Origin of the sequence: Aeromonas sp. Y289-2 (assembly GCF_027705925.1) — a bacterium.
GTDB lineage: Bacteria > Pseudomonadota > Gammaproteobacteria > Enterobacterales > Aeromonadaceae > Aeromonas > Aeromonas veronii.
Genome location: NZ_JAPDCH010000003.1, coordinates 193,205 through 249,557, shown reverse-complemented (window position 1 = coordinate 249,557; position 56,353 = coordinate 193,205). Strand labels below are relative to the sequence as shown.

Genomic DNA, 56,353 nt, shown 5'->3' with positions numbered 1-56,353 from the left:
TGGCCGTACTCTCGACTTCACCGTCACCCCCAAGCACTACCGCGAACAGCACATCAAGCTCAAGAACAGCCGTCAGGTCAATCCGCTCGCCGAGGATATGACACGTATCAACCGCGAGCTGGCGGAGCAGACCCGGGCTTACCAGACCTTCAGCCCCAACCAGCCGAGCAACCTGATGTTCGACAAGCCGGTCAACGGCCCCCTCTCCAGCCCGTTTGGCCTGCGTCGTTTCTTCAATGGCGAGGAGCGCAATCCCCACTCCGGCCTCGACTTCGCCGTGGGCGCCGGCACCCCGATCAAGTCCCCCGCCGCAGGCAAAGTGATCCTGATCGGCAACTACTTCTTCAATGGCAATACCGTCTTTGTCGACCACGGTCAGGGGCTCATCAGCATGTTCTGCCACATGTCGAAGATCGATGTGAAGCTCGGTCAGAGCCTGCCGCGTGGCGGCATCGTCGGGCGAGTCGGCTCAACCGGCCGCGCTACCGGCCCCCATATGCACTGGAACGTCAGCCTCAACGACACCCGGGTCGATCCCGCCATCTTTATCGGTGCCTTCAAGTCCTGAATCGGCAGAGCCCGTTAACAAAACATCCTCTAACAAAACAGGCAGCCCATGGCTGCCTGTCTGCTGTCTGCACGTCGAACCTGATTACCTATCCGGCAAGCGTGTGGGCGCCGGACTCCCGACGCATCGCCCGCCACATCACCAACACCAGCAATGAGCTGCACGTTGGCAATGCCAGCCAGACGCCGGGCACGCCCCACAGGGTCGAGAAGCCCCACAAGAAACCGCCAATCAGCACCAGCTTGCCGCCGGTGAGCAAGGAGGCGATGCGGGCCCGATTGATGGCCTGGAAGTAGGTGGCCCCCACCAGCAGCAAGCCCTCCATCGGCAGCCCCCAGAAGTAGAGCCAGATCCCGAGACTCGCCACCGGCAGCAGGGTGGCGTTGTCGCCGGCAAACAGATAGACCGCCGCCTCCGGCCACAGATAAAGCGGGAACATCGCGGATAGGGCGATCCCCAACGTCACTCCGAGTGCCAGATTGCGGATCCGCAGCACACGCCGCCAGTGACCGGCGCCCGCGTTAAAGCTGGCGATGGGCTGGATACCCATGGCGATCCCCTCAAACACCAGATAGAAGAAGGCCTCGGTGTAACTGATCACCCCGTAGGCCGCCACATGCAGCGAAGTACCCACCGCAAGCAACGCCTTGTTGTGCAGCGCCAGCACTACCGAGAGATAGAGGTACATTAGAAAACTGGAGACCCCGAGGCGCACCGTCTCGCCCATCAGCCGTAGATCGGGGCGCAAGGTGTCCCAGCTTATCCGCAGCTGGCTGCGCGGCGTGAAGAAGTGCCACAGGCAGGCGAGGCCCGTCACCGCCTGGGAAAGCATAGTGGCGGTCGCCACCCCGGCCAGTCCGAACGGAAACACCACCATCAACAGATAGTCGAGCAGCACGTTGAGCAGCCCCCCGACTACCATGATGAGGGTGACAAATCCGGGGCGGCCATCGTTGCGCAGCAGCGAGCTGAACGCCATCGACAGCACCGCAAAGACGCCGAGCCAGGCGTAGGCTTGCAGGTAGGAGAGCCCGGCGGTGAAGATCTCCCCCTCCGCCCCCATCCAGGCCAGCATGGGCTCGCCATAACGGATCCCGATAAAACTGAGCAGTGCCGAGGCAAGCAACACCATCACCAGCGCATTGCCGACGATATGGCGGGCTTTGGCCGGGTTGCCCTGCCCCAGATAGAAGGAGACCAACGACGAGGCCCCCATACCGATCAGCGCCCCCACCGCATAGAGCACGGCACAGATGGGATAAGCCAACATCAGACCGGCCATGCCATCCTGACCCAGCACATGGCCAACGAAGATGCCATCGATGGTGACATAGATGCCGGTGATCAGCATGGCCGCCACGGTCGGGGTTACGTAACGCCAGAAAAGGCGAGACAGCGGGGCTGTGCCCAGATCAACAGCTGACATATTCGACTCGGTGGAGAGAAAGCGGCCGGGATCATAGCGAAACGGCAGCACGACTTCCTGTTATTTGTGTTATGAATCATTAATATAGACTGCTTTACCCGCCTCCCTGCCCTGTTTTAGGCTAGGGCCACCTCTTCTGAACGGAAACGAGCCTCATGTTGCAACGCCTGCTCACCCTCTTGCTGCTCTCCCTTATCTTGTTGCCGCCAGCCGTGCGCGCCGACGATGCCATTGCCCAGGCCGAATCCCTGTTGCAAAGCGTGCCCAAGAGCGATACCCCGGAAAACCAGAAGCTGCGGGAGAGCTACCAGCAGGCACTGCAATTTGCCAGAGAGGCCGAGCGCTACCGTGAACAGAGCAAAGCCTATCAGCAGATCCTTATCGATTACCCCAAGGAGTCGGCACGGCTCAAGGAGAGCCTGCACAACTATCAACCCGCAGCTCGCCCGCCGCTGGCGAGCCTCAAGGAGGAGGCGCTGCGCCAGGCCATAGGCTTGAGCAGCAACCGCCAGCTCAACCTGCGCAAGGAGCGGCAGGGGGTGATGGACAGCCTCAACCAGCTGGAGAGCACCGGTCAGGAGTATCACCTGCGGGTGGATGATCTGCGCAAGCAGCTGCAACTGACCCGCAGCCAGCTGGAGCGACTGAGCTTCAGCAGCGAATCGGATCGCCAGCAGGAGGCACAACTGCTGCTGACCAGAATGAAGGAGCAGAGCCTCTCCGACCGGATCCAGATGCTGGAGCTGGAGCAGCTCTCGGCCCAGCAGCGCAACGATCTCGGCAAGCTGAAGCTGCAGGAGCTCAATCTGGCCATCGCCGACGAGGATGAGTGGCAAGCCAGCCTGCTGACCCAACAGAACCAGCTGCGGCGGGAGAAGACCGAGCAGGCGCTGGAGGAGAGCGAGCGGCTGCGCAAACAGCTCACCACCGACATGCCGCTGCTGCTGGAGCAGCAACAGCAGAATCAGGCGCTCTCCATCCAGCTCGGCACGCTGGAGGATCAGATTGAGCGGGTGCAGGACGAGCAGCGCAACGTCGACAAGAATCTGTTTGAACTGAATGAGCTGGTCAACTCGGTACGCGAACAGCTGGAGTGGCTGCAGATCAGTAATGCCTACGGCGAGAACCTGCGCAGCAAACTCTCCGATCTGCCTCCCCAGTTCCCCCTCGACAAGCTGGAGTCCGCCATCGTCAGCGCCCGCATGGCCAAGTACCAGTACGAGAGCGAGCAGGATGGGCTCAAGGATACCCGCCAGCTGCGCGACAAGCTGATGGCCGAAGAGGAGGTAACGCTCGATCGGCCGCAGCAAGCGGTGCTCGACAACCTGCTCAAGGCCCGGCGCCAACTGCTGACCCGGCTCAACGACGCCTCAGACACCCTCATTCAGGAGCAGACCCGCCTCAAACTGCTCTACAGCCGCCAGAACAGCAAGATCGACGAGATCCGCGAAATAAGCGCCAGCCACCTGTTCTGGATGCCGGATGTGCGCCCCTTTACCCCACAGGTCATGCTCGGCATTCCTGCCGCGCTGACCCTGGCCTTCAACCCGGACAACTGGTTGCAACTGCCCTACGCCATCGCCGAAAACAGCCCGCTGAGCCTCACGCTGGCCGGTATTGGTCTGCTGGTGCTGGCCTGGAGCTGGTTCAAACTGGCCCGTCATCTGAGCCTCTATTGCGACCATATTGCGCCGCGGATCGGCAAGGTGACCCAGGACAAATTCAGCCTCACCAGCCGCTTGCTGCTGCGATCCCTGCTTGCCGCCCTCCCCTTGCCCGCCATGGTGTTGATGGTACGCGGCCTGCTCGAAGGGGCCTGGCAATACCCGTTTGCAGTGGCGGTGGCGCGCGGCCTTGGCGAGATCTGGTTTCTGCTGCTGGCACTGGTGATGGCCCGCCACCTGACGCTGGAGCGGGGGATTTTGATCCACCACTTCCGCTGGCCCCGGGAACAGGTGCAAAAGGTGTGGGGGCAGTTTCGCACCCTGCTGCTGGTGCTGATCCCGAGTTTCTTTGTGCAGGGGATGGCCAACAGCTATCAGGAGCACGCCTTCTACGACTCCCTCGGCCGGATGGCCTTCATGATCGGTGCACTCTGGCTGCTGCTCTTCTTTGCCCGTCTCAACCGGGAGCGATTGCCGCTCACCTGGGGCCAGACCGACATGACCAAGCCCCATCTGCTGCACCACTTCATCTGGAACAGCCTGATGCTGGCGCCGCTGCTGGCGGTGATTGGCGCCCTGTTTGGCTACTTCTATACCTCGCGCACCCTGCTGCGCCAGCTGGAGCTTAGCCTGCTGATGGGGCTGGGTTGCCTGCTGGTCTACTATCTGGCCAGACGCTGGATGCTGATCCAGCGCCGCCGCCTCGCCTTCGAGCGCGCCAAGAGCAAGCGGGCCGAGATCCTGGCCCAGCGCGGCCGGGAAGAGGGACAAGACGAGCTCAGCTCCGAGACCCCGGACGTGGTGGAAGAGACTGAACTGGATCTCGATACCATCAGCGCACAGTCGCTGGGGCTGGTGCGCACCCTGCTGATGCTGGGCTTCACCATGCTGGTGGTGGTGCAATGGTCGGATCTCAACTCAGCGTTCAGTTTCCTCAGCAATATCGAGGTGTGGCAGGTAAGCAGCAAGATTGGCGGCATCGAGCAGCTCTCGGCCATCACCTTGCAGGATCTGATGCTGACCGCCTTCGTTTTCATTCTGACCGTGGTGACTGCCCGCAACCTGCCGGGGCTGATGGAGCTGACCCTGCTGCAACACCTCAGCCTCTCCCCGGGTACCGGCTTTGCCCTCACGACCACCAGCAAGTATCTGGTGATCCTGATCGGTGCCCTCACCGGCTTCTCCATGCTCGGCATCGACTGGTCGAAGACCCAGTGGCTGGTCGCCGCCCTCTCGGTGGGGCTGGGTTTCGGCCTGCAGGAGATCTTCGCCAACTTTGTCTCCGGCCTCATCATCCTGTTTGAGAAGCCGATCCGGCTCGGTGACACCGTCACCATCCGCGATCTCACCGGCACCGTCACCAAGATCAAGACCCGGGCAACCACCATAGTGGATTGGGATCGCAAGGAGATCATCGTGCCCAACAAGGCCTTCATCACCGAGCAGTTCATCAACTGGTCGCTCTCCGATGCCATCACCCGGGTCAAACTGCGGATCCGGATCGGCCTGACCCGGGATCCGAAACTGGTGCAGCGCATTCTGGAAGAGTCCATCCAGGCATCGACCCTGGTATTGGAGACGCCGACGCCAGAGGTGTTCCTGATCGAATTCACCGACTCGGCACTGATCTACGAGATCCGCCTCTACGTCAACAACATGGATCACCGGATGCCCATCACCCACGAGGTTCACTCGCTGGTGCTGGAGAAGATGCAGCAGCAGGGACTTACCCTGCCCCATCAACAGATCGACGTTCACCTGAGCCGCGGCTGATCCGCGAGGTAAAAGGAGCAGAACATGCAGATTATTGCCCACCGTGGCGCCAGCGGCCTGGCCCCCGAAAACACTCTCAAGGCGATGGCCAAAGCGCTGGAGCTGGGAGCATCAGCCATCGAGATCGACGTGCAGGCGGCCGATGGCGAGTTGTGGGTCTTCCACGACCGGCGGCTGGAGCGCTGCACCAATGGCAAGGGGGTGCTGACCGAGCAATCCCGCTCCTATCTGGAGCAGCTCGATGCCGGTGAGGGAGAGGTGATCCCGACCCTGTGGCAGGTGATGGAGATCATCGCCGGACGCTGCGAGTTGCACATCGAACTCAAAGGCACCCATACCGCCGATGCGGTGGCAGCCCTGACCCGACGGGCAGAGGCCGAGCTGGGCTTTACTCCCGGCCTGTGGGTGGTCTCTTCCTTCCATCACCCGGAGCTGGCCCGATTTGCCGCCTTGCGGCCCGATATCCGGCTCGGTGCCCTGACCGCCAACCTGCCGCTCAACCTGGCGCAGTTTGCCGACAAGCTGGGGGCCTGGTCCATCAATTGCGATGTTGATTTTATCGACGCTGCGCTGGTCGATGATGCACATCGCCGGGGACTCAAAGTTCTGGTTTATACCGTTGATTATCCAGAAGATTATGAAACACTCTCTAGCATGGGGGTCGATGGAATCTTCACCAATCGACCAGATCGTTTTCTGACGCAGTGAGGGGGGGGATACGCACATGGATAACCACTGATTTAGGCACTAACTTTAAATAGCTGACCGGGATACAAAGAGTTCAACTTCAGCCGATAAACAGAGGCTCATAACAATAACTAGATTCCACACACACTTCAGACTGACGCTCACAAGGATGTAACTATGAACTTATCCATTAAAAACAAGCTTGTTCTGGCTATCGGGGTCATCATTCTGGTGATCACCTGCCTGCAGGTCTGGTACAACACCTCGCAACTGCGCAGCGAGACCCAGCGACTGGTCTGGAACATCATCGACGAAAGCTCCATGGCCAACGTCAAGGGGATCTCCCGCTGGGTCGACTCCCGGATCAGCATGGTCAGCACCACCAAGGAAGCATTCGCCAAAGAAGACGAACCCATCAGTCATCTGGCCCAGTCCATGAATGCCGGTGGCTTCGACCTGGTCTATGCCGGTACCGCAGATGGCAAAATGATTCAGAGCAAACCAACCGACTTGCCAGCCGGTTATGACCCACGCCAACGCCCCTGGTACAAGGACGCGGCCGCCGCAGGCAAGCTGGTCATCACAGCCCCCTATGCCGACATCTCCACTGGCCAGCTGATTGTCACCATTGCCGAGCCGTTCCAGCGTGGCAATACCCAGGGGGTCATCGCCGGTGACGTCTCCATCAGCTCACTGATTTCGGACATTCTTGCGGTCACCACCGAGGGCACCTACGCCATGCTGGTGGACAGCAATGGCACCATCATCGCGCACCCCGATGCCTCCCTGAGCCTCAAATCCGCCACCGCTCTGGCACCGGAACTGACTGCCGCCTACATCAATCAGGTCGCCCATGACGGCATGATCAACGAGCTGGTGATCAGCGGCAAGAAAGAGGTCTACGACTTTAATGCCATTCCCAATACCAACTGGTATTACGGCATGATGGTGGATGAAGAGATCGCCTACCAGTCGGTACGCCGCATGGTTACCTCCTCCCTCATTCAGGGGCTTATCACGATACTGATCGTGGCAGGCTTCTCCTATGTCGCCATCAACGGCTCGCTGGCCCCTCTGAAAACCCTGGGCGAAGCGATTGCCGATCTCTCCCGTGGCAACGGCGATCTGACCCGCCGCATCAAGATTGAACGTGAGGATGAAGTAGGCGCGGTTGCCAAACACGTCAACACCTTCATCGAGCGGATCCATGTGATGGTGCAGGATATCTCCAACTCCTCCGGCCAACTCAACCAGCAGGCCAAGTCCTCCCACAGCATGGCGGAGAAGGCCAATCAGGGGCTGGCACGCCAGCAAAACGAGATCTCCCAGATCGCCACTGCGGTACACGAGATGTCAGCCACCGCAGTCGAGGTCGCCAGCAACGCCGAGCAGACCGCCGAAGCGGCCCGCAGCTCCTCCAGCAGCTGCGAGCATGGCAAGCAGGTGATCGCCCGCAACCAGCGCTCCATCACCGATCTGGCCACCCAGGTGGAACAGGCCTCCAACATCATTCAGGAACTGGAGAAAAACGCTCAGGAGATCAACACCATCCTCTCCACCATTCAGGGCATCGCCGAGCAGACCAACCTGCTGGCACTCAACGCAGCCATCGAAGCGGCACGTGCCGGTGAACAGGGCCGCGGCTTTGCGGTGGTAGCCGACGAGGTGCGCGTCCTGTCACAGCGTACCCACAGCTCCACCGTCGAGATCCGCAATATGATCGAAACCCTGCAACGCAATACCCAGGGAGCGGTCAGCACCATGCACGAAGGCCAGCTGCTGGCCCAGAACAGCGTGGATGACGCCAACAACGCCACCCACGCGCTGGAGCAGATCACCACCTCGATCAACCAGATCTCCGACATGGCGACCCAGATCTCCAGCGCGGCTGAAGAGCAGCGGGCCGTCACCGACGAAGTAAGTCGCAACATTCAGGCAGTGAAAGATGTCTCGGACGAACTGGCAGTGGATGCAGACAGCTCACGCCATCTCTCTGAACAACTTAAAAATATTTCGGGTGAACTAAGCAATCAGGTCGGCATGTTCCGCATTTGAGCATGAGCAAAAGGGGCCGTACAGGCCCCTTTTATTTTTCTAAATAGCGCTTAATTTTCAGTGAGTAATCTCACATTACCCGCCAAATACCCCGCCTTGAAATCCTTGTAATTCGTCTGGAATTATCAGATCACCGCCGTGGTCACCGCAGCATTTCGGATTACCTATTTCTATCCGAATAAATGAATGCCAATAATTCTCATTAAAAAATTACAATAAAAAACTTAAAATTTTTTTCGCGAGTACCTAAAAAGAGAGGTGATTCGCATTTTATTGAAAGAAAACTACGTACAATCCAGAAGTTAAAGTGCTCGTAGCTAGGTGTTCAACTGCTCAATAACACCAAAAAATGACGATAATAACGACATTTTCATCCAGGGATTTGGGTGTTTTATAGAAAAATAACCAATAAAAAGGGAATAAAACCTAGCAGTTTGACTTGCATCAAGCCTGAATTTTTTTCATAGAGCAAAATCGTGCCCAGCAAATCTATCCCTAAGGAGGCAGATGTGGATATTATCAAGACCGATGTGGCCATCATCGGTGCTGGCGGTACCGGCTTACGCGCCGCTATCGCTATAGCCGAATCACAGCCAGACCTGGACATCGCCCTGATTTCCAAGGTTTACCCGATGCGCAGCCACACGGTTGCTGCCGAAGGCGGCGCCGCCGGTGTCGTCCGTGATGACGACTCCCTCGAAAACCACTTCAACGACACCGTCTCCGGTGGTGACTGGCTGTGCGAGCAGGACGTAGTGGAATACTTCGTCAACAACGCAACCAAAGAGATGATCCAGCTGGAGCACTGGGGTTGCCCCTGGAGCCGCAAGCCGGATGGTAAAGCCAACGTGCGTCCGTTTGGTGGCATGAAGGTTCCCCGTACCTGGTTCGCCGCAGACAAGTCCGGTTTCCATATTCTGCACACCCTGTTCCAGACCTCCGTCAAATACCCGAGCATCAAGCGCTTCGACGAGCATTTCTGTCTTGATCTGATCGTGGACGACGGCCGCGTTCAGGGCGTACTGACCTTCGACATCCAGAACGGTATCACCCGCTTCATCCAGGCCAAATCCGTGATCGTGGCAACCGGCGGCGCTGGCCGTGTCTATCGCTACAACACCAACGGTGGCATCGTCACCGGCGACGGCATGGCACTGGCCTACCGTCACGGCGTACCGCTGCGTGATATGGAATTCGTCCAGTATCACCCGACCGGTCTGCCGGGCACCGGCATCCTGATGACCGAAGGTTGTCGTGGTGAGGGTGGCGTCCTGCTGAACAAGGATGGCTACCGCTACCTGCAAGACTACGGCTTGGGCCCGGAAACCCCGATCGGCCAGCCGAAGAGCAAATACATGGAGCTGGGTCCGCGCGACCGCGTTTCCCAGGCATTCTGGCAAGAGCAGCAGAAAGGCCGCGTCATTCAGGGCCCGATGGGCGATGTGGTTCACCTCGACCTGCGTCACCTTGGCGAGAAGTACCTGAAAGAGCGTCTGCCGTTCATCTGCGAACTGGCCAAAGCCTACGTCAACGTGGATCCGGCCAAAGAGCCTATCCCGGTACGTCCGACTGCCCACTACACCATGGGTGGTATCGAGACTGACAACAAGTGTGCCACCCGTCTGCCCGGCCTCTACGCCGCGGGCGAATGTGCCTCCGTCGGTCTGCACGGTGCCAACCGTCTGGGTTCCAACTCCCTGTCCGAGATCGTGGTATTCGGCAAGCTGGCCGGTGAGCAGGCAGGTGAATTTGCCAAGACTCAGAAGCATGGCAATACCGAAGCGCTGGCCGCCAAGGCCGAGGCGCTCATCAAGCAGCACCTCTCCCTGATGGACATAGACGGTACCGAAAACCCGGCCGATATCCGCAACGAGCTGGGCATGTCCATGGAAGCCGGTGTCGGTATCTACCGTACCGAAGAGCTGATGCAGGGCACCATCGACAAGATCAACGAGCTGAAAGCCCGTTACAAAAAGGTCAAGATCAACGACAAGTCCTCTGTCTTCAACACCGATCTGCTGTACGCCATCGAACTGGGTTACATGCTGGACGTGGCTGAAGCCATGGCGCACTCCGCTATCAATCGTAAAGAGTCCCGCGGTTCCCACCAGCGTCTGGATGGTTACGAAGAGCGCGATGACGTGAACTTCCTCAAGCACACGCTCTCGTTCTACAAAAATGGCGAAACGCCCTCCATCGATTACTCCGATGTGAAGATCACTAAGTCCCAGCCGGCAAAACGCGTGTACGGCTCCGAGGGTGAGAAACAAGACGAGGCTAAGAAGAATGGCTGAGATGATTGAAATTGAGATCCTGCGCTACCGTCCGGAACAGGATAACGAGCCCTGGATGCAAACCTTCCAGGTGCCATACCAGAGAGAGATGTCTCTGCTGGACGCCCTGCAGTACATCAAGGATCACCTGGACTCTACCCTGAGCTTCCGCTGGTCCTGCCGAATGGCGATCTGCGGCTCCTGCGGCATGATGGTCAACGGTGTGCCCAAGCTGGGTTGCAAGGCGTTCCTGCGCGACTATCTGCCGGGCAAGATGACCGTCGAGCCACTCAACAACTTCCCGATCGAGCGCGATCTGGTGGTCGACATGTCCGACTTCATCGAGAAGCTGGAGAGCATCAAGCCGTACATCATCCCGAGCGAGCCGCGCAGCCTGTGTGATGGCGAGTACATCCAGACTCCGGCCCAGATGGCGCAGTACAAGCAGTTCTCCCAGTGCATCAACTGTGGTCTCTGCTACGCGGCCTGCCCGCAGTACGGCATCAACAAGAAGTTCACCGGTCCGGCGGCACTGGCTCTGGCCTATCGCTACAACGTCGACAACCGTGATGCCGGCGCCAAAGAGCGTATGCGTATCATCAGCCAGGACGAAGGCGTCTGGGGCTGTACCTTCGTGGGCTACTGCTCCGAAGTGTGCCCGAAAGGCGTCGATCCGGCAGCGGCCATCCAGCTTGGCAAGGTCGAAAGCGCCAAGGACTACATGATCGCCATGTTCAAGCCAGATTGAGAGCAGGATTGAGACCATGAACAACACTGATAGCAAACGTAAACCTTACGTCCGCGAAATGAAGAAAGACTGGTGGCTGAAGAACGCCTTCTACACCGGTTACATGATCCGTGAAGGCACCAGTATCTTCGTCTCCATCTACGCCGTTGTGCTGATGTGGGGCCTGATGCGCCTGGTTCAGGGTCAGGAAGCGTTCAACGGCTGGCTGGAATCCCTGCAAAGCCCGATCGCCATCCTGTTCCATGTCGTCGCTCTGGCGGCGTGCCTGTTCCATGCCAAAACCTGGTTCGCCCTGGCGCCGAAAGCCATGCGCATCTTCCGTGGTGAAGACCTGGTACCGGAGAAGCCGATCGTTCTCGCCCAGTATGTGGCGCTGGCGGTGGTGTCCCTGCTTGTCCTGATCATCGTGGCCTGAGGAGAAAACAATGAGACGTTCTGACGAACCAATTTACTGGGGTCTGTTTGGTGCGGGTGGCATGGTCGTTGCCATGCTGCTGCCGGTCATTGTCCTCATCACCGGTCTGTTGGTGCCCATGGGCATCATGGACGTGGAAACCATGAGCTATGACCGCGTGCACGCGTTCGCCAGCTCCTGGTGGGGTGCCTGCATCCTGCTGGTGATCATCGCCCTGCCAGTCTGGCACGGTATGCACCGTATCTACCACGGTCTGCACGATCTGGGGATCCACACCACCAAGCTGCACCACTATGTGTTCTATGGCTTTGCCTTCCTGGTATCTGCCATTACCGTCGGTCTGCTGATGGTGCTGGTACTCCAGTAATCACATCTGACTGATTGACCAAACCGGGCCTCGTGCCCGGTTTTTTTTGCCCCGCTATCCCGCCCCTGCTTTTTATTCACTCAAACAATTCGATAAAAACCAGATTATCGTCCAAGCATATGGCGATCACAGTCACATAACCCCAATACATTCTCCATTTGCAGCAAACCATTTTGACCACCATCAATTTAGTGACATCTATATCAATTATAATTATTCAGATTAAATAATTATTCATATGGAGCTAGCTAATGACAGACAAAACACGCTCGGTGAGCATAGGCAGTTACCTGGCACTGGCCTTCGCCGTGGTCTTCTTCTCCGGACTGTTGCAATCCGGCGAGTGGTACGGGGTATTCGATTTCACCACGCTGAACGGTTCGTTCGGTACCATGGTCCAGAGCGTCAGCGAGAATGGTGACGGCATCAAGACCGCCATGACCGACATGCGCGGCAAGGGGGGCAACGGCGCTCGCGATGGCTTTTTGTTTGCCCTGACCCTGATCCCCACCGTGATGTTTGCCCTCGGTATGATCAATGTGCTGGAGCACTACGGCGCACTGGATGCCGCCCGCAAGTTGCTGACCCCGCTGCTGCGTCCGCTGATGGGGATCCCGGGCAACACCGGCCTCGCCCTTATCGCCTCCCTGCAGAGTACCGATGCCGGTGCCGCCATGACCCGTCAGCTCAAGGATGAAGGGCTCATCACCAAGCGTGAAACCGACGTGTTCACCATGTTCCAGTTCTCCGCTGGTGCCACCATCGTCAACTTCTTCTCCTCCGGTGCCGTGCTGTTCACCCTGACGCTGGCGGATGGCAGCCCGGCGGTCAGCTCCTCCATCGGTCTGGCAGTCATCGTGATGTTCGCCTTCAAATTTGTCGGGGCCAACCTGTTCCGGGTCTACCTCAATATGAGCGAAGGCAAGCAGACCGATAACAACACCCAGCAGACCCTCAACACTCAGGAGCAAGCCAAATGAGCCAGGCCAACATCAAGAAACCCATCGTCACCGATATCTTCGTCGAAGGGGCCAAGAAGGGCTGGGTTATCGCCACCACCTCCACCGTACCCAACGTACTGATGGCCTTCGTCATCATCAAGGCGCTGCAGATCACCGGCGCGCTGGATGCCATGGGCGCCATCTTCTCCCCCATCATGGCCATCTTCGGGTTGCCCGGTGAGGCGGCAGCCGTGCTGATCGGCGCCTGGATGTCGATGGGCGGTGCAGTCGGTGTGGTCATCACCCTGTTCGATCAGGGGATCCTCAACGGCACTCACATCGCCATTCTGGCGCCAGCCATCTACCTGATGGGCTCCCAGGTGCAGTACATGGGCCGCATCCTCGGCTGCATCGGCACCGAAGGGCGTTATATCCCCATCATGGTCGCCATCTCGGTACTCAACGCCTTCGGCGCCATGTTGGTGATGAACATCCTTCTCTGACCCGAACCTGATAGTGGAGCAAGCAATGACTTTTTCTCTGGATCAATACCTGACCGAACTGGCCCCGCTGATCAATCTGGATTGCGGATCCCTGCACCAGCCGGGCATTGCGGCAGTGGCCGACCTGATGGCTGCCAAATATGAGGCGATGGGCGGCTGGCAGATCAAGCGGGTCGACTGCGGAGCAGCCGGTGTGGGACTGGAGATCCGCAACCAGCCTGATGCGGCACAGATCGATGTAATGCTGATCGGCCATATGGATACCGTCTTCCCCCTCGGCACCGCCGCCGCCCGCCCGATGAGCATCGATGGTGAGCGCGCTTACGGCCCCGGTGTCTCCGACATGAAATCCGGCCTGCTCAACATCGTCTATGCCCTGCGTGAACTGCCCCGCGAGGTGCGCGATCGCCTGAGCATCTGCGTCTGCATGAACCCGGATGAGGAGATCGGCTCCCTCCACTCCAGCGACTGGCTGGCAGCGGTGGCCAAACAGGCGAAACAGGTGCTGGTGGCCGAAGCGGCCCGCGCCGATGGCTCGCTGGTCAAGGCGCGCAAGGGGATGGCCCGTTATCGCATCGACTTCACCGGCAAGGCAGCCCACGCGGGCAACGAACCGCAGAAGGGGCGCAGCGCCATCACCGAGCTGGGCCACTGGATCCTGGCCATCAACGCCCTGACCAACTTCGATAGCGGCACCACCCTCAACATCGGCATTGTCGAGGGGGGCAATGGCGCCAACATAGTGCCGGCCCATGCCAGCGCCGTGGTAGACGTCCGTTTCTGGGACAATCAGGAGTACCACCAGATCGACGATCATCTGCTGACCCTGGCCGAGCGGCCGCATCTGGACGGCGTCACCATCCAGCTGACCCGCGAGGCCCACAAACCGGCCATGGTGCCGTCAGAGGGCACCCAGGCACTGATGCAACTGGTGGAGGAGTGTGGCGCCGAACTGGGGCTGCCGATCAGCTGGCAAGAGGTGGGGGGCGGCTCCGATGCCAACCTGACCGCCGCCCTCGGTATCCCCACTCTGGATGGTCTGGGCCCTATCGGTGCAGGTTTCCACAGTGACGAGGAGTATCTGGATCTGGTCAGCATTGCCCCGCGCATCGAGTTGCTGGTGAAGGTACTGACCCGTCTGGCGGCCTGACAGCCTCTCACGTAAAAAAGGGCCAGCCGGTTTGCACCGGCTGGCCCTCTGTTTATCTGCTCCCCCTGAATGACAGCAACCCTTCGCCATTACTCCATCGGCGGCAAGAAGCGGCGCATCACCTCATCCGTATGCCCCCCTTCCTGAAATGCCACCAGCGACTGATTGAGGATGTTCACCAGCTGGTGGCCGCGGGGGGAGCCCTTGCTCACCAGCAGATAAAATCCCTTGCGGCTGGGCAGGGCGAGATTGAGCAACCCGCTCTCGCTGCGGTAGATGCCAAGGCTGATGCCAGCCACCAGAGGTTCGATTTCACTTGGCAGAAAGTCGCAGCGATCCCGCTCCAGCATATCGAGCGCCTGCTGCAACTGTTTGACCCGGCGTGGTTCCTGCGCAAGCCCGTAGGGGGTGTAGTTGTAGCCAATCACCCCGCACACCCGGGAACGATTGACCGTCTGCAGATCCGGCGGTTCGGGGTAGCGGCGCTTGAGATAGAAGAAACCGAGGTGGGTGTAATAGAGGGGAACGCTGTAGAAGGCAAACTCGGCCCGCTCCGGCTTGTAGCTGGCATCCCAGGTCAGCTCGCACAGACCATTCTGGCGATAATCCGCCAGCTCCTGCTGCACCCGCGCCCAGGGCAGATAGCGGATCTGGTGCGAGAGCCCGCTCTGTTGCAGGGCATCGAGCACCAGCGTTGTCGCCGAACCGGTCAGGCGGCTGGTATCGGGCACCCCGTCCTTGCGCTCCCAGTAGGTAAAGGGGGCCCACTCGTTGCCCTCCCCCAGACAGATCTTCACTGGTGGCTCTTGCCCCCATAGCGCGGGGGACAAGATGGCCATCGCCAATCCCGCCCACCATGTTGCCACTCGTTTCATCTCCCGCTCCCGAACTGTTTATCCCTCTTGCAGCTTAGCCCAGAAGGGATAGTGCTCACTTTGCAGGGGCGCTTTCATGCCACAACGCCAGCAAATTGGCCGGAATGGCACCATAACGGAGCTGCGGTGTCTGGTGCCAGTCAGCCAGCTTTTGCAGGGCTTTCGCCAGATCCTGTGCAAGCGTGCGGCTCACTCTCACCCCGGCTTCCAGATAGAGGCTCTTGATCTCGAAGATCCCCTGCTGGCGATGGGCCTTGGCATCCATCCTGCCCACCAGCTTGCCGCGATGCAGCAGCGGCAACACGAAGTAACCGTACTGACGCTTCGGCGCCGGGGTATAGCACTCGATGCGATAGTCAAAGTTGAACAGTTCACTGGCCCGTTTGCGATCCCACACCAGCGGATCGAACGGCGACAAGGCTGTGGTATGGGTTGCCTTGAGACGGCCCTCCTTGGCTTGCACCAGCTCATCGGCCAGCGAGGCGTGCACAAAAGCGCCGTGCTGCCACCCCTCCACCCGTACCGGCAGCAGCTCACCCTCGTCCGCCAGCTGATGGAGCAGGGCGTCATATTTGCCGCGCCGCAGCCGGTAGTAGTCCGCCACCCAGCCAGTTTTGACCAGCCCCAGCGCCCGGCAGCTGGCGCGCACCATATCCCGCTGCGCCTGCTCGACGCTTGGCAGGTCCCGCTGGTCGCTCCACTCGGGGATGACCCGTTCGGCCAGGTCATAGACCCGCTGAAAGTTGCGCCGCTCCCGCACCATCAGCTGACCGCTGGTAAACAATACCTCCAGATGGCGCTTCTCCGGTTTCCAGTCCCACCAGCCATTCCCCTTGCCGGTTGTGCGTTCAAAGTCAGCCGCCCGCACCGGGCCGTGCTGGCGAATGCGCTCGATAAGCTGGCCAATCTCCTGCTGATGGGTAGCGAGCCAGTTGGCTGAAAACTTCCACCCCATGGCGGCAGGGTCGAGCATCCGGTGGCGCAGCAGCCGGTAATCCTCGCGGGGCACAAAGCAGGCCTCGTGGGCCCAATATTCGAAGATCTCGCCGTCGGCCAGCAGCTGCTCCAGCCAACGCGGTTCGTACTGGCCAAGGCGGCTAAAGAGCACCAGATAGGGGCTGCGCGCCACCACCGAGATGGTATCGATCTGCAGCAGCGCCATGCGGCGAATGGTGGCCAACAGATCGGCCGGAGTCGCCTTGCTGCGACGGGGGGCGAGCAGCCCTTGCGCCGCCAGTTGCAGATGACGGGCATCTTGCAGTGACAAATGGGTAATCGACATCAACAACCGCTCCCTGTTATCTGGCCATCGCGCGCCCGGCGGATAGCCAACAAAACCGGGGGAGGCACCACGCTGACATGCCTCCCCTCCCTTGTGTGCCTGCGCCGCTATGAGTGAGCCGGGGGCAAGACCAGCTGATTGACCACCAGCATGATCTCTTGATAAGTGGCCTCTACCGTCTCGAGGGTCGGCTCCAGAATCAGGTCATCGGCATAGCCGTTGATAAGGGAGGTGATCTGGCGCGCCAGTCGCCGGGCATCACCCGCTGCAAACTCGCCGCTGTCGATCCCCTTTTGCAGGATCTGCTCCAGCACCTCGCGCCACGCCAGAATGATTTTGCGGTAGCTCTCGGCAAACACAGGGTCACGCAGTGACTCGTTCCAGGCATCGAGATAGATGGCCCAGGAGGCATCCTGACTGGTCGGCAGGTTGTCCCGCACAAAGAGCGGCAACGCTTCGCGGGCCGGCAGCGGCAACAGCCACTCCCGCTGCTCGGCGATCTCCTGATAGGTGAAACGCTCCACGGCGCAGAGGCAGAGCTCCTTCCAATCCTTGAAGTAGTGGTAGACGTGGCTGCGCGCCAGACCGGTGCGCTCGGCAATATCACGGGTTGACGATGCCGCCATCCCCTTCTCCCGAAACAAGGCCAATACGGCCTCGATGATCATCTCTTTGCGCTGTTCTGCTGATGGGCGTGCCATCTGACCTCCTGCAATATCAATCGATCTGCTTGACTTTGAGCAGTCGCTCAAACAAACTTTGAGCACTCGCTCAAACTCAGCGTTTCCGACATCTTAGGAGATAACCCATGACAACACCAACCACTTCGGCAGCCAGTTGCGACGAGCAGGCCACGCCGTTGCCACACTCGGCCGGTCGTTCGCTGGGGGCGATTGCACGGGCCAATCCCCTCAAGCTGGCGGGCACCTTCTCGCTGGTGGCCCTCGAAAACATCCTGCTGGTGGTCTATCCCCTGTTCGCCGGCTTTGCCATCGACGCCATCGTCAAGGGCCAGTGGTGGCAGGCTTCAAGCTACGCCCTCATCGTGCTGCTGTTCTGGCTCATCGGCGCCCTGCGCCGGGCGGTCGATACCCGCACCTTTACCCATATCTATGCGGCACTGGCGGTGCCGGTGATCCTGACACAACGCCAGCAGCAGGAGGGGCAATCCACCATAGTGGCGCGGGTCACCCTGGCGCGGGAGTTTGTCGACTTCTTCGAGAAACATATCCCGATCCTGGCCACCAGCCTGATCTCCATCGTCGGTGCGGCCGTGATGCTGATGGTGATCGAGTTCTGGGTCGGCATCGCTTGCATGGGGGTATTGCTGCTGTTCGGCCTGCTGCTGCCCGGCTTTTCGCGCAAGAACCAGCTGCTGCACGAGCGGCTCAACGATCGGCTGGAACACGAGGTCAAGCTGGTCACACATGCCCACTCAGCCAGCCTCGCCCGCCACTACCGCGCGCTGGCCTGGCTCCGTATCCGGATTTCGGATCGGGAGGCACTCGCTTTTCTGGCGGTCGGCATCAGCGCCTCCCTGCTGTTCCTGCTGGCCATCACCATGCTGATGGCCCAGCCCCAGGTCTCCGCAGGCCATGTCTATGCTGTGATGACCTACCTCTGGAACTTTGTCACCAGCCTGGATGAAGGGCCCGGTCTTGCCGATCAGCTGGCCCGGCTGCGAGATATCGGTCGCCGGGTCAATACCGCCCAACCTGATGAACTGATTTGACATTTTGTATCTGTAACCGGAGTAGAAGATGAATCCGACCACCCTGTGCCAACGAGCGTTGACCATGTGTATCAGCTGTTTTTTCCTCGCCGCCTGCGGCCCCAAGATGAGCGACTTTGAGCCCAACACCAGCTACTGGTTCAAGGAGAAACCGGCAGAGGAGAGTGCCCCGCTGGCGCAAGACCTGAAGGTCGATATCGCCATCATAGGTGGCGGCTACAGCGGCCTCTCCAGTGCCTGGCATCTGGCCAAGGCCAATCCGTCGCTCAAGATCGCCATCTTCGAAGCCAAGCAGGTGGGCAGCGGCGCCTCGGGGCGCAATGGCGGCATGGTGCTGCCGGGCTCCGAGGTGATGGATCTCTACGAAGAGGGGGAAGCGAGCAAGCGTCACTACGATCTCACCGTCGCCAGCATGCGCAAGCTGCAGGCGCTGGTCGCCTCAACCGGCGTCGAGGCCGACCTCAAGCTCGATGGCTATGTGGAGGCGATCCTCGATGAGGAGGATATCGCCGAGTACCGCGACTATGTGAAAACCGCCAATCGCCTCGGCATCCCGCTCCAGTACTGGAACGCCGATACCACCGAAGAGAAACTGGGCACCGACCGCTACGTAGGGGCGGTCTACGACCCCAATGGTGGTCAGGTTCACGCCATGAAACTGGTCAATGCCCTGCGCAAGGCGGTGGAGCAGGCGGGCGTCACCATCTATGAGCAGAGCCCGGTGCTGGGGATCAAGGAGGGCAAGCAGATCGAGCTCAATGTAGCCGACAAGTACAAGGTGACCGCCGACAGCATAGTGCTGGCGACCAACGGCTATACCTCAAAACTTGGCTACTTCAGCGGGCGAGTATTTCCGGTGCACGCCCAGAGCGCCGTCACCGAGCCGCTTACCAAAAAACAGCTGGCCGCCATCCAGTGGCAGAGTCGGGTGCCCTACTACGACACCCGCAACATCTTGTTCCATCTGGTATTGACCCCGGATAACCGCATCGTCATCGGTGGCGGCAATGCCGAGTACGTCTTCAACGACGGCCTCAACTACAAGGGCGATCTTAACCGGGTCAGCGAAATGATGATGACCGAGCTGGTGACCCTCTATCCGGCCCTCAAGGGGATTAAATTTGAGCAGGTATGGGACGGGGTGCTCGGCATGACCGGCGACAGCACCGAAGCGGTGGGGGTGATGGGGGAGCACAAGAACATCTACTACGCCCTCGGCTACAACGGCCACGGCATCAATCTCTCCTTCCTGTTTGGCGACATCGTGGCCAGCCTCTATCAGGGCAAGGAGCACCCCTGGTTCAACCACGCAGAGCAGACGCTGCCAATGTGGCTGCCGCCAGAGCCGTTCAAGTCAATCGGCGTCAAATCTGCCCTGATGTACTACCAGTGGCAGGACAAGGGCTACAAGGAGTAACCGAGAGCCGAGCAAGAAACAGCCGAGTAACAGACGAAGGCACGCCTCAGGGCGTGCCTTTTTGCAATACCGCCACATCGGCGTGGGGGAAGCTGAGCTCGGCCTGCCAGCTGGCGGCCAATACCTGAAACGATGCCTCGGCAAAGAAGACGATGTGGGTCGGGTCGTGGCGATAGCGCCAGTTTTTAAACCGCTCGTCACTGAGCACCCGCTGGGTCTGCAGCACCAGCAGGCCACCGGGCTTGAGGCAATCCCACAACTGCGCCAGCACCGTGCGCGGCTCGGCGATATGCTCGATCACCTCGGTACTGGTGATGAAGTCATACTGACGCGTCAGCAACTCGGGAAAATCGGCGTAGAACTTGTCATACCCCGCCATCTGGTAACCCGCCTCGCGCCCCATCGCCACCAGCGCCGGCCCTGGGCCACAGCCAAAATCTAGGCCACTGGCAGGGGTTGGCACCCGCGCCAGCACCTCACCAAAAGCCCGCATCAGAAAGCTGCGATAACGGGGGTCATCCACCCGGTTGTCGTGACCGTCATAGACCGCCTTCTCCGCCGCCTCATCCAGATGATCCGCCTCATCCAGCCAGACCAGCTCGCACACGAGGCAGCGATGATAGCGCTTGCCCGCCACCGGCAGGGGATAACTGCGATGGCTGGCACACAGGGGGCAGCTGACGGTGGATGACATGGCGGTTCCTCTTGGGGGCTTCCTGTTGGATAACAGCGGCGCAGATTGCCTGCCCGCTGCCTCGCTGACAACTTTTTTTGCTGCTTAAGGGTTTCTTAAGTTTGCCCTTTTACTCTCAAACCATCGCAAGAGAAGGAGTCACCCATGACCATCGAGATCCAGGCCCCCTACCGATTGCTGCTAGCCAAGTCCCCGCAGCAGGTCATGGCGCTGCAAACCTATATCCAGGCAGCCTACACCCTCGAGTTCAACGCCCGCATCCCCCATTTCCTCCCCTGTCTGCTGGGGCTATATCGGGCGGACGGGACGCTGGTCGGTGCCTGTGGTCTCAATCATGCCAGTGAAGGGCCTCTCTATCTGGAACAGTATCTGGAGCAACCCATCGAGGCCGCCATCAACACCCGCCTCGGGGTCTATCCGACACGCCACCGCATTATCGAAGTGGGCAATCTGGCCTGCAGCGAACCGGGCAATGCCCGCCTGATGTTCGCAGCCCTGTGTCGTCTGCTGTGTGAAAACGCCCTCGACTACGTGGTCTTTACCGGCACGGCCAAGCTGCGCAACAGCTTTGCCCGGCTGCAACTCAATCCGGTGGAGCTGGCCCCTGCACAGGCCCATCAGGTGGGTGCCGACGCCGATGCCTGGGGCGAGTACTACCGCTGCCAACCCAAGGTGATGGTGGGCGACATCAATCAGGGGCGCGAGGTGCTGGCCCAGCGCAGCCTGCTGCTCAATCTGCTAGCCCCCATGCCAACCCTGTTTGACGAGACCAGCGAGAGCAGTGATAACCAGACCCATCAAAAAAGGTGCGCCCAATGAGCCTGTTCGACACCATCGCCAAACATGCCCACGAGGATCCGCAATCCCCAGCGCTGCTGAGCAGCCAGCAGCGTCTCGATTACCAGACCCTGTGGCAACAGATCCAGCGTCTGGCCAGCCAGCTGCAACAGCTCGACATCAGCCGTCTGGCGCTGCAACTGGACAACGGCCTGCCCTGGGCGCTGCTGGATCTCGCCTGCACCCGCGCCGGTATCGTGGTCATTCCGGTGCCCCACTTCTTCAGTCAAGCCCAGCAGGCCTGGTTGCTGGAGAGCAGTGGCGCCGATGCGCTGGTCGGCCCACATCATCAGGGGTGGCATGCCGCCGAGCCGCTCTCGCTGATCACCGGCGAGCTGCCACTCTGGCGCCACATACCGGCTAATCGACCGGCGCTGCCCAAGGGCACCGCCAAGATCACCTACACCTCCGGTACCACGGGCCAGCCCAAGGGTGTCTGCCTGTCACTGACCCAGATGATGGCGGTGAGCCATGCGCTGGCCGAGCGAGTCGCGTCAGCCAAGGTGGAAAAACACCTGACCCTGCTGCCGCTGGCGACCCTGCTTGAGAACATCACCGGCCTCTATGTGCCGCTGCTGACCGGCGCCTGCAGCCGCATTCCGTCCCTCGGTGAGCTCGGTTTCAGCGGCTCCAGTTCGCTCAATCCAGCCATGCTGGGGGAGGCCCTGCTGCGCTGGTCGACCCATAGTCTGGTGCTGGTCCCCGAACTGCTGCGCCTGCTGCTGGCGCTCTGCACCAGCACCCCGACGCTGGCCCAGCAGCTCAAGAGCCTGCGCTTTATTGCCGTCGGTGGCGGCAAGGTAGCACCCGACCTGATCAAACATGCCCGCCAGCTCGGCCTGCCGGTATACGAAGGGTATGGCCTCTCGGAGTGTGGCTCCGTGGTGGCGCTCAACAGCCCGGATGCTGACAAGCTCGGCAGCGTCGGCCGCCCCCTGCCCCACTGTCAGGTCACCATCGCCAGCGACGGCGAAATTATGGTGAGCGGCAGTGCCATGCTGGGCTATCTCGGCAGCAACGCACCAACTCCCGAACAGATCGCCACCGGCGATCTGGGTCATCTCGATGATGAGGGCTACCTCCATATCACCGGGCGCAAGAAGAATGTCCAGATCACTGCTTTTGGCCGCAACTTCTCACCGGAGTGGGTGGAAGCCGAGGCCCAGCTCTGCCCCGCCATCGCCCGCATCGTGGTGTTTGGCGATGGTCAGCCTGCTAACGTGGCGCTGATCCAGCCCCTGCCGGGGAAAGAGGCGGATCTGCCACGCCAGATCGCCGGTCTGAACCAGCGGTTGCCCGATTATGCCCGGCTGCACCACTGGTTGCCGGTGGCACTCGACCAGCATCCCGGGCTGCTGACCGCCAACGGGCGCCCCCGTCGCAACGAAATTTACCAACACTTTTCCCAACAAATTAGCCAATGCCTTACAGGAGAATCGTCATGAGCTTCTATCAGACTCTGCAACAAGCCACAGCCCAGGAGCGTGAGCATCTGTTCAACGCCCCCATCATCGAAGCCTGCCGCCGTGGCGATATCAGCCGTGACACCTATCTCGCCTTTCTGGCGCAGGCTTACTACCACGTGCGCCACACAGTTCCACTCCTGATGGCCACCGGCGGCAAGCTGGGTCAGGAGTACGAGTGGGTGCGCGGCGCCATTGCCGAGTACATCGACGAGGAGTATGGCCATCAGGAGTGGATTCTCAACGATATCCGCGCTTGTGGCGGTGATGCCGAGGCGGTGCGCCACGGCCAGCCCGGGCTGCCCATCGAGCTGATGGTGGCCTTCCTCTACGACCAGATCCAGCGCGGCAACCCCATGGGCTTCTTCGGCATGGTGCAGGTACTGGAAGGCACCAGCGTGGCCATCGCCCTCACCGTCGCCGACCAACTGAAAAAGGGCCTCGGCCTGCCCCCCCAGGCGATGAGCTACCTGAGTTCCCACGGCGCCCTGGATCAGGAGCACCTCAAGTTCTTTGAATCCTTGATGGATAAGGTCGAGAGCCCGGCGGATCAGGCCGCCATCATCCACTCCACCAAGGTGGTCTACCGCCTCTACGGCGAGATGCTCTACAACCTCACCGCCACACCGTAAGTTGGCAGCGGATCAGCAGACAGCAAAAAGGGAACCCACACCATGAACCTTGAAGGGAAACTCGTGCTGCTCACCGGCGCCAGCGGTGGCATAGGTGAGGAGCTGGCGCAGGAACTGGCCGCCCAGGGGGCACACCTGCTGCTGCACGGGCGTCGCGGCCCGGCACTGGAGCGGCTGTGCAAGTCACTGCCTCATCCCGAGCGCCATCAGGTGGTGCTCGCCGACCTCGGCTCTGCGCAGGAGCGGGCCAAGCTGTTGCAACACCCGGCGCTGGAGGACGGGATCGACATCCTGATCAACAACGCTGGCTGCAACCAGTTTGCCTGGCTGGAAGATCAGAGCTTCGAGCAGGTGGAGCGCCAGCTGCTGCTCAATATCGAGGCGCCCATCCAGCTCACCCGTGCCCTGCTGCCAACCATGCGCAAGCCGGGGATCATCATGAACATGGGGTCGAGCCTGGGCAGCATCGGCTACCCCGGTTACAGCGTCTACTGCGCCAGCAAATTTGCCCTGCGCGGCTTTAGCGAAGCGCTGGGACGGGAGCTGGAGGGGAGCGGCATCAAGGTGCTGCACTTTGCCCCCCGCGCCACCCGCACCAAGCTCAATTCTGAGGCCGCTTACGAAATGAATGTGGCGCTCGGCACCCAGACCGACAGCCCGCAGGAGGTGGCCGAAGAGGCGGTCATCGCCCTGTGCAACGAAACCCGCCGCAGCTGGCTCGGCTGGCCGGAAAAACTGTTCGTGCGGCTCAATGCCCTGCTGCCCGGCATCGTCGACAAGGCGCTGGCCAGACAGCTACCGATCATCAAACGTTATGCCCGTCATCTTCAGCCAGGGACGGCTGATGCCGGCGCCAACAGTGCGCCAAAACCAGACTTGTCCCGCCCGATCCCGACCAAGAAGGAGCATTAATATGAATTTTTTCCGTCAATCCGTGACCTCTTGTGCCATCGCCATCCTGCTGGGATCCACCTCAGTCATGGCATCGAATGATACCCTCACCCCCATCCAGCAACAGTGGGCCGTCTGCCAGTATCAACAGAGCGGCAAGGCGAAAGAGAGCTGCCTCGAAACCCTGAGCACCCAGGCCGAAGCGGCCAGCGCCAAGGAGCCTTTTCGCGCCGATCTGCTGATCTGGTCTGCCATCGTCAAGAGCACCTGGGCGGGGGCCAAAGGGGGGCTGGGGGCACTGGGTCTGGTGAAAGAGGCCAAAGCCAAGCTGGAGCTGGCACTCAAACAGGATCCCAAGGCGCTGGACGGCTCCGCCTACACCAGTCTGGGCTCCCTCTACTATCAGGTGCCCGGCTGGCCGGTCGGCTTTGGCGATGACGAGAAGGCGGAGCAACTGCTCAAGCAGGCGCTGGCCATCAATCCGGATGGCATCGACCCCAACTTCTTCTATGGCGACTTCCTGCTGGATCAGGGTCGCAAAGCCGAGGCCAAAACCTACCTCGACAAGGCGCTGGCCGCCCCGGCCCGCCCGGGTCGCGAAGTGGCCGACGAAGGGCGCAGAATGGAGATCCGCGATCGGCTGGCCAAGCTATAAAACCCTGATGGATCAAAGAACTATTTAAACTCTGCCCACCAGCTTGCATACTGGTGGGCAGGGTTGTTTATGCCACGGCACGCCCTGGCGCTGAGCCAGATCGCCACACCCAACAAACAGGGAGAAAAGAATGCGGATCCTGCTGGTGGAAGATGATGTGATGCTGGGGGATGGTATGCAGGATGCACTGCGCCATAGCGGCTACACGGTGGACTGGCTGCAACAGGGGTTGCCCGCTCTGGCAGCCCTCAAGAGCGACGAGTTCGCCGCCCTGATCCTCGATCTCAATCTGCCAGACATCGATGGCCTCAGCCTGCTGCGCAAGTTGCGGCGTGAAGGACACCAACTGCCTGTGCTGATCCTCACCGCCCGCGATGCGCTGGACGATCGGGTGGTCGGCCTCGATGCCGGCTCCGACGACTACATGGTCAAGCCCTTCGCCCTGCAGGAGCTCAACGCCCGCCTGCGCGCCCTCGTTCGCCGCAGCAAGGGGCAGGCGCAAGCGGTGCTGGAGTATGGCGACATCCTCATCTATCCAGAATCCCAGCAGGTCACCTATCAGGGGGAAGCAGTCAAACTCACCCCCCACGAATACAAGTTGCTGCAGGAGCTGATCAGCCAGAGCGGCCGGGTGCTGAGCAAGGATCAGCTGCAACAGAGCCTCTACGGCTGGGATGAAGGGGCCGAGAGCAACGCGGTAGAGGTGCATATCCACCATCTGCGCAAGAAGTTCTACAGCGACCTCATCCGCAATATTCGCGGGGTCGGCTACATCATTCCCCAGCTCGAACAGCCAAGCCGGACACCCGCACGATGAAACGTCCGCGCTCCATTCGCCGCTTTCTGCTCACCGGTATCCTGACGCTGGTGAGCCTGAGTCTCACCATCAGTGCCTTTATCGGTTACATGGAGGCGAGCCACGAGATGGAGGAGCTGTTTGATGCCCGCCTCGCCCAGTCGGCCCGCATCACCAATCAGCTGCTGGCCCGCTATATGGCCCAGCAGGGGCAGTTGCCCGCCAACGGCACCGTCTATCAGGAGTGGGAGGCACAGAACCCCGATGAGTGGCAAAAAGACCCCAGCCTCAACCTGACCGGCGAGGATCGGGAGATCACCCCCTACGGCCACGAGTTCGAACGCAATCTCTACTTCCAGCTGCTCGATGAAAAAGGCGGCCTGCTGCTGCGCGCCCCCAGTGCCCCGGATCAGCCGCTGGTCACCCTGGCCATCGGCTTCGACACGGTCGAAAAAGATAATCACCAGTGGCGCACCTTCACCCTCTACAACCAGCAGGAGCAGACCTGGCTAGTGGTGGCAGAGCGGGACGACGAGCGCAGCGAACTGGCCAGCAAGATGGCCACCCTCACCATGCTGCCGCTGCTGATCACCCTGCCCTTCCTGCTGGCCCTGCTCTGGTGGCTCATCACCCGCGGGCTGGCCCCCCTGCGCCAGCTGGCCCAGGCCATCAGCGAACGTCACCCCGCCAACCTGAGCCCCCTCAGCCTCAAAATAAGCGCTCAGGAGCTGACCCCCCTCACCAACGAGATTAACCGGCTGATGCAGGCGCTGGCGGAGACCATAGAGCGGGAGAAACAGTTCACCAACGAGGCGGCCCACGAGCTGCGCACCCCGCTGGCGGTGCTGCGGATCCACAGTGAAAATGCCCTGGCTGCCGATGATGACGCCAGCCGCCAGCACTCCCTGCACAAGATGCTGCAAGCCCTAGACCGCAGCGATCGGCTGATCCGCCAACTGCTGACCCAGGCCCGTATCGACAACCAACAGGGGCTGGTATTGACCGAACTGGAGATAGGCCACCTGCTGCAAGGCACCCTCGCGACCCTGGCACCCATCGCGCTCAAGAAGGATCATCAGCTGTCGCTGGAATGTGAATTGCCGCAGCTGGTGATGGGGCAGGCCACCCTGCTCGAACTGCTGTTCAGTAATCTCATCGACAATGCGCTGCGCTACACCCAGTCGAAGGGGGAGATCAGGGTGCGAGTTCAGCGAGAGGGCAACCGGGTGAGGGTAGATGTGAGCGACAACGGCCCCGGCATTCCCGCCAACGCCTTGCCCCGGCTGTATGAACGCTTCTTTCGGGTCAATCCCCAGCAGGGGGATGGCGTGGGGCTCGGCATGGCCATCGTCTCGCGCATCGCCCAGTTGCACGGCGCCGACCTCGATGTCCACAACCGGCCGGAAGGGGGGCTGGAGGTGAGCGTGTTACTCCCGCTCCCGCCGGCAAGATAAGCGATAAGTAAAGAGCCCGCGATGCGGGCTCTTTACTTTCAATGACAATCTGGCTGCACGGTAAAGGTTCGACTGGAGTCCACTGGGCCCAGCTCCGCCAGCAGGCGGCGGCCAAGCAGCACCGGATAGATCATCTTGCTGCGATCCCGCAGGGTAAACCACTCCTCATACACCTTGTCCCCCAGACAGATGGACATGGTCACCGTTGGCCGCTGCTCCATGCCGCCCGCTCCGCGCACCGTCACGCTGCGCTCGACCCGCCGCTCGAACTGCTGCTTGACCAGCTTGCCGCTGTCGGCATCGGTCACCACCAGCATGAAGCGCACCCAGGGCTTGCCATCCCGTTTGAATCTGGTGATGGAGCGTGCATCAAGGGAAGAGGTGAGCGCCCCAGTGTCGAGCTTCATCTTCACCGCCACGCCGGTAGGCAAAATAAGCCCCTTCTCGATCCAGCCATAGCTGGTCGGGGTCTCAGCCAGCGCACTGCCACACAGTGCCAGCATCAGGGTGATCCCCACCATCATCTTGCCCATTTTACTGCCCTGCCTTGTCAATCCTGCGCCCAGATCTACCACAGTCCCATTGTGGGTCAATCCGATTTATTTCAGCTACTTGGATAATATCTGGCGGGTCAGGAGAGAGACGACAAAGAGTGGCCGAACGGCGGCCCAAGCGGGCGGGAATATCGTAGGAGAGCAAGGCACCGAACGGTGCTGGATGAAGCTGGTGGTTAACCTCAGGTTGTGACGCCAAAGGCTACCACAAGGATTTACAAATTATCAGTCTTGTTCTGAAGGGATTTTTGCCTACACTGTTGTAAACCGGAGGGCCTGAAAACCACCGGTTTTTTTGCGCCTGCCGAAAATTTGCCACTGCAAAAGTGACTTTCAACAAGGCTCAATAAGGAATTTGTAATGCGTATCGAAGAAGACTTGAAGCTCGGTTTCAAGGATGTCCTGTTCCGCCCCAAGCGCTCTACTCTCAAGAGCCGTTCCCAAGTAAGCCTGACCCGTCAGTTCACCTTCAAACACACTCAGACCCAATGGCAAGGCGTACCCGTCATCGCCGCCAACATGGATACCGTCGGCAGCTTCGCCATGGCGCGCACGCTGGCCGGTTTCGAGATGATGACCGCGGTACACAAGCACTACAGCCTTGAGCAGTGGCAAGCTTTCGTCAACGAGACCGACCCGGCGCTGCTGGGCCATGTGATGGTCTCCACCGGCACCTCGGCTGAAGATTTCGCCAAGACCCGCCAGATCCTCGCCATGTCCGAAGCGCTGCGCTTCATCTGTGTCGACGTGGCCAACGGCTACTCCGAACACTTCGTCGAGTTCGTGCGCAAAATTCGTGAAGCCTGCCCCAACCACGTCATTCTGGCGGGCAACGTGGTGACTGGCGAGATGGTCGAAGAGCTGATCCTCTCTGGCGCCGACATCGTCAAGGTCGGCATCGGCCCGGGCTCCGTCTGCACCACTCGCGTCAAGACCGGTGTCGGTTATCCGCAGCTCTCCGCCATCATCGAGTGTGCCGATGCGGCCCACGGCCTCGGCGGCCAGATCGTCGGTGACGGCGGTTGCACCTGCCCGGGCGACGTCGCCAAAGCATTCGGCGGCGGCGCCGACTTCGTCATGCTGGGCGGCATGCTGGCAGCCCACGAGGAGTGCGGTGGCGAGATCGTCGATGTAGACGGTGAGCCCTTCATGAAGTTCTACGGCATGAGCTCCTCCAGCGCCATGGACAAGCACGCTGGCGGCGTCGCCGAATACCGTGCCTCCGAGGGTAAAACCGTGCTGCTGCCCTACCGCGGCCCGGTCGAGAACGCCGTGCGCGACATTCTGGGCGGCGTGCGCTCCACCTGTACCTACGTGGGTGCCAGCCAGCTGAAAGAGCTCACCAAGCGCACCACCTTTATCCGGGTACGCGAGCAAGAGAACAACGTCTACGGCAAGGAGTAACCTGCCACAGACCGCCGTCACACGCTGACGGTTAGAAGCCAGTCAACCGGTGTGCTACCCTGCGCACCGGTTTTTTTGCATCTGGGATCCCGAGCCATGACAACTCCCCTGCCCCCGTTTGACTGGGACATCTTCTGCTGCGTCGTCGACAACTTCGGCGACATCGGCGTCACCTGGCGACTAGCCCGCCAGCTAAAACGGGAGGGGAATATAGCGGCACATGGCGATGAGGTTCAGGTGCGGCTCTGGGTGGACGATCTGGCAAGTTTCGCCCGCATCTGCCCCGGGCTCGACCCGGCGCAGGATGGCCAGTGGGTCAATGGCATCTATATCCAGCACTGGCATGAGACCCTGCCGAGCGACATGACCCCGGCCAAGGTGGTGATCGAGGCCTTTGCCTGTGAACTGCCCGCCCCCTTCATAGAGTTGATGGCGAGCCAACCCAGCCCCCCATGCTGGCTCAATCTGGAATACCTCTCGGCAGAGAGCTGGGTAGAGGATTGCCACGGCCTCGCCTCGCCCCAGCGGGTTGGCAATAAAAGCCTCAACAAATACTTCTTCTTCCCGGGCTTTACCGCTAAAACCGGCGGCCTTTTGTGCGAGCACGACCTGATCGCCGAACGGGAGCAGTGGCAGCAAGATGAAGCGGGACTTAGCGCCTACTGGGCCAGCCTCGGTTTGCCGCCCAGACAAGAGCACGAGCTGCGGGTCAGCCTCTTTACCTACGAGAGCGATGCGCTGAAGAGTCTGGTCGAGAACTGGTGCCAAAGCGCCACGCCCGTCACCCTGCTGCTGCCGCTGGGGCGCTCTCTCAACGATGTGCTCACCGGTGCCGGTCTGGCAGATGCCATCACCACCGCCCAAGCGGGGGATCTGCTCCACGCGGGCAACCTCACCATCAAGCTGCTGCCGATGACCGATCAGGCCGGTTACGATCGGCTGCTGTGGAGCTGCGATCTCAATCTGGTGCGTGGGGAGGACTCCTTCGTGCGGGCCCAGTGGGCGGCTCGTCCTTTCCTCTGGCACATCTACCAACAGGAGGAGGAGGCTCATCTGGTCAAGCTGGAGCAGTTCCTTGACCACTATCTTGCCGATCTGCCCGCCGAATGTGCTCAATGGCTGCGCCGCTTTAATCTGGCTCTCAACCGTGGCGAAGATTGCGGCGAACTTTGGGCCCAATGGCCCCGATATAGCGCCATTTGGCAGCAACATGGGCGAAGCTGGTCACAGAAGTTGCTCCGGGATGGGGATCTCGTCACACGGTTGGTGAAATTTTTAGAAAGCCGTATATAATCTGGCAGTTTTTATTCGTCCGTTTCACGAACAGGAATTTTTTACATGAAAACCGCACAGGAAATCCGCGCTGGTAACGTAGTCATGATCGGCACCGAGCCGATGGTGGTTCAGAAGGCTGAATTCAACAAATCCGGCCGTAACTCCGCCGTGGTCAAAATGAAGCTGAAGGGCCTGCTGAACGGCAGCGCTACCGAGACCGTCTTCAAGGCCGACGACAAGCTGGACGTTGTTCAGCTGGAACGTAAAGAGTGCACCTACTCCTACTTCTCCGATCCCCTGTATGTCTTTATGGACACCGAGTACAACCAGTACGACGTAGAGAAAGACAACCTGGGTGACGTGCTGAACTATCTGGTAGACGGCATGGAAGACATCTGCGAAGTGACTTTCTACAACGAGAAAGCCATCTCCGTAGAACTGCCGACCACCATCGTGCGCGAAGTTGAGTACACCGAGCCGGCTGCCCGTGGCGACACCTCCGGTAAAGTGACCAAGCCTGCCCGTCTGAAAGGCACTACCTACGAGCTGGCTGTTGCCGCTTTCGTAGAGATCGGTGACAAGATCGAAATCGATACCCGCACCGGTGAATTCAAGCGTCGCGTCAACTAATTGACCGCTTTGAATTGATTACAAAAAAGCGAGCCACCGGCTCGCTTTTTTATTGCCTCCGAGTTGCCATCACACCGCCCGCCTTCAGAAAATCCCGCCGCCGCCGCTAACCCAGATAACCGGGGGAGCACACTATGGCCAGATTATCCTTATCACTGCTGTTATTGACCTTGCTGGCTGGCCATGGGGCAGAGGCGAGCGAGGTTGCGCCCCCCGTTGCCGAGCCAATGCCCCTCGACCATTGGCAAGCGAGCGACTGGAAAGGGCTACCCGATGCGACCCAGATAGACAAGCAGACGGTGCTGTTCGCCAAACACGACAGTGAAAACTATCTGGGGCTCGCCATTTTACTGCCCGACTGGCAGCGCAGCGGCCAGCTCTGGCAACTGACTCGCGCCCTCGGCCGACTGGGCTTTGATACCCTGCTGCTGCTGCCCTCCCCCCAGCAGACCGAACTGGACCCAGCCGCCGAGAAAAAAGCGAAAAACAGCGATGCATTTCGCAAACAGTTTGCCGAGCGGATCAGCAAGCTGGCCGATGCCAAGCTGCAGGAGGGGGGCTTCAAGCTGATCCTGGCGCAAGGCACAGGCGCCGCCTGGACTGCCAACCTCATCGCCAGCGAACAGTTGCCCGCCCCCGACGCGCTGGTGCTGCTCGATGGCTTCTTCCCCAATCAGCAGAGCAACCAGACCCTGGCCAAACAGGTGGCTCAGGCGGCCATCCCCACCCTGGACCTCTATCAGGAGGATGGCGGTCGCTGGCCCCTGCTGGCGGCCGAAGCACGCCAGACCGAGAGCCGACGCAGCCACAAGCTCAACTATCGTCCTTACGCCCTGATGGAACTGGGCGAAACCCCCACCCGCATTCAGGGCTGGCTCAACCATCTGGGCTGGCTCTAAACCAGCCGCCACCGTGGCGCAATAAAGCGCGCAAGCTCACATCTGCCGGATAAAGCCCAACCATGACACAGCGGCAGGCTGGCCCTGACTGCATCCTCTTTGGCATCATGGCCTCTCGAACCTGAACAATGGCAGGAAGGCCCATGCAGCAGATTGTGTTTCTCGACAGCGATACCCTGGATGCGGGCATCACCCTGCATCACCCCGACTTCCCCCACCACTGGCAGAGTTATCCCTGCACGGCCCCGGAACAGGTGGTGGAGCGGCTCAAAGATGCCAGCATCGCCATCATCAACAAGGTGCGGATCGGCGCCGCCGAACTGGCCCAGCTGCCGGAGCTCAAACTCATCGCCCTGGCCGCCACCGGCAGCGACAACGTGGATCTGGAAGCGTGCCGCGCCGCCAACGTCGGGGTGTGCAATATCCGCAATTACTCGGGCCCCTCGGTGCCGGAGCACGCCATGGCGCTGATGCTGGCCCTGTCGCGCAACCTCTTCTGCTGGCGCCAGTCGCTGCTGGAGGGACGCTGGCAACAGAGCGGCCAGTTCTGCTTTTTCGACCACAACATCATGGATCTGCACGGCAAGCAGCTTGGCATCATCGGCAAAGGAACGCTCGGTCAGGCGCTCGGCGAGCGGGCCAAAGGGATGGGGATGACAGTGCGCTACGCCCAGAGCCAGGTCGGCGCCAGCCACGACGAGGATCGCTTGCCCCTCGACGAGTTGCTGCAAAGTTCGGACGTGATCAGCCTGCACTGCCCGCTCACCCCCTACACCCGCAACCTGATTGGCGAGCGGGAGCTGGATCTGATGAAACCGGGCGCCCTGCTGATCAACGTCGGCCGCGGTGGGTTGGTGGATGAGGAGGCGCTGCTGCAAGCGCTGGCCAATGGCCGCCTCGGTGGTGCCGGTTTCGATGTGGCGAGCGTCGAACCCCCGCCTCCCGACCACCCCTTGATGAAGGCGCTGCAATACCCTCACTTCATTCTGACCCCTCATGTGGCCTGGGCCAGCGAGGAGTCGATGCAGCGTCTCGCCGATCAGCTGATCGACAACATCAACGCCTTTGCCGCCGGTCGCCGCCAGCACCGGCTGGTGTAACCGCACGAACGAGTAACCGTAAAATCGAGTGACCACACCATGCAAAACGGGACCAACAGGCCCCGTTTTGCATCTTCCGCACTCACTGCACACGCATCAATCGTCGTCATGCCATCTGTGCGTCTTATGCTTTTTGTACTTCTTGTGGTGCTTGTGATGGTGATGATCGTCGTCATCATCGTAATAGCGATCCTTGCTCTTGTGGCCATCGCCCGTCTTGGCACCGATGGCCGAACCGCTCGCCCCGCCGACCCCGGCGCCGATCAGCTGGCCGGTATCGCCACCGACACTTTTGCCGATGGCGGCACCGCCCAGCGCCCCCACCGCGCCGCCAAGGGCCGCTTCATTCTTGTTGCCCTTGTTGGCCGTCGCAGCGCCACCGGCAGCACCGCCCAATGCCGCCCCCACCAGCGCACCGGTATCGCCACCCAGCTCCTTGCCGATCATGGTGCCCGCTACACCGCCTGCGCCGCCACCCAGAATGGTATTGAGGGTCTCGGAGGCGTACACGGTCGTGCTGCCAGCCAGCAAGGCGCCCAGCAGGGCCAGTGCGCGAAGAGCACGCGAATTCATCTCCATGGGTACTCCTGTCAAACCTGATTAATATTCAGCGGCACTATACAAAGCGCCACGGGGTTCGCCAGCCAGCAGAAATGAGGGATGCGACAGTCAATGGCCACACGGCTACTGCCAAAAATGGAAGAGTAAAATCAAGCGATTGAATTTAAAGATTAAAATCACCAAAAAGCCAAACTATTACGGCAGGGTGACCCACAATCTGGTTGTCGTGTCCCGACACAGACCCGCCGCGCTGGGACAAAAGCTGTCAGTCAGCAGCCTCATCCGCCAGATGCCAGCAGTCCCGGCCAGCCTCCTTGCTACGATAAAGGGCTGCATCAGCACGCTCGAAGATGGGGTCGGCAACGGGTGAATGGCAGGCGCCGCCGATACTCAAGGTGACCTGTCCCTTGTGCTCACGCCACTGTTGATGTCGCACCACGTCAAGCAGACAATTGAGCTTCTCCGCCAACTCATCCTGCGGCTGTTGCAGCAGAGCGGCAAACTCATCGCCACCAATCCGGTAAACCGTGCTCACCCCCAGCACATCAGCAAGGCAATTGGCCACCCGACACAGCACCTGATCGCCGAAGGCATGACCCCGACTGTCATTGAGTCCTTTGAAGTGATCAATATCAAACAGCAGCAGCCAGAAGCGCTCCCCCCTCAGCTCCAGCGCGCTCTTGTGCTGCTCGAAGGCTCGCCGGTTCATGATACCGGTCAGAGGGTCCCGCAACAGCGCATCCTGCCCCTTGAGGAAGCTGGCCCTGACCTGATCGATCTCGTTCAGGCTGCGTCGCACAAACCAGGTATTGGCCTTGGTGATGGGGGGAGAACTCTCCAGATTGCGCACGATACCGGTCAGTGAACCCGACACCAGCGCCTGCTCCTGGCGGAAGATCCGCACCAGCAGACTCAGCGTGCAACACCAGATGGCAAACAGGGAGATCAATGGCAAAACCACCATCTGCAGCGCCTCATAGAGGCTGTTGCGAAACAGCACGGGCGGCAGATAGATATTGAGATCCCAGCCAATATCCGCCAGCTCGCGCTTAAGGAAAGTGCCATGACACAACACATCCAGACCGAGCCACTGCTGGCCCTGATGCTGCTCGATGGGGTGATCTGCCAGCAGATCCATATTGCTGCCCACCACCAGCTGGCCGCTGTCGCGCAAGGTAAGATAGAGTGCAGCCTGATTGCCACCAACCGTCCGCTGTAGCGCCTGCTGCAGCGAGTCGAATGACATGTCGACCATCAGCAGCCCCAGCAGTTGCCCCTCATCGTCCCGCACCCGTTTGATCAGGCTGAGTATCAGTTTATTGGTATTGTATTCAGGATAGGGGCCAAACCAGACGAGCTCGTCGCCCGGCATGGTGGTCACCTGATACCAGGGTCGCAGCGCCGCCTGATAACCGGGGGGCGGTAGCCAGTCCGGGTAGCTGTCGATACGATCCGCGTTCAGGTTGTAAAAGTAGATGTAGTGGTTGCCTGGTTTGATCTTGTGCGCAATGGCCCAGATGGGGGAATCGGCCAGCCCGCCGCGAGCGATCTTCTCCTTATCGAGCGAAGCCTCCAGCACTGCCAGTTGCCGTTCATTGACCTTCACCATCTCGTGGATCAGGGACGCTTCAACGGAGGATGCCATGTGGCCGAAACCGGATACCGTCATGTCGATATCCCTCAGATAGCTGGCAATAGCCATGATGATCGTCACTATCAGGATCATCAAACCAATCAATGCAGAGAGGGGGACCAACACATAGTAGCGTTTATTGAGATACGAACGGCTCACATCACATCCGAACCAAGAAAACATACGGGGATTGTGGGAGAGAAAGGAGAGTGAATCATTGATTAATATCACTTTCGCGCCCCTTAAATGACATTTCCAACATTAGTGAAACGTCAAGGTTCGCAAACGAATATCAACTGACAGGAAAAACGCTAGTTACCCCGGGTTAACCCCGCTCTGCATTGCGGGTGTTATAGTCTATACCTGATTCGGCAGGCGCTGGACAAACCGTCCATCACCGGCTGCAACGCCAAGCAGAACAAGGAGATGTTATGAGCAGTCCGTTTATCGAACAGATCAAAGCACGTCGTACCATCTATGCCCTGGGTGACCAGGTGTCCCACACGCCGGAGCAGCTGACGACCCTGATCCAGGATGCCATCAGGCACAGCCCCTCCTCCTTCAACTCCCAGAGCTCCCGTGCCGTCATCCTGTTTGGCGCCCAGCACCACAAGCTGTGGGATATCGTCAAAGCCGAGTTGAAAAAGATTGTGCCGCCAGAGGCCTATGCCCAGAGTGAGGCCAAGGTAGATGGCAGCTTCCGCGCAGGCTTCGGTACCGTGCTGTTCTTCGAAGACACCGACGTCATCAAGGATCTGCAGCAAAAATTCGCCCTCTACGCCGACAACTTCCCCATCTGGTCGGAACATGCCACCGGCATCGCCCAGTTTGCGGTCTGGACGACGCTGGCGCAGGAGAAAGTCGGTGCCTCCCTGCAGCACTACAACCCGCTGATCGACGAGGCGGTACGCAAGGAGTGGAACCTGCCCGCCAGCTGGCTGCTGCGTGCCCAAATGCCCTTTGGCAGTATCAAGCAACCGGCCGGCGACAAAACCTTTATCGACGACGCTACCCGTTTCCGCGTTTTCAAATAACCGTTGAGAAAGCAAAACGCCCCCGCATCTCGGGGGCGTTTTTATTGCGGCAAGCAGTGTTGATGGCGATGGTTCATACCGCAATCTGCGGTCGTAATACGCTCTATCCACCGCTCAGGCGAGCAGCGTCACCAGCAGGGACTCGCCTTTCCCCAACGCAACCTTAACCTCGCGCCAGTCGCGGATCACCGCCACCACCGCCGGATTGAACGGCGCATCGCCTCCTACCTGCACCACGGTGCAACCTGCACGCAGGGCACTCTCGATACCGGCCGGGGCATCCTCAAATACCAGACAGCAATCAGGCGAGACGCCAAGCCGTTCAGCCCCCAGCAGATAGGACTCGGGATCGGGTTTGCCATTGATCACAGCTTCGGCCCCCACCAGTACGTGGGGCAGCGGCAAACCGGCACAACTCAGGCGATGGCGGGCAACCCGCTCACTGGCGGAGGTCACAATGGCCCAATGCTCTGGCGGTAAGCGGCGCAGCAACTCGCCAGCCCCAAAGATGGCGTCGCCACCGGTATGCTGCATCTCCAGCTCGTCGAGCCGCGCCGCTTCCCGCTCCACATCCAGCTGCGGGGCCAGCGCCCGGATCACCTCACGCGAGCGCATGCCGTGGCACATCGCCAGCACCGGCTCGGGGGCCAACTGATGATGCTGACACCAGAGCCGCCACACCTTCTCCACATCGCCGGTCGAGCAGACCAGGGTGCCATCCATATCGAGCAGCAGGGCGGATACTGACAGGGTGATCGTGTTCATGCCAGCACTCATACAGGCACCCCGGCCAGCTCGGGCAGAGAGCCAGAGAGTGCATCGGCAAAGGCCTGCTGCTGGGCGGCACGCTCATAACAGGCCAGCGCCTGCTCGGCACTGTCAGCCCACACTTGCAAGGGGCCGACCACAAAACCCTGTTGCAGCAGGCTGGCGAGCAGCTCTCCCGTCTCCGGGGCCGCCAACGGCTGAGCCAGCACCAGCGTGCCCTTGATCAAAAAAAGATAACGTTGAGTGGACATGATATGGCTCCTTGTTCCGGTTCAGAGGAGGGCGATTCCCCCTTGCCGAGCCATTAGAACAAGGCGATTAGATAATTTATAATCAATAAATCGCCACTTTTGATAACCAATTGGAATGAAATTCGACTTGAGGCAACTGCAGGCGTTTGTGACGCTGGCCGACACCGCCAACTACCGGGAAGCGGCCAGCCGCCTCTTTATCACCCAGCCGGCCCTCACCAAGCAGATCCAGGGGCTGGAACAGACGCTGGGCTGCACCCTGTTCAAACGGGGCCGCCACGGCGCCGAGCTGACAGCGCTCGGTGCCCAGCTGCTCATTCAGGCGAGTGCGCTGGTCGAGCACGGTCGGGAGTTCGAAAGCCATGCGCTGGCGGTGGCGAGCGGGGTATCCGGTCGGCTCAAGATTGGCTTCGGTCTGTCGAGTTTCGCACTGGCCCCTGCGCTGGTGGCCCGCTTCAAGCAGCAGGTCCCGGACGTGATGGTCCATCTGCAGGATATGCCCTCCGCGATCCAGCAGGAGCAGCTGCTCTCCGGCCAGTTACAACTTGGCTTTATGCGCAGACCTCAGGTGCCGCAGTTACAGGAGCACAGACTGCTGATCGACCGGCTGGTGCTGGCGGTGCCGACACGAATGACCGAACCAGACCCGGCCGCATTCGACGTCCAGCAGGCACTGACCAGTCAACCCCTGTTGCAGATGGTGGGCCACCGCTGCCCCGGGCTCAGCCAGCAGATCGCCGGTTTTCTCGGCGCCAATCGGCTGACCGGCATGGTTCAGGAGGCCGAAGATATCCAGACGCTGGTGGCGCTGGTCGCGGCGGGCATAGGCAACGCCATCCTGCCGCGCAGCGTCAGCTTTATCGCAGGGCCCGATGTCACCCTCTATCCGCTCTCTGGTCCCAGCTCCGAGTGGGAAATCAGCATGGTATGGAATCCGGACTTTGCCGACCCCATCCGGGATCACTTCGTCAGGCAGGTGATCGCCAGCCATCCCCTGCCGATGTCGGCCACACCCGAGCGCTGAAACCAACGCTCGCTGGTTGCTAACACCGTGACCAACCAAAAAACAGTGCGCCCCCATCAAGGGGGCGCATGCAGGACAAAAGCGGCAATGCGGCTCAACAGTTGGCGCAGTGACTACGGTTTTTACCCGCCCCCTTAGCGCAATAAAGCGCCGCATCGGCCGCGGCCAGCAACACCCCTTCCCCCTCCAGCAGTTGCTCTGCCGTGTAGGTAGCAATGCCAATGCTGGCGCTAAGCTGAATATTATTTGCCACCACGATGTCGAGATCGTTGATGGCCTGACGGATCTCCTCTCCAATCCGCTGGGCCGCATCTCGATCGGTATTGCCGAGGATCAGGGCAAACTCGTCACCACCAAAACGGCAGGGCAGATCCGCCGGACGTTGGCAGAAAGATTGCAGAAGATGGCCCACCAGCTGGAGGGATCCATCCCCCATCTGATGACCAAGATGGTCATTACACGCCTTGAAGTTATCCAGATCCAGCATGATGAGGGAGAGCGGGGTATGTTCACGCATGCTGCGCCGCCACTCGTTATGCAAAAAGCTGTTGAACAGCCGCCGATTGGCCAGCCCGGTCAAGGGATCATGTTGGGAGAGGCTGGCAACTTCCAGCTCCAGCAGCTTGCGCTCGGTGATATTGATATGGGCGATGGAAAAATACTCGGCGTCAAGCCCGGGTACCGGCGCTACTCGCATCATAAACCAGCGCTGGGTGTCGGGGCTGTGGCAGGGGTATTCCAGATAGAACTTCTCCTGCTGATGACGGATAACCCGAAGGATCCCCTCCACGGCAGCCAATCCAGAGGGCTCGGATTCAGCATCACAAGCCCCCATATAATTGACCCCAATCCAGTTATATCCCTTGGGCATGCCGTTTTGCTCGGCAAACAGATCCCAGGCGAGATTGGTGTAATGGATCACGCCATCCCGATCTATCACCGATATCTGGTCTTCCAGCGAATCCAGCAGCGCAGCCAGATGATGGGCTCGCTCGGCGAAGTGACTCTGCCGCGTCTGTATATCATCCGCCATGGTGGCCATCCTGTGGCAAAAGTGGCATACCGCCATCTATTAACAATTAAGTCAGCAGATAGAGTAAAGCACCCCATTCCCACTTAGCCAACTGAGACCAAATTTCACCATCGCACACCATCCGGCAAGGTTTCAGGCCAGTTTCCCTGTTCCGGATAACAAGAGCACATCATGAGCATATGTATCTGATAAGTCACATTTAATGGCCACACCACTGATTTTCGCAGGGGATGCCATCGCCCTCTCCGTCCATTTTGGTGTTCGGGCAATGTTGCAAAAACCAGGTTGCCTCCTCGCAGGAGGTCATCTGGGAGCAATGCTGCCGACCATCACACTGGCGAATAAAGATCGTTGCCTGTGGCGTGCTGACCTCCTCCTGATTGAAAGAGGAGACCGGCAATGGCGCCATCGACTCGGCCGAGAAACGGGAATAGATGGAAAAGAGGCCGACGAGCACCAGCAGAGGGATCAATTTGCCACTCCAGCTGCTCTTGCGACGTCGATAGGGGTTACTTCTCTCTCTGGTCGAGGTGGGTCGTGGCGGCTGACTTGCCGCCCGAAACGATGGCGCCGCCGATGATGCGGACGAAGGCACTGCATCCGCCAACGTGAGCGGGCGATCGGGGAAAAAGACCTGTAACGCCCTCGGTTTGCCATCCTGGCCACTGCCGATCAGATAGGTGACACGCTCCCCCGGCTCTGGCACGCGGCCATCTGATTGCAGCGCCGTAACATGCACAAACAGCCCTGCACTGCGTGCTCCATTGATTGCCTGCTCGGCGCCATTTTGCTCCGGCGTAATAAATCCAAAGCCGCGCGCCTCGTTCCAGCTCGCGATCCGTCCCTGATAACGCATCTGTCCATCCTTGTTGTTATCCATGTGAGCACTATCTTGCCCGACAATCATGTTGCCCAAAAGCGCTTCGGCCCGACAGGGAGCCGCTGAGTCAATCTCAAAACGGTGATCGGGCGCAGCCTGCGTTAAGGATCAAGCCAGCTGGGACACCTTGATGATCTCGGCGATGCGGCCCAGCATCCGCAGCGAGGTGTGATGCTCGGTGGCATCTGCGGCGGCGCAGGCATCCTCCAGAATGGTGATGGCGTAGTCGCGATCGTGACCATCCCGCGTTGCCGCCTGAATGGCCCAGCTAGTACTCACCCCGCACAGATAGAGGTGGTCGATGTGATTGGCCCGCAGCGCAGGCTCCAGCGCCGTGCCATAGAAGGGGCTGACCCTGGGCTTGGCCAACACCAGATCACCGGGTTGCACATCCAGATCCGGGTGAAAGTCGGTGCCGCTGTCAGCCAAAGAGAGCGCTCCCAACTGGTGAGCGCGACCAAACATGGGAGACCCCTTGGGCTGCAGCTGATAGCCGCCGTCAAAGCCCACCTTGATCAGCACCACCAGCCAGCCGTGGGCGCGGGCATGGGCCAGCGCCTGATTGGCATGCGCAATGGCATCCTGCTCCAGCACATGGGCTGCGGAGGCGGCAATGCGCCCGTCGGGATGGGCAATATCGTTGATAAAATCGATCACCAGCAGTGCCTTGTTCATCACCTTTGCTCCTTCGCGCATTCAGCCCGTGTTATCTGGTTCCGACCTGTCAAACCAGCCCCAGTGCATAGCGCAGCGCCATCTCCTTCAATGGGCCCGCCTTGTCCGCCAGGTTGAGGGCCAGATTGCGGGCCAGCTTGAGCGGGCCAATCTCGTTGCTGAACACCCCGTAGAAGAGATCCATCCCCGACTGCATCAGCAGGTTGTCAGGACGACGGCGCCGCTCGTAACGCTCGGCCAACGCCAGTTGATGCCAGTCGGCGCCAGCTCCTTGCAGCAGATCAGTCCAGCAGGCCACATCCTTGAAGCCAAGGTTGACCCCCTGCCCCGCCAGCGGGTTGATGGTGTGGGCAGCATCGCCAAGCAACACCACCCGACCGGCGTGATAGTCGTTGGCGTGGCGGCGCACCAGCGGGAAGCTCCCCTTGCCGCTGACGGTAAATCCGCCGAGCCGGCTTGGGAAGTGGCGGCGCACTTCGGCGGCAAGCCCTTCGTTGCTCATGGCCGCCAGCGCGCGGATACGGGCCGGGCTGTCATACCACACCAGAGAGCCGTGCTGGCCTGGTAGTGGCAGGAAGGCGCGCGGGCCGCTCGGGGTGAACTGCTGCCAAGTGATATCTTCCTGCGCAAAGTCGGTGTCGATATTGATCAGCATGCAGTGCTGGCGGTACTCGAAGCGCGATACGCCGATACCCGCCAGCTTGCGGGTGTGGGATTCGGCACCATCGCAAGCCAGCACCCAGCGAGCCGCCAGCTCGGTGCCGTCGTCCAGAGTCAGCACAGCTTCATCTGCACTCTGGCGCAGGCTGGTCACCGCCGCCGGGGTGTGGGTCTGGATGGTGGGAAAATCCTCCATCCGCTTGAGCAGGGCGAGCTGCACCAGCCGGTTTTCGATGATGTAGCCGAGCTGGGGCAGACCGAGATCGGCGGAATTGAAGCGGGTGGCAAAACCGTCCAGCTCCCAGGTCTCCAGTCGGCGGTAGGGGCAGAGCCGCATCTGCTGCAGATGGTGCCAGGCACCGGCCTGCTCCAGCAGCGCCACCGAGGCCTGACTGATGGCGGAGACCCGCAGATCCAGCGGCTGCTCCGGCGCGTAATGCTCCGGCAGTTGGGTCTCGATGACCCGCACCGAGAGACCCTGAGCCGCCAGCAGACAGGCAGTGGCGGCGCCCACCATGCCGGCGCCGACGATGGCGATATCACACTGTTCCATACATTTATTCCTGAAAGGGTGCGTCCGGCGACAGCGCCCGGACGTGAACCGGATGGCTGCATGATAGCGCAAGGGCGGCTGATAAACAGTGAGACAAACGGGGAATTGCTGCGTCAAATCAAGGAGAAAGCTTATTGAGCTTGCTGGCAACAGGTATCGGGTGAGCACCATTGCCAGCTGGATATTAGCTAGGCAGTATCCAGATTGCGGAGTAAAATGCGCGGTCCTTTGACCATGCCGATTTCAAAACAAGTCAAGAGAAGCAATGAGCAAGAAACTTCACATTAAAACCTGGGGTTGCCAGATGAACGAGTATGACTCGTCCAAAATGGCCGACCTGTTGGATGCCAGCAATGGCTACACCCTTACCGAAGAGCCCGAAGAGGCAGATGTCTTGCTGCTGAATACCTGCTCCATCCGCGAAAAGGCGCAGGAGAAGGTGTTCCACCAGCTGGGACGCTGGAAAAAGCTCAAGGCCAACAAGCCCGGTCTGGTGATAGGCGTGGGTGGCTGCGTTGCCTCTCAGGAGGGCGATGCCATCCGCCAGCGCGCTCCCTATGTGGATATCGTGTTCGGCCCGCAGACCCTGCATCGCCTGCCCGCCATGATCAAGGAAGTGCAAGAGGGCCGTGGTGCCCAGGTTGATATCGCCTTCCCCGAGATCGAAAAATTCGACAGCCTGCCCGAACCGCGCGCCGAAGGGGCCACCGCGTTCGTCTCCATCATGGAAGGCTGCTCCAAATACTGTACTTACTGCGTGGTGCCCTACACCCGCGGTGAAGAGGTGAGCCGACCGCTGGACGACGTGCTCTACGAAATCGCCCAGCTCGCCCAGCAGGGCGTGCGCGAAGTGAACCTGCTCGGCCAGAACGTCAATGCCTACCGCGGTCCGACCTTTGATGGCGGCATCTGCACCTTCGCCGAGTTGCTGCGTCTGGTGGCCGCCATCGACGGTATCGATCGCATTCGCTACACCACCAGCCACCCGATCGAGTTCACCGACGACATCATCGAAGTCTACAAAGACACCCCGGAAGTGGTCAGCTTCCTGCACCTGCCGGTGCAGAGCGGCTCCGACCGTATTCTGACCATGATGAAGCGCCCGCACACCATCCTGGAGTACAAATCCAAGATCCGTCGCCTGCGTGCCGCCCGTCCCGACATCACCATCAGCTCCGACTTCATCGTTGGCTTCCCGAACGAGACGGACGAAGACTTTGAAGCGACCATGAAGTTGATCGAGGATGTGGGTTTCGACATGAGCTTCAGCTTCATCTTCAGTCCGCGCCCGGGCACCCCGGCCGCCGACATGCCCGACGATGTCGACATGGAAGTGAAGAAAGCCCGTCTGGCCCGCCTGCAGCACGTCATCAACAACCAGGCGATGCAGATTGGCCGTGCCATGCTGGGCACCACCCAGCGCATCCTGGTGGAAGGGCCCTCCAAGCTCGACCCGATGCAGCTGTGTGGCCGCACCGAGAACAACCGGGTGGTCAACTTCGAAGGCCAGCACACCCTGATCGGCGGTTTTGCCGACGTGGAGATCACCGAGGTGCGTCCCAACTCCCTGCGCGGCAAGTTCATCCGCGGCGAGAGCGAGATGAACCTGCGGATCGCCACCGCCCCGAGCGAAATCCTGGCCCGTCGCCCGGATAACGTACCGGACGAGCTGGGCGTTGCCGCCTTCACTCCCCATTAATCCCCTCCTCCCCATTCGCCCGGCGGATGGGGAGCGCCTTGAGACGAGGATATTTTGAGCCGACACATCTCGACCCTGAATCTGCATCTGGAGCCCGCCGACAACCAGCGCCTTGCCAGCCTGTGCGGCCCCTTCGATGACAACATCAAGCAGCTGGAGCGCCGCCTCGGCGTCGAGATCAGCTACCGTGACAGCCACTTCCAGTTGGTGGGCAAACCGGCCCAGCTGGATGCCGCCGCCGTCATCCTCAAGCACCTCTATGTGGAAACCCAGCCCCTCAAGGGTGGCAAGGTGACCGACATCACCCCCGACATGGTCCATCTGGCCATTCAGGAGTCGCGGGTGCTGGAGCAGGATGACGAACCTGCGCCGAGCATCCCCTATGGCAAGGAGGTGACGGTCAAGACCAAGCGCGGTCTCATCAAACCACGCAGCCCAAATCAGGCCCAGTACATTGCCAACATCGTGCGCCACGACATCTGTTTCGGCATAGGCCCGGCCGGTACCGGCAAGACCTATCTGGCGGTCGCGGCAGCCGTGGATGCGCTGGAGCGTCAGGAGATCCGCCGCATTCTGCTGACCCGTCCGGCGGTGGAAGCAGGCGAGAAGCTGGGCTTCCTGCCTGGCGATCTCTCCCAGAAGGTCGATCCTTACCTGCGCCCGCTCTACGACGCCCTGTTCGAGATGCTGGGCTTTGAGCGGGTCGAAAAGCTGATGGAGCGCAACATCATCGAAGTGGCGCCGCTCGCCTACATGCGTGGTCGTACCCTCAACGATGCCTTCATCATTCTCGATGAGGCCCAGAACACCACCACCGAGCAGATGAAGATGTTCCTCACCCGCATCGGCTTCAACTCCAAGGCGGTGGTCACCGGTGACATCACCCAGGTAGACCTGCCGCGCAACGCCAAATCCGGCCTGCGCCACGCGCTGGAAGTGCTGCCGGGAGTCGATGGTCTGTCGTTCAACTTCTTCGAGTCCAAAGACGTGGTGCGCCACCCGGTGGTGGCCCGTATCGTGCAGGCCTATGAGGCGTTCGACGCCAAACAGGCCGCCGAGAAGGTGGCCGGCCAAACAAACGCCAGCAAAGAGAGCGAGCAATGAGCGTAACCCTGGATCTGCAGCTGGCCAGTGCCAGCACTGACGGCCTGCCCACCGAAGCCCAGCTGCAAGGCTGGCTCGACGGCACCATTCTCGGCTTCCAGCAGGAGGCAGAAGTGACGGTGCGCATCGTCGACGAGGCGGAGAGCAACGAGCTCAACCTCACCTATCGCGGCAAGGACAAGCCCACCAACGTGCTCTCCTTCCCGTTCGAGGCGCCACCCGGTCTGGAGCTGCCGCTGCTCGGCGATCTGGTGATCTGCCGTCAGGTGGTGGAATGGGAAGCACAGGAGCAGGGCAAGCCCCTCATGGCCCACTGGGCCCACATGGTTGTGCACGGCAGTCTGCATCTGCTAGGTTATGACCATATCGAGGATGAGGAAGCCGAAGAGATGGAAGCGCTTGAGCGCGACATCATGCAGGAGCTCGGTTTTGCCGATCCTTATCTGAACGACGAAGAGTAAAGAACCGGATGGTCATCGTCTTGAAACAGCAGATGGCCATCCTTATATAACCCGAACTATTTCAAGTGTGTTCATACGAGTAACCAAGAGAGAAAATGACCGACGATCACCCTAGTACCGGCTCGCCGAAGAAAACCTGGCTCGACAAACTCAGCCAACTCTTCCAGGGCGAGCCAAAAGACCGCAATGATTTGGTAGACGTGATAGCCGATGCCGAAGAGCGCGACCTCATCGATCAGGACACCAAGGACATGATCGAGGGGGTGCTGGAGATCGCCGATCTTCGCGTGCGCGATATCATGATCCCCCGCTCCCAGATGGTGACCATCGAGAAGTCCCAGCCGGTGGATGCAATCCTGCCGGTGATCATCGAGTCCGGCCACTCCCGCTTCCCGGTGATCAACGAGGACAAGGATCATGTGGAGGGCATTCTGCTCGCCAAGGATCTGCTCCCCTTCGGGTTTGGCGGCCATCACGCCAGCGAGCCGCTGCAGCTCGAGAAAATCTTGCGCCCCACGGTGATCGTGCCGGAAAGCAAACGGGTTGACCGTCTGCTCAAGGAGTTCCGTGAAGAGCGCTACCACATGGCCATCGTGGTCGACGAATTTGGTGGCGTCTCCGGTCTGGTGACCATCGAAGACATACTGGAACTGATCGTTGGCGAGATCGATGACGAGTTTGACGACATCGAGGATGAGCCGGACGAAATCCGCCGCCTCAGCAAGCGGGTCTTCTCCATCAGTGCCCTGACCGAGATCGAGGATTTCAACGACTTCTTCGGCACAAAATTCAGCGATGAAGAGGTGGATACGGTAGGTGGTCTGGTAATGCACGCCTTCAGCCACCTGCCAAAGAAGGGCGAGGAGATCGAGCTGGACGGCTACCTGTTCAAGGTGATGCATGCCGACCGGCGCCGTCTGCAGCAACTGCAGGTGAAGATCCCCGAGCACCACGCGGCGGCGCAATCCGAACCGCAATAAGCAGATCCGCTCGATGTGTGAAACAACGCCCCGGCCTCGGGGCGTTGTGCTCTCTGCCACCGGCATCGAGGCTCGCCGTTGCCCCTCTTACAGGTTAAGATACCGGCCATTCGACCCCAGTTGCACACCAAGACGAGCACCATCGCCCGTGAGATTATCCCCTGTTACTTCCAAAATCCTGTTAAGCCTCAGTGCATTGGCCTCTGGCGCCATCGCCGTGCTGGCCTTCTCCCCCTTCGGCTACTGGCCGCTGGTGATCCCCTCCCTGCTTGGCCTCTACGCCCTGATGGACAAAGCCACGCCGAAACAGGCTGCCTGGCGCGGTTTTGGCTACGCCATGGGACTCTTTTTGCCAGGCCTGTGGTGGATCCATGTCAGCATGACCGAATTTGGCGGCATACCGCTGCCGGTCGCTTTCGTGCTGCTGGCTGGTCTGTCAGCCTATCTGGCGCTCTATCCGACGCTGGCCTGCTGGGCCTTTGCCCGCTTCTTCAGCGGCCGTCACTGGAGCCGCTGGCTGCTCGCCTTCCCGGCCCTGTGGTTGGTGGCTGACTGGCTGCGCGGCTGGGTGATGACCGGTTTCCCCTGGCTCTGGTTTGGTTACAGCCAGATCGACGGCCCCCTCAAGGGATTTGCTCCCATTCTCGGGGTGCAGGGCATCACCCTCGCCCTGTTGCTGTCCGCCTCCGCTATCTGGCTGGTGTGGAAGTCCCGCTCCCCGCTCTGGCTGGCGGTGCCTGCCCTGCTGGTGGCAGGTGCTCACGGTCTGATGCAGCTCAACTGGGTGACCCGTGGCGAGCCGGTCAAGGTGGCACTGGTGCAGGGCAATATCGCCCAGTCCCTCAAGTGGGATCCGGAGGCGCTGGCCCCCACGGTGCGTACCTATCAGGACTTGAGCCGCGAGAATCAGGATGCCGACATCATCATCTGGCCAGAGTCGGCGATTCCGGCTATCGAGAAGGCGATGGGCCCCTATCTGGAGAATCTGGACAAGGCGATGAAAGTGAATGATACCGGCCTGCTGGCGGGGATTATTCACTACGACGAGCAGCAACAGCGCTTCTACAATACCGTGCTCGGCATGGGGGTGCAGGATGCGGATGGCAAGGAGTCCTACTACTACAACCACTCCAACCGCTACAACAAGTACCACCTGCTGCCCATCGGCGAGTTCGTGCCATTTGAAGATCTGTTGCGCCCCATCGCCCCCTTCTTCAACCTGCCGATGTCCTCCTTCAGCCGGGGTGACGAAGTGCAGCCCAACCTAATCGCCAAGGGGCTCAAGTTTGCCGCCGCCATCTGCTACGAGATCATCTTCCCGGAGGAGGTGCGCCGCAACGTCAATGCCGATACCGACTTCCTGCTGACCGTCTCCAACGATGCCTGGTTCGGCACCAGCATCGGCCCGTGGCAACACATGGAGATCGCCCGGATGCGCGCGCTGGAGCTGGCTCGTCCGCTGCTGCGGGACACCAACACCGGTATCACTATCGTTACCGAGATCGATGGCAGCATCATCGGCCAGATCCCGCAGTTTGAAGCGGGCGTGCTGCGCAGCGAGGTGCGTCCCGCCCACGGTGAGACCCCCTACATGCGCTTTGGCAGCTGGCCCCTCTACGGTCTGACCGTGCTGCTGCTTGGTCTGGCGCTGGCGCTACGCCCCAAGGCCCACCCCTGGGCCCGCGAGCTGTAATGGCCATCCGCAATCCCTGATAAACAACCAGGCGCCCGCAGGCGCCTCGTTTTTTTTACGACAACTTATCAAGTATCTTTTTGCAGGCAGCAGATCACATAGCCGTAACTGCCCAGATATTGGCGGTGGATGGCCACTTCCCGGCTCAAATCCTGCCAGGCGGCACTCTCCCCCAGCTCGTCTCGATAGCGCAACAGATTGACCTCGATGGGGTCCAGATAATTGTTCCAGGCACTCATCGGCAATGGGGTGTGTGACAGGCAGCGGTAGCCTGCCGCTTGTACCGTCTCAAGCAGGCCCGCCAGCGTCTGCATGGCGGGATAATCCTGCTGCCAGAATGCCAATGCCTCCTCGGGCGGATTATCGGTCAGCCAGACCGCATCACTCAGCACGATGCAAGCCTGCGGGCTCGCGAGCAGCGGACGCCACGCCTTCAGCGCATTGGCAACCCCCATCACGTAGGCGCTCCCCTCTGCCCAGATGAGGTCGGCCGGGGCCAGATCGTCCGGCAGTGCCGCCATGTTGGCACAGAGGGTGGAGACATGCTCAAAGCCCGCCGCACGGGCGGAGTGCGCCACGGCGGCCAGCGCCTCCTCTTCCAGATCGATGGCCACAATGGCGGCATCGGTCACCTGAGCCAGCGCCATGGTCGAGGCACCGCGCCCGCAGCCCATGTCGAGGATCCGGCGCGGCCGAATGGGCAAGGCGGCAAACTGCTGCTGGGTGAAGGCGCGATCCCCCGGCCCCCAGTAACTCATGCCATCCAGCAGCTGGATAAAGTCCTTGATGTAACGCTCATGTTCATTCATGTCTTTGCTCAACCATTGCAAGTGGTAGCGATCTTTCTCGCTAAAACCCTGTTTCATCACCCACGCGAAGTAGGCCTCCGGTGCCTCGCGCTGCAGTTGCAGCTGCCAGGCCTTGAAATCCTCACCGGAGCGCGGGCGCAGCCCTGCCAAGTCCGCCAACAGATCTCGGGCGCGCTGCATCCGCGCCAGCTCCTCATCGAGCTCCCTGACCCGGGCCTGCAATGCCGCTTGATCTATCTCGCCAGCCAGACAGGCGAGGCACTGCTTGAGGCTGAGACCACCCGCCTGCAGGGCCTGCACCATTTGCAGCCGTTGCAGATCCCCCCCGTCATAATGGCGATAGCCGTTGGCAGCCCGGTTGCCGGCAATCACTCCCAGCTTCTCGTAATAGAGCAGGGTGGAGCGGGCGAGACCGCAGCGGCGGGCCAGTTCGGATATTTTCATGGCAATCACTCACGGTGCGGGCCATCAGGTGACCCGATAGAGACGAGCTTAAACTGTAAAGCTATAGACAGGTCAACGCCCTTTTCCAGAGATCCGCCAACAAAAGCGGCCACCCGAGGGTGGCCGTTGTCAGCGATAGGGCTGCGATGTTCTTGACTCAGAGACCGGCTGCCTCCAGATGCTCCACCAGCAGCTGCACGCTGCGGTTGCCGCGCCACTCGTTGACGTCAAGCCGGTAGACAAGCCGCACCCGCTTCACCGAGGCATCGGGCCAGCGCTTGAGATCGACGCCAAAGGCGATGGCATCCACCGCGTGACCGGAATCGGTTGTCAGCATCATTTTGAGGTGCTTCTCCCCCACCAGCCGCTGCTGCACCAGCACGAACTCGCCGTCAAACAGCGGCTCAGGGAAGGCCTGACCCCAGGGGCCGGAGGCGCGAATAAGCTCCGCCAGCTCGAGGTTGAGCTCATCCGGCAACAACTCGCCATCGGTGAGCAACACCCCGGTCAAAAGCTCCGGTGTCACCAGCTCACTGATGACCGCCTCAAAGGCCCGACCGAACGCCTCGATATTGGCCTTGGGCAGGGTCAACCCCGCCGCCATGGCATGGCCACCAAACTTGCCCATCAGGCCCGGGTGGCGGGTATCGAGCAGTTCCAGCGCATCGCGCAAGTGCACGCCAGGGATGGAGCGGCCGGAGCCCTTGAGCTCGGTCTCGCTGCTCTCGGCAAAGGCAATGACCGGGCGGTAGTATTTCTCCTTCACCTTGGAGGCCACCAGCCCCACCACCCCCTGATGCCACTCGTCCCGGTGCAGCACTATGCCCGACGGCACCTCGCCATCGCGAAACCGGATCTGCTCCAGGGTGGCGAGGGCCTCCTGCTGCATCCCCTGCTCAATCTCCTTGCGCTCCTGATTGAGGCTGTCCATCTCGGCCGCAAGCTGGCGCGCCAAATTGAGATCATCGCAGAGCAGACAGGCGACCCCGAGGGACATGTCATCGAGACGGCCCACCGCGTTGAGACGCGGCCCCAGCGCAAAACCGAGGTCGGCGGCGGTGAGACGGCGACCATCGCGACCCGACACATCCACCAGCGCCTGAATGCCGGGGCGACAGCGCCCGGCCCGGATCCGCTGCAAGCCCTGATGGACCAAGATGCGGTTGTTGCCATCGAGCGCCACCACATCGGCGACCGTGCCGAGGGCCACCAGATCGAGGTAATCCGCCACATTGGGGGCGCGTAACCCTTGCCGTTCGTACCAGCCGAGCTGACGCAGATGGGTATTGAGGGCCGCCATCAGGTAGAAGGCCACCCCCACCCCGGCCAGCGACTTGGAGGGGAAATCGCAACCGCGCTGGTTCGGGTTGACGATGGCATCGGCGTCAGGCAGCTCCTGACCCGGCAAATGGTGATCGGTAACCAGTACCTGCATACCCGCCGCCTTGGCAGCCGCCACCCCGGCGATGCTGGAGATGCCGTTATCCACCGTGATCAGAAACTCGGCGCCACGCGCCACCGCCAGCTCGACAATTTCGGGGGTAAGGCCGTAGCCAAACTCGAAGCGGTTGGGCACCAGAAAATCGATGTGGCGACCGCCCATGGCGCGCAGGGCCAGCACACACAGGGCCGAGCTGGTGGCACCATCGCAGTCGAAGTCGCCGACGATAAGGATCCGTTTCTGGGCAATCAGGGCATCCGCCAGCAACGGCACCGCCTGCTCCATCCCATAGAGGCGCTGGGGCGGCAACAGCTGGCTGGCGCTGCGCTCCAGCAGGGCGGGATCCTCTACGCCACGGCTGGCGAAGATTTGGCGAAGCAGGGGATGCAGGGTGGCAGGCAGATGGGAATCATCAACTCGCGGACGACGACGGATTTGCAGGGACATCAATATGATCCAGTATCTTGAGCAGCTGTTCGGGGCTCTGATACCCGCGCACCAGATCCCCGTCGGAGGAGACCCAGGCCGGCAGTACCTTGACCCCCAACCATTGGCTCAGGCCAATATTTTGGATAAGGGTCTCACTACATGCCGTTTGAGGCAAATAGGCTTTTAACGGATCATTTTGCAGCAGGGGATCGCTGCACCAGTCGGCGGCCCGCTCGGCGTGATCAATCACCGGATAGAGAGCCACGCTCACCCCGGATGCTTGCAGGTGTTGCAAGGTGCCGGAGAGCTGACGACGTTTGGCGTCCTGCTCGCCGAGAAACAACGCGACCCGGTGACGCTCATCCCGAGCCTTGAGCACGATGGGGGCATGGGCCACCTGTGCCAAGCCAAGTCGGCGCTGCTCGCGCATACCCGAGATGGTCAGGTTCTTCATGTCGCGGGTCATATCCAGCATGACCCCCTGCACCACATAATCCCCTTTGGCATCGCTGTAGAGCACCCCCTGTGAGGTGCCCAGCATATACAACCCCGCGATCGGGGTCGGTTCAACCAGATAGACGGGAACCCCCAACCGGGCCGTGATGGTCTGTTTCAAGGCTTGGGTATCCATCCCCGCTCTGGCAGCAAATGTGCACAAAAGCATCATTCCCAGTAGTAAATACTTCACTTGTTTACTCACGTGGTATGAATGAATCGACCCAGCAAACTACAGCAGCGCAGCTCATCATTCAACCAGCTACTTACCAAAAAATTAATATCACTTTGTACCAAAAAAATGGCTCCCCCCGATTGCCAAGGACTCATAACGCCCGCAAGCTAGTCAGGACGACAGGAACAACGCGGCTTAGCCTCTGTTTTTCCTGACAAGAGTTCGCCCTTTGGCAAGGGTAATCAACGCGCTATCTTGTTTAATTTCGGAGGAAATAATGAGTCTGATTCAAGAGTTCAAAGCCTTTGCCGCCCGCGGCAACGTCATCGACATGGCGGTCGGTATCATCATTGGTGCCGCCTTCGGCAAAATTGTCTCCTCTTTTGTCGGTGACGTGATCATGCCGCCCATCGGCCTGATCCTGGGCGGCGTGGACTTCAGCGACCTGGCGGTCACCCTGAAGGCCGCAGAAGGTGCAACACCCGCCGTGGTCATCGCCTATGGCAAGTTCATCCAGACCATCATCGACTTTCTGATCATCTCTTTTGCCATCTTCATGGGACTGAAGGCCATCAACACCCTCAAGAAAAAGCAGGAAGAGGAAGCCGCCGCCCCGGCAGGCCCGACCAAGGATCAGGAGCTGCTGACCGAGATCCGTGATCTGCTGAAATCCCAGCAAGGGAAATAAGCGCCATCTCCTGTCGTGTAGAGATAAAAAAACCGCCTGCTGGCGGTTTTTTGTTTTTGGGAGGCCAGCCACTCAGGCTCTGGGGTGGTGCTCACCGTGCAGCGCCTTGAGCCGTTCGTTGGCCACATGGGTGTAGATCTGGGTGGTGGAGAGATCCGCGTGACCCAACAGCATCTGCACAACCCGCAGGTCTGCGCCGTGGTTGAGCAGATGGGTGGCGAAGGCGTGACGCAAGGTGTGAGGGGAGAGCTCGCCGTTAATCCCGGCCCGCAGGGCATAGAGCTTGATGCGATGCCAGAAGGTCTGGCGAGTCATCATACGGGCCTGCTTGGAGGGAAACACCACATCCGAGCTGGTGCCCCCCAGCAGCAGGGTGCGGGCCTCCCGGTAGTAACGCTCCAGCCAGTGCATCGCCTCCTCGCCCATCGGCACCAGCCGCTCCTTGTTGCCCTTGCCCACTACGCGCACCAAGCCCTGACGCAAACTAACATGCTCGGCAGTGAGCCCCACCAGCTCGGAAACCCGCAAGCCGGTGGCGTAGAGCAGCTCCAGCATTGCCTTGTCCCGCAGCTCCAGCGGGTCATCCACCAGAGGCGCACTCAAGAGTGCCTCCACTTCCGCTTCGCTTAAATCGGAGGGGAGTTTTTTCGGCAGCTTGGGCCCCTCCAGCAGCACGGTCGGATCGTCGCTGCGTAGCTTCTCACGGTTGAGATACTGATAGAAACGGCGCAGGGCCGAGAGAAAACGGGCGGTACTGCTGGCCGCAAACTGGTGATCGACCCGCCAGGCGAGGTAGTGCTGGATCTCGTCCATCCCCGCCAGCAGCAGCGAGCTCCCCTGCTCGTCGAGCCAGAGGGAGAACTTCTCCAGATCGCTGCGATAGGAGCTGACCGTGTTGTCAGACAATCCCCGCTCCAGCCAGAGGGCATCGAGGAAGGGTTCAATCAGGGGGTGGGGGTCGGGTTTGCTCATGGTGCGCTGCAATCAGGGGAAAGATGGCCCATTGTAACGCGCCAACTCCTTGGAAAGACAAGGCACTTTCATTGGAAAGATAAGGCACGTTTGCCACACACCTTGCCGGGCGGTGAAGGTCGAATGGCAATCTGCTAGACTGGCGCCCTCCCCTTACGTTACCCATCGTGTTGCCAACATGGCGCAGCCCACACGAGCATGCGAGAACGCGCCAAAAGCAAGCGAGAAAGCGCCAACAGAGAGAAGAGCGATGAAGATTGGTCTGTTTTACGGTTCCACCACCTGCTACACCGAGATGGCAGCCGAGAAGATCCGCGCCCTCATCGGCCCCGAGCTGGTGGATATTCACAATATCAAGGATGTCTCCCTGCGCCGGATGGAGGATTACGAGATCCTGATCCTCGGCATCTCCACCTGGGATTTTGGCGAACTGCAGGAGGACTGGGAGTCCCGCTGGGAAGATATCGCCGATCTCCATCTGGAGGGACGCATCGTGGCCCTGTTTGGCCTCGGCGATCAGCTCGGTTATGGCGAATGGTTCCAGGACGCCCTCGGCATGCTGCACGATCAGCTGGTGCCAAAAGGGGTCAAGCTGGTGGGCTACTGGCCCAACGAAGGGTACGAATTCGATGCCTCCAAGGCACTGATCGATGATGGCCGTCACTTCGTCGGGCTGGCGCTGGACGATGCCAATCAATATGACCAGACAGATCCGCGCATCGAGCTGTGGGTCGAGCAGATCCTGAGCGAAATCCACGCCCTGCTCTGATCTTTCCCACTTTTTGGCAAAACGACCCTGAGCGCCTGGCCCTGGCCGCCGGGCGCAGTTATCGCACCGATTTTCTCAATCGGTATCATCGCATGACGCTATAGCGACTTTTTTGTGCTGGTCTGCAACAATGGACTCGACATCCCATAACAATCAGAGCCGGATGTCGGAAGCAAACGGACAGACCAGAAAAGGATATTCTATGACTCCATTCTCCCTGTTGGCCCCCGCCATTGCCCGTGACGTGCTCGATCACGCGCTGGCGCTGGGTGCCGATTTCGCCGAGCTGTTTGTGGAGCGCAAGCGCCGCAGCCAGCTCAGCCTGCTCTCCAGCCAGATAGAGAACATCAGCGGCGGCCTCGATTTCGGTATCGGCGTGCGCCTCTGTTACGGCCACAAGGTGCTCTACGGCTACACCAATCTGGCCAACCGCGACGAACTGCTGCGCATCGTCACCCTGCTGGCGGCCAAAGACCGCCGCGACCCCGTGGTGACCGCCACCGCCTTCGATTTCACCCGCTTGAGCGATCGCAACCCGGTGGCGCTGCCGCTGTCGGCAGACAAGCTGCTGGAGCAGAAGATCGCCTATCTGCACGCCATGGATGCGGCGGCCCGCGCCGAGAGCAGCAAGGTGAGCCAGTTCTCCGGCAACGTGCTGGGCTGGGAGCAGGAGGTGGAGATCTTCAACAGCGAAGGAGTGCAAGTGGCCGATCGCCGCCACTACAACCGCATCATGGCCCAGACCATCGCAATGGAAGGGAGCGAGCAGAGCGTCGGTTACGAGGCCCCCGGCGCCCTGATGGGCTGGGAGCATGCCGATCGCATCGATCCGCGCGAGCTGGCCCTCACCGCCACCCGTCAGGCACTGGTGAAACTGGGCGCGGCTCCCTGCCCGAGCGGCACCCTGCCGGTCATCATGGAGAACGGCTTTGGCGGCGTCATCTTCCACGAGGCGTGCGGTCATCTGCTGGAGACCACCTCGGTGGCCAAGAAGGCGTCGGTGTTCCACGACAAGATGGGCCAGCTCATCGCCAATCCTGTGGTCAATGCGGTGGACGAGGGACTGCAAGGCAACGCCTGGGGCTCCATCAACGTCGATGACGAGGGGATGGCGACCCAGCATACCCAGCTCATCAAGGATGGCGTCCTGACCGGTTTTCTGGTGGACAGAATGGGTGCCCTCAAGACGGGCTACGCCCGCACCGGCTCCGGGCGGCGCGAATCCTACAAGTACGCCCCCACCTCGCGCATGCGCAACACCTATATCGAACCGGGCAACCACAGCCTCGACGATATGCTGGCCACCGTCGAACATGGCATCTACGCCAAGAAGATGGGGGGCGGCTCGGTACAGCCCGGCACCGGTGAATTCAACTTCAATGTGCAGGAGGCCTACCTCATCGAGCACGGCAAAATAACCAAACCGCTCAAGTCAGCCACCCTGATCGGTACCGGCCCGCAGGTGTTGAAAGAGATCTCCATGGTGGGCCGCAATCTGGCGTTGGCCGCCGGTATGTGCGGCTCTGTCTCGGGCTCGGTCCCCACCTCGGTGGGCCAGCCGGCGCTGAAAGTGGACAATATCCTGGTGGGAGGGAACGCCTGATGAGCCAACTTGACATGAACCAACTGCTCACCCGCCTGCTCGACAAGGTGGCCGACCTCGGCGCCGAGGCAGACATCATCGCCAATCAGGAGAAGGCCTTCTCCCTCAAGGCAGACAAGGGCGAGCTGGGTGAATACAAGGTCACCAGCAGCCAGCAACTCGGTATTCGCCTGATCAAAGAGGGCCGAGTCGGCATCGCCTACTCGGAATCCCTCGATGAGCTGGCGCTGGATGCCATGCTGCAGGATGCGCTCGATGCCAGCCGCTTTGCCAAGGTTGACCCGGATCAGCGCATCTCGGTCGCCAATAGCCGGATCACTACAGATTGCGCCGAGATCAACCAGCCCGATACCACGCCG

At 60.4% G+C, this 56,353-nt stretch carries 54 protein-coding genes (2 of these 54 cut by a window edge); 36 read left to right on the top strand and 18 right to left on the bottom strand.

Annotated features, from left to right (window positions below; translation table 11 throughout):
• A protein-coding gene (locus OKC43_RS07565) for a peptidoglycan DD-metalloendopeptidase family protein (protein WP_236271594.1) crosses the window boundary here: on the top strand, window positions 1-568 show its 3' portion. Its footprint begins 254 nt before the window's first position; the window shows 568 of its 822 coding nt (coding positions 255-822); its start codon lies off the left edge, out of view; it ends in the stop codon at window positions 566-568.
• Window positions 569-656: 88 nt separating this feature from the next.
• Here the strand turns inward: OKC43_RS07565 and OKC43_RS07560 are convergent, their stop codons facing one another.
• Window positions 657-1,994, bottom strand: a complete 1,338-nt coding sequence (locus OKC43_RS07560) for an MATE family efflux transporter (RefSeq protein ID WP_236271593.1) — start codon at window positions 1,992-1,994, stop codon at window positions 657-659.
• 155 nt (window positions 1,995-2,149) lie between these two features.
• Here OKC43_RS07560 and mscM point away from each other — a divergent pair, with 155 nt between their 5' ends.
• The 10 genes from mscM to OKC43_RS07510 all read left to right on the top strand — a co-directional run bounded on the left by mscM (window position 2,150) and on the right by OKC43_RS07510 (window position 14,570).
• On the top strand, window positions 2,150-5,431 hold the full coding sequence (gene mscM, locus OKC43_RS07555; RefSeq protein WP_236271592.1) for a miniconductance mechanosensitive channel MscM: 3,282 nt from the start codon (window positions 2,150-2,152) through the stop codon (window positions 5,429-5,431).
• Between the two features lie 24 nt (window positions 5,432-5,455).
• On the top strand, window positions 5,456-6,139 hold the full coding sequence (locus OKC43_RS07550; RefSeq protein ID WP_236271591.1) for a glycerophosphodiester phosphodiesterase: 684 nt from the start codon (window positions 5,456-5,458) through the stop codon (window positions 6,137-6,139).
• 156 nt (window positions 6,140-6,295) lie between these two features.
• Window positions 6,296-8,173 (top strand): methyl-accepting chemotaxis protein, encoded by a 1,878-nt coding sequence (locus OKC43_RS07545; RefSeq protein WP_021229777.1) that lies wholly within the window; start codon window positions 6,296-6,298, stop codon window positions 8,171-8,173.
• Window positions 8,174-8,682: 509 nt separating this feature from the next.
• Window positions 8,683-10,467 (top strand): fumarate reductase (quinol) flavoprotein subunit, encoded by a 1,785-nt coding sequence (gene frdA / locus OKC43_RS07540; protein WP_047437968.1) that lies wholly within the window; start codon window positions 8,683-8,685, stop codon window positions 10,465-10,467.
• Complete coding sequence (locus tag OKC43_RS07535; protein ID WP_005335057.1) at window positions 10,460-11,194, top strand: succinate dehydrogenase/fumarate reductase iron-sulfur subunit; 735 nt, start codon at window positions 10,460-10,462, stop codon at window positions 11,192-11,194. The genes frdA and OKC43_RS07535 overlap by 8 nt, the downstream gene beginning before the upstream one ends.
• A gap of 16 nt (window positions 11,195-11,210) precedes the next feature.
• Window positions 11,211-11,609 (top strand): hypothetical protein, encoded by a 399-nt coding sequence (locus tag OKC43_RS07530; RefSeq protein ID WP_005335058.1) that lies wholly within the window; start codon window positions 11,211-11,213, stop codon window positions 11,607-11,609.
• Between the two features lie 10 nt (window positions 11,610-11,619).
• A complete protein-coding gene (gene frdD, locus OKC43_RS07525; protein WP_040066869.1) occupies window positions 11,620-11,976 on the top strand; it encodes a fumarate reductase subunit FrdD in 357 nt (118 codons plus the stop codon).
• Window positions 11,977-12,227: 251 nt separating this feature from the next.
• Entirely contained in the window at window positions 12,228-12,956 is a 729-nt protein-coding gene (locus tag OKC43_RS07520) for a nucleoside recognition domain-containing protein (RefSeq protein WP_139428897.1), read from the top strand.
• Complete coding sequence (locus OKC43_RS07515; protein ID WP_058059223.1) at window positions 12,953-13,420, top strand: YjiG family protein; 468 nt, start codon at window positions 12,953-12,955, stop codon at window positions 13,418-13,420. Before OKC43_RS07520 ends, OKC43_RS07515 begins: the two co-directional genes overlap by 4 nt.
• A gap of 25 nt (window positions 13,421-13,445) precedes the next feature.
• Window positions 13,446-14,570, top strand: coding sequence for a M20 family metallopeptidase (locus OKC43_RS07510; RefSeq protein WP_236271590.1), 1,125 nt, complete (start codon window positions 13,446-13,448; stop codon window positions 14,568-14,570).
• A gap of 89 nt (window positions 14,571-14,659) precedes the next feature.
• Here OKC43_RS07510 and OKC43_RS07505 read toward each other — a convergent pair whose 3' ends face one another.
• From OKC43_RS07505 to OKC43_RS07495, 3 genes are all read right to left on the bottom strand, one after another.
• Window positions 14,660-15,409 (bottom strand): substrate-binding periplasmic protein, encoded by a 750-nt coding sequence (locus OKC43_RS07505; protein WP_103250772.1) that lies wholly within the window; start codon window positions 15,407-15,409, stop codon window positions 14,660-14,662.
• A 91-nt stretch (window positions 15,410-15,500) separates the two neighbouring features.
• A complete protein-coding gene (locus OKC43_RS07500) occupies window positions 15,501-16,727 on the bottom strand; it encodes a winged helix-turn-helix domain-containing protein (protein ID WP_236271589.1) in 1,227 nt (408 codons plus the stop codon).
• Between the two features lie 107 nt (window positions 16,728-16,834).
• The gene (locus OKC43_RS07495) at window positions 16,835-17,428 is read right to left on the bottom strand and encodes a TetR/AcrR family transcriptional regulator (RefSeq protein WP_216949102.1); all 594 of its coding nucleotides are present in this window, start codon (window positions 17,426-17,428) and stop codon (window positions 16,835-16,837) included.
• A gap of 107 nt (window positions 17,429-17,535) precedes the next feature.
• On the opposite strand from OKC43_RS07495, the gene OKC43_RS07490 reads away from it, so the two are divergent.
• Window positions 17,536-18,459: an ABC transporter six-transmembrane domain-containing protein gene (locus OKC43_RS07490; RefSeq protein ID WP_236271588.1), complete on the top strand. Its 924-nt coding sequence runs from the start codon at window positions 17,536-17,538 to the stop codon at window positions 18,457-18,459.
• Window positions 18,460-18,487: 28 nt separating this feature from the next.
• On the top strand, window positions 18,488-19,876 hold the full coding sequence (locus tag OKC43_RS07485; protein ID WP_042082674.1) for an NAD(P)/FAD-dependent oxidoreductase: 1,389 nt from the start codon (window positions 18,488-18,490) through the stop codon (window positions 19,874-19,876).
• A gap of 46 nt (window positions 19,877-19,922) precedes the next feature.
• Here the strand turns inward: OKC43_RS07485 and OKC43_RS07480 are convergent, their stop codons facing one another.
• Complete coding sequence (locus OKC43_RS07480; protein ID WP_021229770.1) at window positions 19,923-20,570, bottom strand: class I SAM-dependent methyltransferase; 648 nt, start codon at window positions 20,568-20,570, stop codon at window positions 19,923-19,925.
• A gap of 144 nt (window positions 20,571-20,714) precedes the next feature.
• Here OKC43_RS07480 and OKC43_RS07475 point away from each other — a divergent pair, with 144 nt between their 5' ends.
• From OKC43_RS07475 to OKC43_RS07445, 7 genes are all read left to right on the top strand, one after another.
• On the top strand, window positions 20,715-21,389 hold the full coding sequence (locus tag OKC43_RS07475; RefSeq protein ID WP_236271587.1) for a thermostable hemolysin: 675 nt from the start codon (window positions 20,715-20,717) through the stop codon (window positions 21,387-21,389).
• Window positions 21,386-22,852: an AMP-dependent synthetase/ligase gene (locus OKC43_RS07470; RefSeq protein ID WP_236271586.1), complete on the top strand. Its 1,467-nt coding sequence runs from the start codon at window positions 21,386-21,388 to the stop codon at window positions 22,850-22,852. The genes OKC43_RS07475 and OKC43_RS07470 overlap by 4 nt, the downstream gene beginning before the upstream one ends.
• Entirely contained in the window at window positions 22,849-23,502 is a 654-nt protein-coding gene (locus OKC43_RS07465; RefSeq protein WP_120415576.1) for a TenA family transcriptional regulator, read from the top strand. The genes OKC43_RS07470 and OKC43_RS07465 overlap by 4 nt, the downstream gene beginning before the upstream one ends.
• A 42-nt stretch (window positions 23,503-23,544) precedes the next feature.
• A complete protein-coding gene (locus tag OKC43_RS07460; protein WP_236271585.1) occupies window positions 23,545-24,414 on the top strand; it encodes an SDR family oxidoreductase in 870 nt (289 codons plus the stop codon).
• 1 nt (window position 24,415) lies between these two features.
• Window positions 24,416-25,048: a tetratricopeptide repeat protein gene (locus OKC43_RS07455; RefSeq protein ID WP_409010826.1), complete on the top strand. Its 633-nt coding sequence runs from the start codon at window positions 24,416-24,418 to the stop codon at window positions 25,046-25,048.
• 130 nt (window positions 25,049-25,178) lie between these two features.
• Window positions 25,179-25,865 (top strand): response regulator, encoded by a 687-nt coding sequence (locus tag OKC43_RS07450; RefSeq protein WP_005335091.1) that lies wholly within the window; start codon window positions 25,179-25,181, stop codon window positions 25,863-25,865.
• Window positions 25,862-27,298 carry an ATP-binding protein gene (locus OKC43_RS07445; RefSeq protein ID WP_236271584.1) on the top strand — a complete coding sequence of 479 codons (1,437 nt, stop codon included), beginning with the start codon at window positions 25,862-25,864 and terminating at the stop codon, window positions 27,296-27,298. The genes OKC43_RS07450 and OKC43_RS07445 overlap by 4 nt, the downstream gene beginning before the upstream one ends.
• A gap of 38 nt (window positions 27,299-27,336) precedes the next feature.
• Here OKC43_RS07445 and rloA3 read toward each other — a convergent pair whose 3' ends face one another.
• Window positions 27,337-27,831: a retropepsin-like aspartic peptidase RloA3 gene (rloA3, locus tag OKC43_RS07440; RefSeq protein ID WP_081990717.1), complete on the bottom strand. Its 495-nt coding sequence runs from the start codon at window positions 27,829-27,831 to the stop codon at window positions 27,337-27,339.
• A 381-nt stretch (window positions 27,832-28,212) separates the two neighbouring features.
• Between rloA3 and OKC43_RS07435 the strand changes: the two genes are divergently transcribed.
• From OKC43_RS07435 to OKC43_RS07415, 5 genes are all read left to right on the top strand, one after another.
• Complete coding sequence (locus OKC43_RS07435; RefSeq protein ID WP_005348017.1) at window positions 28,213-29,256, top strand: GMP reductase; 1,044 nt, start codon at window positions 28,213-28,215, stop codon at window positions 29,254-29,256.
• A 96-nt stretch (window positions 29,257-29,352) separates the two neighbouring features.
• The gene (gene earP / locus OKC43_RS07430) at window positions 29,353-30,549 is read left to right on the top strand and encodes an elongation factor P maturation arginine rhamnosyltransferase EarP (protein ID WP_236271583.1); all 1,197 of its coding nucleotides are present in this window, start codon (window positions 29,353-29,355) and stop codon (window positions 30,547-30,549) included.
• Window positions 30,550-30,594: 45 nt separating this feature from the next.
• The gene (gene efp / locus OKC43_RS07425; RefSeq protein WP_005362323.1) at window positions 30,595-31,161 is read left to right on the top strand and encodes an elongation factor P; all 567 of its coding nucleotides are present in this window, start codon (window positions 30,595-30,597) and stop codon (window positions 31,159-31,161) included.
• A 134-nt stretch (window positions 31,162-31,295) separates the two neighbouring features.
• The gene (locus tag OKC43_RS07420) at window positions 31,296-32,060 is read left to right on the top strand and encodes a DUF3530 family protein (protein WP_236271582.1); all 765 of its coding nucleotides are present in this window, start codon (window positions 31,296-31,298) and stop codon (window positions 32,058-32,060) included.
• A gap of 143 nt (window positions 32,061-32,203) precedes the next feature.
• Window positions 32,204-33,160, top strand: a complete 957-nt coding sequence (locus OKC43_RS07415) for a D-2-hydroxyacid dehydrogenase (RefSeq protein ID WP_005348021.1) — start codon at window positions 32,204-32,206, stop codon at window positions 33,158-33,160.
• 96 nt (window positions 33,161-33,256) lie between these two features.
• On the opposite strand, the gene OKC43_RS07410 is transcribed toward OKC43_RS07415, so the two are convergent.
• Both OKC43_RS07410 and OKC43_RS07405 read right to left on the bottom strand, forming a co-directional pair.
• Window positions 33,257-33,739: a YMGG-like glycine zipper-containing protein gene (locus tag OKC43_RS07410; RefSeq protein ID WP_236271581.1), complete on the bottom strand. Its 483-nt coding sequence runs from the start codon at window positions 33,737-33,739 to the stop codon at window positions 33,257-33,259.
• Window positions 33,740-33,986: 247 nt separating this feature from the next.
• Window positions 33,987-35,537 (bottom strand): sensor domain-containing diguanylate cyclase, encoded by a 1,551-nt coding sequence (locus OKC43_RS07405; RefSeq protein WP_236271580.1) that lies wholly within the window; start codon window positions 35,535-35,537, stop codon window positions 33,987-33,989.
• A 248-nt stretch (window positions 35,538-35,785) separates the two neighbouring features.
• On the opposite strand from OKC43_RS07405, the gene OKC43_RS07400 reads away from it, so the two are divergent.
• Window positions 35,786-36,388, top strand: coding sequence for a nitroreductase family protein (locus OKC43_RS07400; protein WP_042082707.1), 603 nt, complete (start codon window positions 35,786-35,788; stop codon window positions 36,386-36,388).
• A 114-nt stretch (window positions 36,389-36,502) separates the two neighbouring features.
• Here the strand turns inward: OKC43_RS07400 and OKC43_RS07395 are convergent, their stop codons facing one another.
• On the bottom strand, window positions 36,503-37,153 hold the full coding sequence (locus OKC43_RS07395) for an HAD-IA family hydrolase (protein WP_236271579.1): 651 nt from the start codon (window positions 37,151-37,153) through the stop codon (window positions 36,503-36,505).
• Between the two features lie 8 nt (window positions 37,154-37,161).
• The gene (locus tag OKC43_RS07390) at window positions 37,162-37,407 is read right to left on the bottom strand and encodes a hypothetical protein (RefSeq protein WP_139433319.1); all 246 of its coding nucleotides are present in this window, start codon (window positions 37,405-37,407) and stop codon (window positions 37,162-37,164) included.
• 115 nt (window positions 37,408-37,522) lie between these two features.
• Here OKC43_RS07390 and OKC43_RS07385 point away from each other — a divergent pair, with 115 nt between their 5' ends.
• The gene (locus tag OKC43_RS07385; protein ID WP_236271578.1) at window positions 37,523-38,431 is read left to right on the top strand and encodes a LysR family transcriptional regulator; all 909 of its coding nucleotides are present in this window, start codon (window positions 37,523-37,525) and stop codon (window positions 38,429-38,431) included.
• 94 nt (window positions 38,432-38,525) lie between these two features.
• On the opposite strand, the gene OKC43_RS07380 is transcribed toward OKC43_RS07385, so the two are convergent.
• The 4 genes from OKC43_RS07380 to OKC43_RS07365 form a co-directional block, all read right to left on the bottom strand.
• Entirely contained in the window at window positions 38,526-39,464 is a 939-nt protein-coding gene (locus tag OKC43_RS07380; protein WP_179902367.1) for a sensor domain-containing diguanylate cyclase, read from the bottom strand.
• Window positions 39,465-39,663: 199 nt separating this feature from the next.
• A complete protein-coding gene (locus OKC43_RS07375; protein ID WP_236271632.1) occupies window positions 39,664-40,320 on the bottom strand; it encodes an excalibur calcium-binding domain-containing protein in 657 nt (218 codons plus the stop codon).
• Window positions 40,321-40,452: 132 nt separating this feature from the next.
• Complete coding sequence (locus OKC43_RS07370) at window positions 40,453-41,019, bottom strand: cysteine hydrolase family protein (protein ID WP_129503444.1); 567 nt, start codon at window positions 41,017-41,019, stop codon at window positions 40,453-40,455.
• 49 nt (window positions 41,020-41,068) lie between these two features.
• Window positions 41,069-42,232, bottom strand: a complete 1,164-nt coding sequence (locus tag OKC43_RS07365) for an FAD-dependent oxidoreductase (RefSeq protein ID WP_236271577.1) — start codon at window positions 42,230-42,232, stop codon at window positions 41,069-41,071.
• A gap of 265 nt (window positions 42,233-42,497) precedes the next feature.
• Between OKC43_RS07365 and miaB the strand changes: the two genes are divergently transcribed.
• The 5 genes from miaB to lnt all read left to right on the top strand — a co-directional run bounded on the left by miaB (window position 42,498) and on the right by lnt (window position 48,169).
• Window positions 42,498-43,931, top strand: a complete 1,434-nt coding sequence (miaB, locus tag OKC43_RS07360) for a tRNA (N6-isopentenyl adenosine(37)-C2)-methylthiotransferase MiaB (RefSeq protein WP_005335132.1) — start codon at window positions 42,498-42,500, stop codon at window positions 43,929-43,931.
• 54 nt (window positions 43,932-43,985) lie between these two features.
• Window positions 43,986-45,035, top strand: coding sequence for a PhoH family protein (locus OKC43_RS07355; protein ID WP_005362369.1), 1,050 nt, complete (start codon window positions 43,986-43,988; stop codon window positions 45,033-45,035).
• Window positions 45,032-45,496: an rRNA maturation RNase YbeY gene (ybeY, locus tag OKC43_RS07350; RefSeq protein ID WP_236271576.1), complete on the top strand. Its 465-nt coding sequence runs from the start codon at window positions 45,032-45,034 to the stop codon at window positions 45,494-45,496. Before OKC43_RS07355 ends, ybeY begins: the two co-directional genes overlap by 4 nt.
• Window positions 45,497-45,591: 95 nt before the next feature.
• Window positions 45,592-46,476 carry a CNNM family magnesium/cobalt transport protein CorC gene (corC, locus tag OKC43_RS07345; protein ID WP_005354092.1) on the top strand — a complete coding sequence of 295 codons (885 nt, stop codon included), beginning with the start codon at window positions 45,592-45,594 and terminating at the stop codon, window positions 46,474-46,476.
• A gap of 148 nt (window positions 46,477-46,624) precedes the next feature.
• Window positions 46,625-48,169: an apolipoprotein N-acyltransferase gene (lnt, locus tag OKC43_RS07340; RefSeq protein WP_236271575.1), complete on the top strand. Its 1,545-nt coding sequence runs from the start codon at window positions 46,625-46,627 to the stop codon at window positions 48,167-48,169.
• A 68-nt stretch (window positions 48,170-48,237) separates the two neighbouring features.
• Here lnt and OKC43_RS07335 read toward each other — a convergent pair whose 3' ends face one another.
• The 3 genes from OKC43_RS07335 to OKC43_RS07325 all read right to left on the bottom strand — a co-directional run bounded on the left by OKC43_RS07335 (window position 48,238) and on the right by OKC43_RS07325 (window position 51,923).
• Window positions 48,238-49,422, bottom strand: coding sequence for a MerR family transcriptional regulator (locus OKC43_RS07335; protein ID WP_236271574.1), 1,185 nt, complete (start codon window positions 49,420-49,422; stop codon window positions 48,238-48,240).
• A gap of 157 nt (window positions 49,423-49,579) precedes the next feature.
• Window positions 49,580-51,310 carry a single-stranded-DNA-specific exonuclease RecJ gene (gene recJ, locus OKC43_RS07330; protein WP_236271573.1) on the bottom strand — a complete coding sequence of 577 codons (1,731 nt, stop codon included), beginning with the start codon at window positions 51,308-51,310 and terminating at the stop codon, window positions 49,580-49,582.
• The gene (locus OKC43_RS07325) at window positions 51,276-51,923 is read right to left on the bottom strand and encodes a disulfide isomerase DsbC N-terminal domain-containing protein (RefSeq protein WP_005335146.1); all 648 of its coding nucleotides are present in this window, start codon (window positions 51,921-51,923) and stop codon (window positions 51,276-51,278) included. The genes recJ and OKC43_RS07325 overlap by 35 nt, the downstream gene beginning before the upstream one ends.
• Window positions 51,924-52,239: 316 nt before the next feature.
• On the opposite strand from OKC43_RS07325, the gene mscL reads away from it, so the two are divergent.
• On the top strand, window positions 52,240-52,650 hold the full coding sequence (mscL, locus tag OKC43_RS07320) for a large-conductance mechanosensitive channel protein MscL (protein ID WP_047438040.1): 411 nt from the start codon (window positions 52,240-52,242) through the stop codon (window positions 52,648-52,650).
• A 72-nt stretch (window positions 52,651-52,722) separates the two neighbouring features.
• On the opposite strand, the gene xerD is transcribed toward mscL, so the two are convergent.
• Entirely contained in the window at window positions 52,723-53,622 is a 900-nt protein-coding gene (gene xerD, locus OKC43_RS07315; protein WP_005362383.1) for a site-specific tyrosine recombinase XerD, read from the bottom strand.
• A gap of 250 nt (window positions 53,623-53,872) precedes the next feature.
• Between xerD and fldB the strand changes: the two genes are divergently transcribed.
• From fldB to OKC43_RS07300, 3 genes are all read left to right on the top strand, one after another.
• Complete coding sequence (fldB, locus tag OKC43_RS07310; RefSeq protein WP_236271571.1) at window positions 53,873-54,391, top strand: flavodoxin FldB; 519 nt, start codon at window positions 53,873-53,875, stop codon at window positions 54,389-54,391.
• Between the two features lie 202 nt (window positions 54,392-54,593).
• A complete protein-coding gene (locus tag OKC43_RS07305; RefSeq protein WP_236271570.1) occupies window positions 54,594-55,994 on the top strand; it encodes a TldD/PmbA family protein in 1,401 nt (466 codons plus the stop codon).
• A protein-coding gene (locus OKC43_RS07300) for a TldD/PmbA family protein (protein ID WP_236271569.1) crosses the window boundary here: on the top strand, window positions 55,994-56,353 show its 5' portion. 981 nt of this gene lie beyond the right edge of the window; the window shows 360 of its 1,341 coding nt (coding positions 1-360); the start codon lies at window positions 55,994-55,996; the stop codon falls past the right edge of the window. The genes OKC43_RS07305 and OKC43_RS07300 overlap by 1 nt, the downstream gene beginning before the upstream one ends.

Bases quoted from the DNA above. Each gene is read 5' to 3' on its own strand.
- OKC43_RS07415 (WP_005348021.1), top strand. From the start codon at position 32,204: ATGCAGCAGATTGTGTTTCTCGACAGCGATACCCTGGATGCGGGCATC.
- OKC43_RS07490 (WP_236271588.1), top strand. From the start codon at position 17,536: ATGACAACACCAACCACTTCGGCAGCCAGTTGCGACGAGCAGGCCACG.
- xerD (WP_005362383.1), bottom strand. From the start codon at position 53,622: ATGAGCAAACCCGACCCCCACCCCCTGATTGAACCCTTCCTCGATGCC.
- OKC43_RS07395 (WP_236271579.1), bottom strand. From the start codon at position 37,153: ATGAACACGATCACCCTGTCAGTATCCGCCCTGCTGCTCGATATGGAT.
- rloA3 (WP_081990717.1), bottom strand. From the start codon at position 27,831: ATGGGCAAGATGATGGTGGGGATCACCCTGATGCTGGCACTGTGTGGC.
- OKC43_RS07495 (WP_216949102.1), bottom strand. From the start codon at position 17,428: ATGGCACGCCCATCAGCAGAACAGCGCAAAGAGATGATCATCGAGGCC.
- OKC43_RS07335 (WP_236271574.1), bottom strand. From the start codon at position 49,422: ATGAAAATATCCGAACTGGCCCGCCGCTGCGGTCTCGCCCGCTCCACC.
- OKC43_RS07390 (WP_139433319.1), bottom strand. From the start codon at position 37,407: ATGTCCACTCAACGTTATCTTTTTTTGATCAAGGGCACGCTGGTGCTG.
- OKC43_RS07515 (WP_058059223.1), top strand. From the start codon at position 12,953: ATGAGCCAGGCCAACATCAAGAAACCCATCGTCACCGATATCTTCGTC.
- OKC43_RS07480 (WP_021229770.1), bottom strand. From the start codon at position 20,570: ATGTCATCCACCGTCAGCTGCCCCCTGTGTGCCAGCCATCGCAGTTAT.
- ybeY (WP_236271576.1), top strand. From the start codon at position 45,032: ATGAGCGTAACCCTGGATCTGCAGCTGGCCAGTGCCAGCACTGACGGC.
- OKC43_RS07435 (WP_005348017.1), top strand. From the start codon at position 28,213: ATGCGTATCGAAGAAGACTTGAAGCTCGGTTTCAAGGATGTCCTGTTC.
- OKC43_RS07445 (WP_236271584.1), top strand. From the start codon at position 25,862: ATGAAACGTCCGCGCTCCATTCGCCGCTTTCTGCTCACCGGTATCCTG.
- corC (WP_005354092.1), top strand. From the start codon at position 45,592: ATGACCGACGATCACCCTAGTACCGGCTCGCCGAAGAAAACCTGGCTC.
- OKC43_RS07455 (WP_409010826.1), top strand. From the start codon at position 24,416: ATGAATTTTTTCCGTCAATCCGTGACCTCTTGTGCCATCGCCATCCTG.
- OKC43_RS07520 (WP_139428897.1), top strand. From the start codon at position 12,228: ATGACAGACAAAACACGCTCGGTGAGCATAGGCAGTTACCTGGCACTG.
- efp (WP_005362323.1), top strand. From the start codon at position 30,595: ATGAAAACCGCACAGGAAATCCGCGCTGGTAACGTAGTCATGATCGGC.
- mscL (WP_047438040.1), top strand. From the start codon at position 52,240: ATGAGTCTGATTCAAGAGTTCAAAGCCTTTGCCGCCCGCGGCAACGTC.
- OKC43_RS07530 (WP_005335058.1), top strand. From the start codon at position 11,211: ATGAACAACACTGATAGCAAACGTAAACCTTACGTCCGCGAAATGAAG.
- OKC43_RS07325 (WP_005335146.1), bottom strand. From the start codon at position 51,923: ATGGATACCCAAGCCTTGAAACAGACCATCACGGCCCGGTTGGGGGTT.
- OKC43_RS07410 (WP_236271581.1), bottom strand. From the start codon at position 33,739: ATGGAGATGAATTCGCGTGCTCTTCGCGCACTGGCCCTGCTGGGCGCC.
- OKC43_RS07375 (WP_236271632.1), bottom strand. From the start codon at position 40,320: ATGCGTTATCAGGGACGGATCGCGAGCTGGAACGAGGCGCGCGGCTTT.
- OKC43_RS07465 (WP_120415576.1), top strand. From the start codon at position 22,849: ATGAGCTTCTATCAGACTCTGCAACAAGCCACAGCCCAGGAGCGTGAG.
- OKC43_RS07535 (WP_005335057.1), top strand. From the start codon at position 10,460: ATGGCTGAGATGATTGAAATTGAGATCCTGCGCTACCGTCCGGAACAG.
- OKC43_RS07550 (WP_236271591.1), top strand. From the start codon at position 5,456: ATGCAGATTATTGCCCACCGTGGCGCCAGCGGCCTGGCCCCCGAAAAC.
- OKC43_RS07560 (WP_236271593.1), bottom strand. From the start codon at position 1,994: ATGTCAGCTGTTGATCTGGGCACAGCCCCGCTGTCTCGCCTTTTCTGG.
- OKC43_RS07385 (WP_236271578.1), top strand. From the start codon at position 37,523: ATGAAATTCGACTTGAGGCAACTGCAGGCGTTTGTGACGCTGGCCGAC.
- fldB (WP_236271571.1), top strand. From the start codon at position 53,873: ATGAAGATTGGTCTGTTTTACGGTTCCACCACCTGCTACACCGAGATG.
- OKC43_RS07370 (WP_129503444.1), bottom strand. From the start codon at position 41,019: ATGAACAAGGCACTGCTGGTGATCGATTTTATCAACGATATTGCCCAT.
- OKC43_RS07475 (WP_236271587.1), top strand. From the start codon at position 20,715: ATGACCATCGAGATCCAGGCCCCCTACCGATTGCTGCTAGCCAAGTCC.
- OKC43_RS07365 (WP_236271577.1), bottom strand. From the start codon at position 42,232: ATGGAACAGTGTGATATCGCCATCGTCGGCGCCGGCATGGTGGGCGCC.
- OKC43_RS07400 (WP_042082707.1), top strand. From the start codon at position 35,786: ATGAGCAGTCCGTTTATCGAACAGATCAAAGCACGTCGTACCATCTAT.
- earP (WP_236271583.1), top strand. From the start codon at position 29,353: ATGACAACTCCCCTGCCCCCGTTTGACTGGGACATCTTCTGCTGCGTC.
- mscM (WP_236271592.1), top strand. From the start codon at position 2,150: ATGTTGCAACGCCTGCTCACCCTCTTGCTGCTCTCCCTTATCTTGTTG.
- OKC43_RS07380 (WP_179902367.1), bottom strand. From the start codon at position 39,464: ATGGCGGATGATATACAGACGCGGCAGAGTCACTTCGCCGAGCGAGCC.
- frdD (WP_040066869.1), top strand. From the start codon at position 11,620: ATGAGACGTTCTGACGAACCAATTTACTGGGGTCTGTTTGGTGCGGGT.
- OKC43_RS07505 (WP_103250772.1), bottom strand. From the start codon at position 15,409: ATGGCCATCTTGTCCCCCGCGCTATGGGGGCAAGAGCCACCAGTGAAG.
- recJ (WP_236271573.1), bottom strand. From the start codon at position 51,310: ATGTCCCTGCAAATCCGTCGTCGTCCGCGAGTTGATGATTCCCATCTG.
- OKC43_RS07470 (WP_236271586.1), top strand. From the start codon at position 21,386: ATGAGCCTGTTCGACACCATCGCCAAACATGCCCACGAGGATCCGCAA.
- OKC43_RS07420 (WP_236271582.1), top strand. From the start codon at position 31,296: ATGGCCAGATTATCCTTATCACTGCTGTTATTGACCTTGCTGGCTGGC.
- miaB (WP_005335132.1), top strand. From the start codon at position 42,498: ATGAGCAAGAAACTTCACATTAAAACCTGGGGTTGCCAGATGAACGAG.
- OKC43_RS07405 (WP_236271580.1), bottom strand. From the start codon at position 35,537: ATGTTTTCTTGGTTCGGATGTGATGTGAGCCGTTCGTATCTCAATAAA.
- OKC43_RS07305 (WP_236271570.1), top strand. From the start codon at position 54,594: ATGACTCCATTCTCCCTGTTGGCCCCCGCCATTGCCCGTGACGTGCTC.
- OKC43_RS07545 (WP_021229777.1), top strand. From the start codon at position 6,296: ATGAACTTATCCATTAAAAACAAGCTTGTTCTGGCTATCGGGGTCATC.
- OKC43_RS07460 (WP_236271585.1), top strand. From the start codon at position 23,545: ATGAACCTTGAAGGGAAACTCGTGCTGCTCACCGGCGCCAGCGGTGGC.
- OKC43_RS07500 (WP_236271589.1), bottom strand. From the start codon at position 16,727: ATGTCGATTACCCATTTGTCACTGCAAGATGCCCGTCATCTGCAACTG.
- OKC43_RS07485 (WP_042082674.1), top strand. From the start codon at position 18,488: ATGAATCCGACCACCCTGTGCCAACGAGCGTTGACCATGTGTATCAGC.
- OKC43_RS07510 (WP_236271590.1), top strand. From the start codon at position 13,446: ATGACTTTTTCTCTGGATCAATACCTGACCGAACTGGCCCCGCTGATC.
- OKC43_RS07450 (WP_005335091.1), top strand. From the start codon at position 25,179: ATGCGGATCCTGCTGGTGGAAGATGATGTGATGCTGGGGGATGGTATG.